The organism is Mycobacterium sp. NPDC050441, assembly GCF_040655355.1.
Lineage (GTDB): Bacteria > Actinomycetota > Actinomycetes > Mycobacteriales > Mycobacteriaceae > Mycobacterium.
Genome location: NZ_JBFAJS010000005.1, coordinates 1 through 57,671, shown reverse-complemented (window position 1 = coordinate 57,671; position 57,671 = coordinate 1). Strand labels below are relative to the sequence as shown.

The 57,671-nt window shown below is 66.7% G+C and carries 47 protein-coding genes and 2 rRNA genes (1 of these 49 running past the window's edge); 31 read left to right on the top strand and 18 right to left on the bottom strand.

Annotated features, from left to right (window positions below; translation table 11 throughout):
* On the top strand, positions 1 to 1,219 hold the 3' portion of the coding sequence (locus AB0I14_RS15915) for a hypothetical protein (RefSeq protein ID WP_358023023.1). 527 nt of this gene lie to the left of the window's left edge; 1,219 of the gene's 1,746 nt are visible here — the last part of the coding sequence; the start codon falls outside the window, past its left edge; its stop codon occupies positions 1,217 to 1,219.
* The gene (locus tag AB0I14_RS15910; RefSeq protein WP_358023020.1) at positions 1,201 to 2,409 is read left to right on the top strand and encodes a CHAT domain-containing protein; all 1,209 of its coding nucleotides are present in this window, start codon (positions 1,201 to 1,203) and stop codon (positions 2,407 to 2,409) included. The genes AB0I14_RS15915 and AB0I14_RS15910 overlap by 19 nt, the downstream gene beginning before the upstream one ends.
* Position 2,410: 1 nt before the next feature.
* Here AB0I14_RS15910 and AB0I14_RS15905 read toward each other — a convergent pair whose 3' ends face one another.
* Entirely contained in the window at positions 2,411 to 2,854 is a 444-nt protein-coding gene (locus AB0I14_RS15905) for a hypothetical protein (RefSeq protein WP_358023017.1), read from the bottom strand.
* 116 nt (positions 2,855 to 2,970) lie between these two features.
* Between AB0I14_RS15905 and AB0I14_RS15900 the strand changes: the two genes are divergently transcribed.
* Together AB0I14_RS15900 and AB0I14_RS15895 are read left to right on the top strand one after the other, a co-directional pair.
* The gene (locus tag AB0I14_RS15900) at positions 2,971 to 4,260 is read left to right on the top strand and encodes a hypothetical protein (protein ID WP_358024305.1); all 1,290 of its coding nucleotides are present in this window, start codon (positions 2,971 to 2,973) and stop codon (positions 4,258 to 4,260) included.
* The gene (locus AB0I14_RS15895; protein WP_358023014.1) at positions 4,257 to 5,366 is read left to right on the top strand and encodes a hypothetical protein; all 1,110 of its coding nucleotides are present in this window, start codon (positions 4,257 to 4,259) and stop codon (positions 5,364 to 5,366) included. Before AB0I14_RS15900 ends, AB0I14_RS15895 begins: the two co-directional genes overlap by 4 nt.
* Positions 5,367 to 5,369: 3 nt before the next feature.
* Here AB0I14_RS15895 and AB0I14_RS15890 read toward each other — a convergent pair whose 3' ends face one another.
* The 3 genes from AB0I14_RS15890 to AB0I14_RS15880 form a co-directional block, all read right to left on the bottom strand.
* The gene (locus AB0I14_RS15890) at positions 5,370 to 6,731 is read right to left on the bottom strand and encodes an alpha/beta hydrolase-fold protein (RefSeq protein WP_358023011.1); all 1,362 of its coding nucleotides are present in this window, start codon (positions 6,729 to 6,731) and stop codon (positions 5,370 to 5,372) included.
* A gap of 47 nt (positions 6,732 to 6,778) precedes the next feature.
* Positions 6,779 to 10,117: a bifunctional lysylphosphatidylglycerol synthetase/lysine--tRNA ligase LysX gene (gene lysX / locus AB0I14_RS15885; protein ID WP_358023008.1), complete on the bottom strand. Its 3,339-nt coding sequence runs from the start codon at positions 10,115 to 10,117 to the stop codon at positions 6,779 to 6,781.
* Positions 10,118 to 10,185: 68 nt separating this feature from the next.
* Complete coding sequence (locus AB0I14_RS15880) at positions 10,186 to 10,545, bottom strand: DUF1844 domain-containing protein (protein ID WP_358023004.1); 360 nt, start codon at positions 10,543 to 10,545, stop codon at positions 10,186 to 10,188.
* Between the two features lie 265 nt (positions 10,546 to 10,810).
* On the opposite strand from AB0I14_RS15880, the gene infC reads away from it, so the two are divergent.
* The 5 genes from infC (at position 10,811) to AB0I14_RS15855 (ending at position 13,428) form a co-directional block, all read left to right on the top strand.
* Positions 10,811 to 11,419, top strand: coding sequence for a translation initiation factor IF-3 (gene infC / locus AB0I14_RS15875; protein ID WP_234788048.1), 609 nt, complete (start codon positions 10,811 to 10,813; stop codon positions 11,417 to 11,419).
* Positions 11,420 to 11,442: 23 nt separating this feature from the next.
* On the top strand, positions 11,443 to 11,637 hold the full coding sequence (rpmI, locus tag AB0I14_RS15870) for a 50S ribosomal protein L35 (protein ID WP_036449598.1): 195 nt from the start codon (positions 11,443 to 11,445) through the stop codon (positions 11,635 to 11,637).
* Positions 11,638 to 11,677: 40 nt separating this feature from the next.
* Entirely contained in the window at positions 11,678 to 12,067 is a 390-nt protein-coding gene (gene rplT, locus AB0I14_RS15865; RefSeq protein WP_003885175.1) for a 50S ribosomal protein L20, read from the top strand.
* A complete protein-coding gene (locus tag AB0I14_RS15860) occupies positions 12,064 to 12,852 on the top strand; it encodes an RNA methyltransferase (protein WP_358024301.1) in 789 nt (262 codons plus the stop codon). The genes rplT and AB0I14_RS15860 overlap by 4 nt, the downstream gene beginning before the upstream one ends.
* A 108-nt stretch (positions 12,853 to 12,960) precedes the next feature.
* Entirely contained in the window at positions 12,961 to 13,428 is a 468-nt protein-coding gene (locus tag AB0I14_RS15855) for a hemerythrin domain-containing protein (RefSeq protein WP_358022998.1), read from the top strand.
* A 10-nt stretch (positions 13,429 to 13,438) separates the two neighbouring features.
* On the opposite strand, the gene AB0I14_RS15850 is transcribed toward AB0I14_RS15855, so the two are convergent.
* Genes AB0I14_RS15850 through AB0I14_RS15835 form a run of 4 tightly spaced genes read right to left on the bottom strand, consistent with a single transcriptional unit; the run spans position 13,439 to position 18,432 of the window.
* Positions 13,439 to 14,830, bottom strand: coding sequence for a gluconate:H+ symporter (locus tag AB0I14_RS15850; protein ID WP_358022995.1), 1,392 nt, complete (start codon positions 14,828 to 14,830; stop codon positions 13,439 to 13,441).
* 48 nt (positions 14,831 to 14,878) lie between these two features.
* Positions 14,879 to 15,508: a bifunctional 4-hydroxy-2-oxoglutarate aldolase/2-dehydro-3-deoxy-phosphogluconate aldolase gene (locus AB0I14_RS15845; protein WP_358022992.1), complete on the bottom strand. Its 630-nt coding sequence runs from the start codon at positions 15,506 to 15,508 to the stop codon at positions 14,879 to 14,881.
* Entirely contained in the window at positions 15,505 to 17,112 is a 1,608-nt protein-coding gene (locus tag AB0I14_RS15840) for a D-aminoacylase (RefSeq protein WP_358022989.1), read from the bottom strand. Before AB0I14_RS15840 ends, AB0I14_RS15845 begins: the two co-directional genes overlap by 4 nt.
* A 12-nt stretch (positions 17,113 to 17,124) precedes the next feature.
* A complete protein-coding gene (locus tag AB0I14_RS15835) occupies positions 17,125 to 18,432 on the bottom strand; it encodes an amino acid deaminase (RefSeq protein ID WP_358024297.1) in 1,308 nt (435 codons plus the stop codon).
* Between the two features lie 161 nt (positions 18,433 to 18,593).
* On the opposite strand from AB0I14_RS15835, the gene AB0I14_RS15830 reads away from it, so the two are divergent.
* The 3 genes from AB0I14_RS15830 to AB0I14_RS15820 are packed head-to-tail and all read left to right on the top strand — an operon-like array spanning position 18,594 to position 20,850.
* Positions 18,594 to 19,655 (top strand): sugar kinase, encoded by a 1,062-nt coding sequence (locus tag AB0I14_RS15830; RefSeq protein WP_358022986.1) that lies wholly within the window; start codon positions 18,594 to 18,596, stop codon positions 19,653 to 19,655.
* Positions 19,652 to 20,401 carry an IclR family transcriptional regulator gene (locus AB0I14_RS15825; RefSeq protein ID WP_358022983.1) on the top strand — a complete coding sequence of 250 codons (750 nt, stop codon included), beginning with the start codon at positions 19,652 to 19,654 and terminating at the stop codon, positions 20,399 to 20,401. Before AB0I14_RS15830 ends, AB0I14_RS15825 begins: the two co-directional genes overlap by 4 nt.
* 44 nt (positions 20,402 to 20,445) lie before the next feature.
* Positions 20,446 to 20,850, top strand: a complete 405-nt coding sequence (locus AB0I14_RS15820; RefSeq protein ID WP_358022981.1) for a Rid family hydrolase — start codon at positions 20,446 to 20,448, stop codon at positions 20,848 to 20,850.
* A 9-nt stretch (positions 20,851 to 20,859) separates the two neighbouring features.
* On the opposite strand, the gene AB0I14_RS15815 is transcribed toward AB0I14_RS15820, so the two are convergent.
* Together AB0I14_RS15815 and AB0I14_RS15810 are read right to left on the bottom strand one after the other, a co-directional pair.
* A complete protein-coding gene (locus AB0I14_RS15815) occupies positions 20,860 to 22,098 on the bottom strand; it encodes an acyl-CoA dehydrogenase family protein (RefSeq protein ID WP_358022979.1) in 1,239 nt (412 codons plus the stop codon).
* Between the two features lie 27 nt (positions 22,099 to 22,125).
* On the bottom strand, positions 22,126 to 23,148 hold the full coding sequence (locus AB0I14_RS15810) for an oxygenase MpaB family protein (RefSeq protein WP_358022977.1): 1,023 nt from the start codon (positions 23,146 to 23,148) through the stop codon (positions 22,126 to 22,128).
* A gap of 273 nt (positions 23,149 to 23,421) precedes the next feature.
* On the opposite strand from AB0I14_RS15810, the gene AB0I14_RS15805 reads away from it, so the two are divergent.
* Complete coding sequence (locus AB0I14_RS15805) at positions 23,422 to 24,294, top strand: adenylate/guanylate cyclase domain-containing protein (protein WP_358024293.1); 873 nt, start codon at positions 23,422 to 23,424, stop codon at positions 24,292 to 24,294.
* Between the two features lie 35 nt (positions 24,295 to 24,329).
* On the opposite strand, the gene AB0I14_RS15800 is transcribed toward AB0I14_RS15805, so the two are convergent.
* From AB0I14_RS15800 to AB0I14_RS15790, 3 genes are read right to left on the bottom strand one after another with little or no spacing between them, the layout of a single operon-like run.
* Complete coding sequence (locus AB0I14_RS15800; RefSeq protein WP_358022973.1) at positions 24,330 to 25,145, bottom strand: hypothetical protein; 816 nt, start codon at positions 25,143 to 25,145, stop codon at positions 24,330 to 24,332.
* A gap of 2 nt (positions 25,146 to 25,147) precedes the next feature.
* Positions 25,148 to 27,613, bottom strand: coding sequence for a hypothetical protein (locus AB0I14_RS15795; protein ID WP_358022970.1), 2,466 nt, complete (start codon positions 27,611 to 27,613; stop codon positions 25,148 to 25,150).
* Positions 27,610 to 28,587, bottom strand: coding sequence for a hypothetical protein (locus AB0I14_RS15790; RefSeq protein ID WP_358022967.1), 978 nt, complete (start codon positions 28,585 to 28,587; stop codon positions 27,610 to 27,612). The genes AB0I14_RS15795 and AB0I14_RS15790 overlap by 4 nt, the downstream gene beginning before the upstream one ends.
* Positions 28,588 to 28,969: 382 nt before the next feature.
* Between AB0I14_RS15790 and pheS the strand changes: the two genes are divergently transcribed.
* Both pheS and pheT read left to right on the top strand, forming a co-directional pair.
* Positions 28,970 to 30,013: a phenylalanine--tRNA ligase subunit alpha gene (gene pheS / locus AB0I14_RS15785; protein ID WP_358022964.1), complete on the top strand. Its 1,044-nt coding sequence runs from the start codon at positions 28,970 to 28,972 to the stop codon at positions 30,011 to 30,013.
* Positions 30,013 to 32,505 carry a phenylalanine--tRNA ligase subunit beta gene (gene pheT / locus AB0I14_RS15780; RefSeq protein ID WP_358022961.1) on the top strand — a complete coding sequence of 831 codons (2,493 nt, stop codon included), beginning with the start codon at positions 30,013 to 30,015 and terminating at the stop codon, positions 32,503 to 32,505. Before pheS ends, pheT begins: the two co-directional genes overlap by 1 nt.
* A gap of 42 nt (positions 32,506 to 32,547) precedes the next feature.
* Here the strand turns inward: pheT and AB0I14_RS15775 are convergent, their stop codons facing one another.
* Entirely contained in the window at positions 32,548 to 33,195 is a 648-nt protein-coding gene (locus tag AB0I14_RS15775) for a maleylpyruvate isomerase family mycothiol-dependent enzyme (protein ID WP_358022958.1), read from the bottom strand.
* Between the two features lie 65 nt (positions 33,196 to 33,260).
* On the opposite strand from AB0I14_RS15775, the gene AB0I14_RS15770 reads away from it, so the two are divergent.
* From AB0I14_RS15770 to argH, 9 genes are all read left to right on the top strand, one after another.
* A complete protein-coding gene (locus AB0I14_RS15770) occupies positions 33,261 to 34,127 on the top strand; it encodes a MerR family transcriptional regulator (protein ID WP_358022955.1) in 867 nt (288 codons plus the stop codon).
* A 40-nt stretch (positions 34,128 to 34,167) separates the two neighbouring features.
* Positions 34,168 to 35,202, top strand: a complete 1,035-nt coding sequence (gene argC / locus AB0I14_RS15765) for an N-acetyl-gamma-glutamyl-phosphate reductase (RefSeq protein ID WP_358022952.1) — start codon at positions 34,168 to 34,170, stop codon at positions 35,200 to 35,202.
* A 20-nt stretch (positions 35,203 to 35,222) separates the two neighbouring features.
* The gene (gene argJ, locus AB0I14_RS15760) at positions 35,223 to 36,464 is read left to right on the top strand and encodes a bifunctional glutamate N-acetyltransferase/amino-acid acetyltransferase ArgJ (RefSeq protein WP_358022949.1); all 1,242 of its coding nucleotides are present in this window, start codon (positions 35,223 to 35,225) and stop codon (positions 36,462 to 36,464) included.
* Entirely contained in the window at positions 36,461 to 37,339 is an 879-nt protein-coding gene (argB, locus tag AB0I14_RS15755; protein WP_358022946.1) for an acetylglutamate kinase, read from the top strand. The genes argJ and argB overlap by 4 nt, the downstream gene beginning before the upstream one ends.
* 26 nt (positions 37,340 to 37,365) lie before the next feature.
* The gene (locus tag AB0I14_RS15750; protein ID WP_358024289.1) at positions 37,366 to 38,511 is read left to right on the top strand and encodes an acetylornithine transaminase; all 1,146 of its coding nucleotides are present in this window, start codon (positions 37,366 to 37,368) and stop codon (positions 38,509 to 38,511) included.
* Positions 38,508 to 39,431: an ornithine carbamoyltransferase gene (gene argF, locus AB0I14_RS15745; protein ID WP_358022942.1), complete on the top strand. Its 924-nt coding sequence runs from the start codon at positions 38,508 to 38,510 to the stop codon at positions 39,429 to 39,431. Before AB0I14_RS15750 ends, argF begins: the two co-directional genes overlap by 4 nt.
* 1 nt (position 39,432) lies before the next feature.
* On the top strand, positions 39,433 to 39,909 hold the full coding sequence (locus AB0I14_RS15740) for an arginine repressor (protein WP_358022940.1): 477 nt from the start codon (positions 39,433 to 39,435) through the stop codon (positions 39,907 to 39,909).
* Positions 39,910 to 39,932: 23 nt separating this feature from the next.
* Entirely contained in the window at positions 39,933 to 41,132 is a 1,200-nt protein-coding gene (locus AB0I14_RS15735; RefSeq protein ID WP_358022937.1) for an argininosuccinate synthase, read from the top strand.
* 107 nt (positions 41,133 to 41,239) lie between these two features.
* Positions 41,240 to 42,667, top strand: a complete 1,428-nt coding sequence (gene argH / locus AB0I14_RS15730; RefSeq protein WP_358022934.1) for an argininosuccinate lyase — start codon at positions 41,240 to 41,242, stop codon at positions 42,665 to 42,667.
* On the opposite strand, the gene AB0I14_RS15725 is transcribed toward argH, so the two are convergent.
* The gene (locus AB0I14_RS15725; RefSeq protein ID WP_358022931.1) at positions 42,664 to 44,457 is read right to left on the bottom strand and encodes an ABC-F family ATP-binding cassette domain-containing protein; all 1,794 of its coding nucleotides are present in this window, start codon (positions 44,455 to 44,457) and stop codon (positions 42,664 to 42,666) included. The two genes, argH and AB0I14_RS15725, sit on opposite strands and share 4 nt — an antisense overlap.
* Positions 44,458 to 44,609: 152 nt before the next feature.
* On the opposite strand from AB0I14_RS15725, the gene AB0I14_RS15720 reads away from it, so the two are divergent.
* The 3 genes from AB0I14_RS15720 to AB0I14_RS15710 all read left to right on the top strand — a co-directional run bounded on the left by AB0I14_RS15720 (position 44,610) and on the right by AB0I14_RS15710 (position 48,459).
* The gene (locus tag AB0I14_RS15720) at positions 44,610 to 47,609 is read left to right on the top strand and encodes an acyl-CoA synthetase (RefSeq protein ID WP_358024286.1); all 3,000 of its coding nucleotides are present in this window, start codon (positions 44,610 to 44,612) and stop codon (positions 47,607 to 47,609) included.
* Between the two features lie 76 nt (positions 47,610 to 47,685).
* Positions 47,686 to 48,231: a hypothetical protein gene (locus tag AB0I14_RS15715; RefSeq protein ID WP_358022928.1), complete on the top strand. Its 546-nt coding sequence runs from the start codon at positions 47,686 to 47,688 to the stop codon at positions 48,229 to 48,231.
* Between the two features lie 9 nt (positions 48,232 to 48,240).
* The gene (locus tag AB0I14_RS15710) at positions 48,241 to 48,459 is read left to right on the top strand and encodes a Trm112 family protein (RefSeq protein ID WP_166904952.1); all 219 of its coding nucleotides are present in this window, start codon (positions 48,241 to 48,243) and stop codon (positions 48,457 to 48,459) included.
* On the opposite strand, the gene AB0I14_RS15705 is transcribed toward AB0I14_RS15710, so the two are convergent.
* The 3 genes from AB0I14_RS15705 to AB0I14_RS15695 are packed head-to-tail and all read right to left on the bottom strand — an operon-like array spanning position 48,442 to position 50,612.
* Entirely contained in the window at positions 48,442 to 49,068 is a 627-nt protein-coding gene (locus AB0I14_RS15705; RefSeq protein ID WP_358022925.1) for a TetR family transcriptional regulator, read from the bottom strand. The genes AB0I14_RS15710 and AB0I14_RS15705 overlap by 18 nt on opposite strands.
* Before the next feature lie 6 nt (positions 49,069 to 49,074).
* On the bottom strand, positions 49,075 to 49,902 hold the full coding sequence (locus AB0I14_RS15700; protein ID WP_358022922.1) for an ABC transporter permease: 828 nt from the start codon (positions 49,900 to 49,902) through the stop codon (positions 49,075 to 49,077).
* Complete coding sequence (locus AB0I14_RS15695) at positions 49,827 to 50,612, bottom strand: ABC transporter ATP-binding protein (protein ID WP_358022919.1); 786 nt, start codon at positions 50,610 to 50,612, stop codon at positions 49,827 to 49,829. Before AB0I14_RS15695 ends, AB0I14_RS15700 begins: the two co-directional genes overlap by 76 nt.
* Before the next feature lie 68 nt (positions 50,613 to 50,680).
* Between AB0I14_RS15695 and AB0I14_RS15690 the strand changes: the two genes are divergently transcribed.
* From AB0I14_RS15690 to AB0I14_RS15675, 4 genes are all read left to right on the top strand, one after another.
* Entirely contained in the window at positions 50,681 to 51,292 is a 612-nt protein-coding gene (locus tag AB0I14_RS15690; RefSeq protein WP_358022916.1) for a DNA-3-methyladenine glycosylase, read from the top strand.
* Between the two features lie 27 nt (positions 51,293 to 51,319).
* Positions 51,320 to 52,612 (top strand): tyrosine--tRNA ligase, encoded by a 1,293-nt coding sequence (gene tyrS, locus AB0I14_RS15685; protein ID WP_358022913.1) that lies wholly within the window; start codon positions 51,320 to 51,322, stop codon positions 52,610 to 52,612.
* 396 nt (positions 52,613 to 53,008) lie between these two features.
* Positions 53,009 to 54,528, top strand: a 16S ribosomal RNA gene (locus AB0I14_RS15680).
* 393 nt (positions 54,529 to 54,921) lie between these two features.
* A 23S ribosomal RNA gene (locus AB0I14_RS15675) occupies positions 54,922 to 57,671 on the top strand; the annotation flags it as partial.

Below are 57,671 nucleotides of genomic sequence, written 5' to 3'. Positions count from 1 at the left end.
CGAGGTGCTCGACGTCCTGCGGAATGCCGGACCCGACGCCGCCGACGCCGAAGCCGATCACCTGTTTGTCAGCGGGGCGCTGGGCTACGGTCGGTTCTGCATCGAGTCCGGTCGCCTCGACGAGGCCGAGCCGTGGTTGCGCCGGGCCGGTGCCCGTGCGCAGGCTCGGGACTGGAAACTCGCCACCGCCCGCGCCCAGCTCGAGCGGGGGGCCGCGGCCTGGTCGGCCGGTCGGTACGCCGAGACCCAGGGCCTGCTGACCGAGGCCTATCCGGTGATCGCCGATCACGCCCGCGCCCACGACGTATCCCGGAGCTGGCTGTACTTCGGACTGATCCGGGTGGGAATCGGCCACTTGCAGGAAGCCGATCAATGCTGGGAGCACGCCGAGCGGCACTGGCGGGAGCTGGGCAAGCCGATCCACATTCACCGGATCCTGTTGCAGCGCAGCTGGATCGCCATCTTCCGGGGAGCCTTCGACGAGGCCGCCGGTCTGGTGGCTCAGGCCCGGGAGTTTCTGGACGCCTCGCCGCGGCACAGCTGGTTGCAGTACGCGCGGTTGGATGCCCACCTCGGCAACATCTGGCGTGCCGATGCGCTCGTCGAGATGGGTTTTGACGGCGTCGGCGAACCCGGCCAGGACTGGAGCGAGGTCGAGGCCCGCCACGCGGCGGGACTCGCCGTGGTCGACTGTGCGCCGGGCACACCGGAATACCGCCGTGCGATGGTCAAGCTGGACCGGGCCGCCGACCTGAAGGTCCCGGCGGCGCTGGCGGTAGATTCGGTGCGATACACGATCACCGACGCCGGGGCGCGGGCCCGGTGGGCCAGCGGTGTTGCGGCTCCCTTGATGGCGGGAGCATTCGCGGTGGCCTGGGAATCGGACAATACCGAGCTGACCTGTGAACTGATCGAATACCACAGCGCACGAGGAACTTTCAGCACCAATCGAGCGGATGAGCCGGGTCCGGCCGCCGAATGGACCGAAACCGCCACGGCGGTCGTACCGGTCGAGGCCGAACTCGCACCGCAACTCGCGGTCGCGGCCGCCGCGGCACCGGTCGGCGGCGAAGGCGCACTGACCAGGCTCGGCCCATTGCCCCCGCTGCGGATCGACCCGAGTTCGGGTCCGATATTGAGCCACTACCGGGCGCTGGCGCTACAGCGGTATGGGCGCGACGTCACCGCACCTGGCGCGGAATGGACGACGTGGCCGTGACCGACACCCTGGTACTCCGGTTCGCCGACGTCGGCATCGCGACCTATGTCAGCCTGCGCGTGGTGGGGGAGCCGCAACGCTCGGTCACCTGGGTGATCGAGGAACCGCACATGGAGGCGGTGGAGGCCGTACTCAACCCGGCGCTGCCTGATCCGATCGGTACCGAAACGCCGGCCGAGGCAGTCGAACGGGCCGTGGTCACCGGCGCGTTCGCCACCCCGGAGACCGAACTCGAACTGGCCCGCCTGCTCGGTTCGCACCTGATCGGGATCGACGGCTGGCAACTGCTGGCCGATTGCGTCGCCGATGTCCGTCCGGCGCTCTTCGTGACGCCGAGCCCGCGGTTGGGCCGGGTGCCCTGGGGGCAGCTGGCGATGCCGGGTCCCGACGGCTTCCGGCTGATGGAGTTGGTGGACGTGCTGATGGCGGTGCCGCCCAACATCGTTCATGCGCCGCGCCGTCCCGCCCATTGGCCGGAACGCCTCGACCGCCCGCCGGTATTGGTACTGGATCCCCGCATTCCCGGGCAGCGACCGGATTCTGCCCTCGGCTCGGTGCTGGGCCGCCCGTCACCGCAGACGCCGCTGTCGGAGCATTTCGGTGAGCTGGTGGCCGGTCACGCCGTCCTGCCGAAGGTCGACGCGGCCGTCGAGCTGTTCCGGCGTACCGATACCGACCGGCGGTGGTTGGCCGACGCCTGCGCACAGGACCCGAGCCGCTTGCTCTACGTCGGGCACGCCAGTGCCGCTGACGGTGCCGCCGGGCACGCCGATCGTGCGGCGCTGCACCTGGCCGAGGGGCGGCCGCTGACCGCGGGGGAGATGATCGCGACGCAGCTGCCGATCCCACCCCGAGTGGCGTTGCTGGCGTGCGCATCCGGCGGCGACTACCGGTTCGACGAGGCGGCCGGATTGGTTGCCGCGATGATCCTGGGTGGCGCGCAACTGGTGACAGCGACTCTGTGGTCGCTGCCGACTACGGCCGGATTCCGTCAATTCAGTCCGGCACAGGCCGATCCGATGACCGACACCATCGTCGGGGTGGATCTGGCACACCGCGACGATGACGCGGGCCTGGCGGTGAACCGCTGGCAGCGGGCCATGATGCGCCGGTGGCGTGACGGCGACCGGACGGCCAGCCCCCTGCACTGGGCCGCACTGGTCACGTTCACCGTCGACGGCGTCCGCTGAGTCAGGTCGGGGCCACGCAGACCGCCACGGAGCTCTCATCGCCCGGCCGGTAGTACGCATCGATCACGTTGCCCGGGGAGACCTTCGCCAGCGCCGATGCCGGGATCAGCGCGCGCTGACGCACCGGGAACTGGCCGCCGCCACGCCGGCTGACCATCAGGTCGAGTTCGACCTCGCGGTAGTCCTCACGGATGGTCCCGGTGGCCCGCATTCCGGTGACGATTCCGCGCGACCGGGTCCCAGTGCGGATCAGCTCGAGCTGCACCCGGGTCATGAGTCCCTTGCGGACCAGCATGTGGTCGAATTCGGCCACCAACTCCCCGAGGGTGACCAGACGCTCGTCGGCCTCGTCGTTCCGGCAGATACACCGCGCCCGGCGGGTGGCGGTCAGCGCGGCGCCGGCGCAGAACAGGCACAGGACGGTGAGCAGCACGGCGTCGGTCATGTCCCCAAGGGTCCGGCCGAGCGACCGCTACCGAACCCAACTTCGACGCCTCTATCCTGGTGCCGGTGAGCATCGGGTCCGAAACGTCTGGGGCGCAGGCCGGCCCCGATTCGGGTGTGCGGGCCGCCCAACCGCGCCGCGCGGTGATCGACCGGGCCTGGCGCGCGCTCGGCCCCGGCGTCGAGGTGTTCAGCGGCGACGACGGCGGACCGCTGCGCCGGACGGTCAAACGGATCATCGACCCGCTGGTGCTCAGGCTGCGCAGCAACACCCACTATTCGGCACCGGTACTGGCTCCCGAGGTGGCTGCTGAACTGCACGCGCAGATGATCAGCTGCGGGCCACATCTGCGCGCCGCCGCCGCTTGGTTCGCCGAGCTCAAACAGCAGCGCCGACGGCTTCGCATCACCGCAGGCAATGCCCAGGAGCTGTACTTCCCGGTGTGTTTCGAACTTGCCGTGACCCGAGGCGCGCCGGCCTCAGACAAGACGGACGTTGCGACGGAGGTGCTGGCCGACCTCCATCAGGGCCGTGGCCGTACCGCCACCGAGGCACTCAACCAGCACGTGGCCGATCCGCACGTCATCGACCGGTTACGTCGCCAACTCGACCGTAGCTGGCATGACGTGGTCGCCTCCGACGCTATCACCGGCCCGTTCTTCGCCGGCCTGGCGACCGTGCTGGGCCCGGCCGACAGTCACCGTGCCGAGGCCGCCCGCGGGCGAGTGTGGTCAGCGCTGGTGGCCGACGCCACGCCGTACAACCTGGGCGCCGGGGTGCGGCACCAGGACACCGAGCTGCCCTGGTCGGTCGTCGACATCGGGCTGAGTTCGGTGTTGCCACAACGGCACCCGTCGATCAACGGCCCGGCCGAGGGCGACCGCCCGCTGGACCGCAGCGTCGTAGATCGCGTGCGGGCGACATTGCGCCGGGCACTGGACCGCGACGAACTGCCGGACATCCCGCTGCTGTGCGCCGAGGAGGTGGACCGGTCCTGCGCGCCGTGGGGGCTGCTCGCCGAGGACAAGCAGGCCGGGCTTGTGGTCGGCATCGAGGTGGCCACCGACCTGCGCCCGCTCGATGCGTCGGCCGCGGCACGCTACCAGCTGTCGGCGCGCATCCAGGCCCGGCTGGCCAAGGAGGCGTATGTGCTGCATGCCCGCCGCTACCTGACGGCCGGTACCGCGGTGCACCCGCGCCAGCGGCAGGTCATCGACGATCTCGCTGCCTTCCGCCGCCCCTATCTGAGCCGCCTGTGGGCGCGGTTGCACGGCCGAGATGTCTGGCAGGAGTCCTGCGCGGACGTCGACGACCTGCGGTCGCTGCTGGAAGGCGTGGCCAGATCGGTCAGCCTGGATCACCGGCAGCGGATCAAGGCGATGCTGGAAGTGCAGGTGGCAGAGTGAAATTGGGTGCAGACGGCCGCCTGTGGAGCAGTGGCCCGGTGGCCGACGAGGTTCCTCTGGTCGCGGTGCTGGAGGTCAGCGGCACCGTCCTGTCGTGGGTGATCGACGGCGACGCCTCGCCGTCGATCACGTTCACCGATCCGGAGCGCGCGGACTGGCTCTGGCGAGTGCTCGGCGAGTCGGGTCATGTCGCGCTGCTGGATGCAGTGCGACACCGCGAGCCGGGACAACCGCTCGACCTGGCCGGGGTCGAGGTGCTGCCCGGAACGACGGACACCTTGCGGCGGTTGGCGATCGGGCACTGGCTGCGCCGGTGGTGGCCGGCCAGCGACCGGGCCGGCATCGCGGCGCTGGAGCGCCCGGTACTCGATGCCGAACTGGCGCTGTTGACGGTGGCCGCCGAAGACTTCTTCACCGACGACACCCTGGATTCCGACGTCGCAGGCCTGTTGGCGCCGCACCTGGGTATGTTGAATTCTCTTGCCGTATCCGGTGATCCGAGGATTGTGGCACTGGTCGAGGAATGTCGCGAGCTGGCCGGTGAGATCGGCTTGGACTGGCCGGACACACTCGAAGCGGAACCGCAGCGGGACGACTACGCCCTGGCGGCCGGCACCGGCGACGGTGCGAAGGCTGCGGGCCTGATCGCGCGCGGGGTCGCCGCCGTGGAATGGTCGGCGGTACCCCCCGGGGTGTTCGACGCTGCCGAGGACACTCTCGAGTGGTCGGTGCTGGGGGACGGTGCGCGGGTCGCAGCGGAGGTGCAGGTGGCGCTTTCCGGGCCCGATTCACCGCTGGGTGTCGAGGTGGAAGTACGCAGTAACGGTTGCGACGCTTCCGGTTTCCTCGATTCCGCGGGTCGCGCGGTGCTGGAGCTGCACGATCCGGAGGGGCGGCGTCTCACCGACACCCAGGCCTGGAACCTGGATTGGGCACGCACCGCGGTGCGGGTCGGCGCCGGGGGCGCCGCCGAGTCCGCGGAGGCGCGGGACCGGGTGCGAGCGTTCGCGCGGGGACGGCTCGCCGCGGCAGTTTCCAATTCGCGGCTCGCCGCGGTTCCCGATGCCTTCCTCGCTGAGGTCCGCGCGGCCGAATCGGACTACTGATCGCTATTTGGCGGAAGTCTGGATGAACGCCGCGGACGGCGACGACTGCGGCAATCCGACCGCGGGCGCCTGCGGGGTGCCGATCACGCCGGCCAGCCACGGCAGGGCGGCCGTGAACGCGTGGCTGGCGAACGGCCAGTCGTGGGTGCCCTGGTGGGTCACCACCGCGCAGGCGATGCCGTGTTTCGAACCGAGCGCACACAGGGTGTTGGCGGCCTTGGCCTGATCGTTCGTGCGGGCTGCGGGCTTGCCTGGCGTGGATGTGTCGTTGACGTCGAACCAGCCGGCCATCTGGTCGTACGGGCCGTGTCGGTTGATCACCGTGCTCGGGTCGAACGAGTCCCACGCGGCGGTGTTGCCGCCGAACAGACGGTCGATGGTCTGCGCCTTGGTTCCCGAGTTCGGGCCGACGTCACCGGCGATGTCGACGAACGCGCTGAACAGTTCGGGGTGCATGACCGCCAGGTCCACCGCGCAGGTGCCGCCCATGGACCAGCCGACGATGCCCCAGCCCGAGGCCGTCGGTTTCACCCCGTAGTGGCTGTTCATATATGGGACAACGTCTTTGGTGAGATGGTCGGCGGAGTTCCCGCGCTTGCCATTGACGCATTCGGTGTCGTTGTTGAAGGTGCCGCCCGGGTCGACGAACGCCAGCACCGGCGCGTACCCGTGGTGGGCGGCGGCGAAGTCGTCCATCGTCTTGATCACGTTGCCGGCCCGCATCCAGTCGGCCGGGGTGTTGAACTCACCGCCGATCATCATCACGGTCGGCAACTGCGGAGCGGGGTTGGAAGCGAACCACGCCGGCGGCAGGTACACGTACTCACCGCGATGCCGGAAACCCGAAGCGGTGTTGGGGATTTCGACGGGGACCACGCTGCCCTTGGCGGGGATGGTGCCCTGGCGCTGCATGGCGGTCACCGTGACCTGATCGGTCTGGTCGGGTAGTGGACCGGCAGTCAACTGGTTCCATGCCGTCTGCACCCACGGGAAGTAACCGACCCACAGGTTCAGCGCCAGTGCCGTGCACAGCAGCGTCAGCGGCACTGCCATGACGGCGGTACCGCGCCGCCACCACTGGCTACCGCGCCAGCCGGCAGCCAGGACCACGATCGCCACGCCCGTCAGCGCGATCCACACCCACATGGACCGCGGCGCCGGGTTGTCCGCCAGCCCCTCGGACTCGATGTACCAGTTGGTGCCCAGAACGAGGATGCCGCCCACCGCGGCGGCGAACGGCAGCCAGATGAGCGCCCAGCGGCGGGTACGCCAGCCGATTGCGGCGATCAACACCACGGCGGTGATGACTTGGATGCTGGTCGGAACCCAGCCGTGCATCAAGGACAGGTGGTGAGTGAAGGTCACAGCAATATCGTCGTCGCCCAATCTTGGGATCGGCTGTGAGGAGCCTGCTAACGAGGTTTGGCCAGGGGAAACGGCAGTGTTTCGCGGATGCTACGGCCAGTTATCACCATGACCACACGGTCCACGCCCATGCCGAGACCTCCAGTCGGCGGCATGGCGTACTCCATGGCCTGCAGGAAATCCTCGTCGAGTTCCATCGCCTCGGGGTCACCGCCCGCGGCCAGCAACGATTGCTCCTGTAACCGGCGGCGCTGTTCGACGGGGTCGGTGAGCTCGCTGTAGGCGGTGCCCAGTTCGACGCCCCAGGCCACCAGATCCCAGCGTTCGGCAACTCCCGGGATGCTGCGGTGCGGCCGGGTCAGCGGGGACACCGAGGTCGGGAAGTCCTTGTAGAACGTGGGTTCTTCGGTGCGGTCCTCGACGAGGTGCTCGTACATCTCCAACACCACGGCCCCGGCGTCCCAGTGGGTCAGGTAGGGGATGTGCGCCGCATCGCAGAGCCGGCGCAGCGTGGCCAGGTCGGTCGCGACGGTGATGTGCTCGCCGAGGGCTTCCGACACCGCGTCGTGCACGGTCTTGACCGCCCACTGGCCCGAGATGTCGACGGGCTCAAGGACTCCGTCGGCGCGCGGCCGTTGGAAGACCTGGGCCCCGTTGGCGGCCTGGGCGGCGTTCTGGATCAGCTCGCGGCAGCCGTCGATCCATACGTTGTAGTCGGCGTGGGCCTGGTAGGCCTCCAGCAGGGTGAACTCCGGGTTGTGGCTGAAGTCCACGCCCTCGTTGCGGAAGGCGCGGCCCAGTTCGAAGACCCGCTCGACGCCGCCGACGCACAGCCGCTTGAGGTAGAGCTCGGGCGCGATCCGCAGATACAGGTCCAGGTCGTAGGCGTTGATGTGGGTCAGGAACGGCCGGGCGTTGGCACCGCCGTGGATCTGTTGCAGGATCGGGGTTTCGACCTCGAGGAAACCCTTGGCGTACAACGTCTCCCGGATGGCATGCAGTGCGCCGCTGCGGGCCCGGATCAGGTCTCGTGCCTCGGTGTTGACCGCGAGGTCCACGTAGCGGGCCCGCACCCGGGCCTCCTGGTCGGTCAGGCCCTTCCACTTGTCCGGCAGCGGGCGCAGGCACTTGCCGATCAACCGCCAACTGTCGACCAGTAGCGACTGGGTGCCGTTGCGGCTGCGGCCCATCGCACCGCTGACCTCGATCAGGTCACCCAGGTCGATGGTCGCGGTGAAGTCGGCGGTGCGTGCCTGGGTCAGGCGCGCGTTGTCGAGCAGCAATTGAACTTCGCCGGACCAATCGCGCAACTGGGCGAACAGCACGCCGCCGTAGTCCCGGACCCGCAGGATTCGCCCGGCCACGGTCACGTCGTCGCCGTCGCCGGCCTCCAGTGCAGCCCCAATGGTGTGGCTCGGGGCCTGGCCCACCGGATAGGCGTCCACGCCGCCGGCCTGCAACTGGCGCAGCTTGGCCATCCGGACCCGCACCTGCTCGGGTAGCCGTTGTTGATCGTCGCCGCCGACCAGATCGATCGGCAGCCCGGAGAGGTCCGGTGCGCTGCCGTCGTGGTGCAACCGGCCCGAACCCACCAGATCCGCCGGGGCCGCGACGTGCTCGCCGGTGTGCTGTTTGTTTCGCCGGGAAAACGGCAGCACCAGGAATCCCTCGGCGATCACCGAGGCCACCCCGACCCGCGGGATCAACCGGGCGTCCTCGTAGCAGGCGTACCGGGGAACCCACTGGGGCTGGTACTTCATGTTCGAGCGGTACAGCGTCTCCAGCTGCCACCACCGGGAGAAGAACACCAACAGGCCTCGCCACAGCCGGGCCACCGGGCCGGCGCCCAGCTGTGCCCCCTGCTGGAATGCCGACCGGAACATCGCGAAATTGAGTGAAATGCGGCTGACGCCAATGCCTTCGGACTGCATGCACAGTTCGCTGACCATCAGCTCGATGGTGCCGTTGGGGGATTGCGGGGAGCGGCGCATGACGTCGAGCGAGACACCGTTGGCACCCCACGGCACCAGCGACAGCAACGCGACCACCTCGGGTTCTGAATTTTCTGGTTCGCCGTCCTTATGCTGCACCGCCTCGACGAGCAGGCAGTCACCGTCGGCCGGATCGCCGAGCCGGCCCAGCGCCATCGAGAAGCCGCGTTCGGTCTCGGTGTCCCGCCAGGCGTCGGCACGCCGGATCACCTCGGCCATCTCGGCCTGGTCCAGTTCGCGGTGGCGCCGCATGCGCACCGAGGTACCGGCGCGCCGGGCTCGGGTGACCGCCTGCCGCACGGCGCGCATATCGGGCCCGGACAGCCGGAAGTGGTCCGGGTACAGGATGGCTTCGTCGCCGAGCTGCAGCGCGTTGAGCCCGGCCGCCCGGAACGCCTCGGCCGCAGTTGAACTGGCGCCCATCACACCCGGCGCCCATCCGTAGGTCTGGCACAGCTGCAGCCAGGCCGCGATCGCCTGGGGCCACGCCTTGGGATCACCGACCGGATCGCCGCCGGCCAGACACACGCCCACCTCGACGCGGTAGGCGATCGCGGCCCGGCCGTTGGGGGCGAACACCACCGACTTGTCTCGGCGTGTGGCGAAGTACCCCAGCGAATCGTTCTTGCCGTAGATCTCCAGCAGGCCGCGGATCGCCGATTCGTCCTCACCGGTGAGCGCATTTGAGGCCCGTTGTGACTGGAACAGCACCACCGCCGCGGCCATCAGCGCCAACGCGCCGAACAAACCGAAGATCGCGTTGAGGAAGGTGTGCGAATAGCCCTCGAAAACCTCGGTCGGCACGGTGGCGAAGCCGCTGACCCGGTTGACCGCGTACAGCAGCCGCCACTCCGGGGCGAGGGTGCCGGGGAAGAGTTCCAGCAGCGCCCAAGCGGCCAAGATGCCGATCGCCATGCCCGCGACCAGTACGACGGCGGATTTGAGCAGGGCGCCGCGGCGGACCTTCGCCCAGAACTGATTACGGGCCAGGACCAGCGCGGCGATGGCGGCCACGTGGAACACCACGCCGATGACCTCGCCGACATCGTCGGCGACGGGATCGCCACCGGCTGCGAGATCGCCGAGGTTCCAGCCGATGGCGCCGACCATGTACAGCACCAGGATCCACCAGGCGATCCGCTTACGGGCGGCCAGCGCGGCGGCCAGCAACGCGAGCACGAACGCCCACGCGAAGCTGGTGTCGGGAAAGTTGAAGATGTAGTCGTTGACGAACTCTCGCGGCACCTGGATCAACCAACGCACCGCCGGCGACACACTGGCGATCAGCGACAGGGTGGCGATCACCCCGACGATCCAGCCGGCTGCTGCTGGAACCCAGGAGAACCTCGACGCGGGCTGGACCCCGGTGCGGTTGCCGCGGCTGATGACGGTCATACGCCCGGAGAATAGGCGCTCAACCCGTCAATTGGGTTGAGCCCGCGCACAGACACCGCCGTGCCCGGCTACCAGACTGGGCCGGTGTACTTCTCGCCTGGGCCTTTGCCCGGTTCTTCGGGCGCCGCGCTGGCTTCCCGGAATGCCAACTGCAGGCTCTTGAGGCCGTCGCGCACCGGGCCCGCGTGGGGTCCCAGGTATTCGGCCGACGCGGTGACGAGCCCGGCGAGTGCGGTGATGAGGCGGCGGGCCTCGTCGAGATCACGGTGGGGACTATCCTCGGGGTCCTCGGCCGAGAGCCCGATCTTCTCGGCTGCGGCGCTCATCAACATGACCGCCGCCCGGGTGATCACTTCCACCGCGGGAATGTCGGCAAGCTCCCGTAGCTGCGGCGTCACTTCGTCGGGCGTTTCGGTCGGATCCGTCATAGCTGCTAGACTGTCATGCGCGACCGTCCCGGCTTATGTCAGGGACAGCAAGTGGAGTCCCACTCCCACCGTTGGCCACACTGGTACAACGGTCCGGTCGCCGGTGTCCTCGGACGCCGGTTCTGTGCTCCAGCTATGGAGCTGCAGGCGGCGCAAGCCGTGATCGGTCGGCATTGGGCCCTGCTTTGAGCAGGGCTTTTTCTGTTCTACAGGGCAGAAGTGCGGATGGGTGGGTCTCCTCAGCAGACCCAACATAGGAGGCCCCATCAGCACTGAGACCCGCATCAACGAGCGCATCCGCGTACCTGAAGTCCGCCTGATCGGACCGAACGGCGAGCAGGTAGGGATCGTGCGCATCGAAGATGCTCTCCGCGTCGCCGCGGATGCCGATCTCGACCTCGTCGAAGTTGCACCAGCCGCTAAGCCCCCGGTCTGCAAGATCATGGATTACGGCAAGTTCAAGTACGAGACGGCACTCAAGGAGCGCGAGTCTCGCAAGAACCAGCAGCAGACCGTCGTCAAGGAACAAAAGCTGCGTCCCAAGATCGACGACCATGACTATGAGACGAAGAAGGGCCATGTGGTCCGCTTCCTCGAAGCCGGGTCCAAGGTCAAGGTGACCATCATGTTCCGTGGACGTGAGCAGTCCCGGCCCGAACTCGGATACCGGTTGCTGCAGCGGCTCGGCGCCGATGTCGCCGATTACGGCTTCGTCGAGACGTCAGCCAAGCAGGACGGCCGCAACATGACGATGGTGCTGGCACCGCACCGCGGCGCGAAGACTCGCGCCAAGGCGGCAGAGCAGGCCGAGCGCCCGGGCGGGCAGCAGGCCGCACCAGCCGCACCAGAAGAACCAGACGTTACGCAGAACTAGTTTCAACACAGAACTGAGGATTCATGCCCAAGGCGAAGACCCACAGCGGAGCATCGAAGCGCTTCCGCAAGACCGGGACCGGCAAGATCGTGCGCCAGAAGGCCGGCCGCCGCCACCTGCTGGAGCACAAGGCCACCAAGCGCACCCGCCGGCTTGACGGCCGCACCGTGGTTGCAGCCAACGACACCAAGCGTGTCAACAAGTTGCTCAACGGCTAGACCTGCCGCTCCCCGTACCGAACGAGAATAGGAACATCCCATGGCACGCGTGAAGCGCGCACTCAACGCCCAGAAGAAGCGGCGTACCGTACTCAAGGCCTCGAAGGGCTACCGGGGCCAGCGGTCCCGCCTGTACCGCAAGGCCAAGGAACAGCAGCTGCATTCGCTGACCTACGCCTACCGCGACCGCCGCGCCCGCAAGGGTGAGTTCCGCAAGCTGTGGATCTCGCGTATCAACGCTGCGGCCCGCGCCAACGACATCACCTACAACCGCCTGATCCAGGGCCTCAAGGCCGCTGGTGTCGAGGTGGACCGCAAGAACCTGGCCGAGATCGCCGTCAGCGACGCCGCCGCGTTCACCGCGCTGGTCGAGGTCGCCAAGGCCGCGCTGCCGGAAGACGTCAACGCTCCTTCGGGCGAGGCCGCCTGAACACTCCGCTCACCGAGCGGGCTGACCGCGTCGCCGCAGCCGTAAAGCTGCAGCGCACCGTCGCACGTCGCCGCGCCGCACGCTTCCTTGCCGAGGGGCCCAACCTCGTCGAGGCGGCGCTGCGGCGCGGACTTGTTTCCGAGGTGTTCGCGACCGAGGCCGCGCTTGACCGTTTCGGTGCGCTGCTGGCCGATGCGCCGGTGCAGTTGGTCACCGAGCGCGCGGCAAAAGCGTTGTCGGACACGGTTACCCCGGTCGGCCTGGTGGCGGTGTGCCGGCTGCCGGAGGTCTCACTCGGTGACGTTCTGACTGCCGCGCCTCGACTGGTTGCGGTCGCCGTGCGGATCTCGGAGCCGGGCAACGCCGGTACGTTGATCCGGACTGCCGACGCGATGGGCGCCGACGCGGTGGTGCTGGCAGGCGACAGCGTCGACCCCTACAACAGCAAGTGCCTCCGGGCGTCGGCCGGCAGCATCTTCTCGCTGCCGGTGATCGACGAGCCCGATGAGGCGGCAACGGTTGCGCGGCTGCAGGCCGCCGGGTTGCAGGTGCTGGCCACCACGGTCGACGGCGAGGTCAGCCTCGACGAGCTCGATGTCGGCGACCTGGTGCAGCCCACCGCCTGGCTGTTCGGCCCCGAAGCCCACGGCCTGCCAACCGAATTGGCCTCGGCAGCCGATCACCGGGTGCACATTCCCATGCCCGGTCACTCCGAGAGCCTCAACATTGCCTCGGCCGCGTCGATCTGTCTGTATCAGAGCGCCCGCGCCCACCGGAGCGACTAGGTCTCAGAGCAGCTCCCCGAATCCACTAGCCCCTCGCATGCTCCACTCGTGGAGACGGGCAGTCGGTCTAGGGTCGATGGACACGCCGAAATCGCCGGAGGACGAGCCATGTGCCAATACTGCGGTTGCCGGGACATGCCGCTGCTGCGGGATTACATCGCCGAGCACGAGCGGGCGGTCGACCACGGCCGCGAAGCGGTGCGCGCCCTGGACCGCGGTGAGCTGGACGTGGCCCGAAAGCGGCTGGGGGAGATGTTCGAGGAGTTGCGCTCCCATTGGCAGGGTGAGGAGAACGGGCTGTTCGCGGTGATGCACACCGACGAGCTCTACGCCGAGCACATCGATCCGTTGGTGGCCGAACACCGCGAGCTGGCCGCGTTCCTAGAGGTGGTCGACCTGGCCGATCCCGCTGATCAGGCTCGGGTTCGCACGGAGGTCGAGGAGCTCTACGTCCACATCGCCAAAGAAGAGGACGGGCTGTTCCCGGCCGCGCTCACCGCGCTCGACGGCCCCGACTGGGATGCCGCGATGGCCGGATGGCAGGACGCGCACCCGGGCCGGCACATGATTTCCTAGGGTTCGCGCGTCACACGACCAGCCAGATCAGGCCGGCCATGGCGAACCCGACCACCGACAGGATGGTCTCCAGCACGGTCCATGTCTTGAGGGTGTCCTTCACCGACATGTTGAAATACCGTGACACGATCCAGAATCCACCGTCGTTGACGTGGCTGGCGACGATGGACCCGGCCGACACCGCGACCACGATCAGCGCGATCTGTGCCGGGCTGTAGTTCCCGGCGGCGATCGACCCTTCGATGATGCCGGCCGTCGTCACGATCGCCACCGTCGCCGAGCCCTGTGCGATCCGCAGCGCGCAGCTGATCAGGTAGGCCGACAGGATCACCGGCAGGCCGATCGCCGTCATCGAGTCGGCCAGCGCGGTACCGATTCCGGTGGCGCGCAACACCGCACCGAAGAACGCGCCGGCACCTACCACCAGCAGGATCATGCCGACCGGACGCAGGGAAGCCGCGCTGATCTTGCCGAGTTCGGTGGCCGAGATGCCGCGCCGGATTCCCAACAGGTAGAGCGCCAGAATCACCGCGATGGTGAGTGCGACAGCCGGGGTACCGACCAGGGTCAGCGCCGACAGAAGTCGGCCGCCGTCGAGCACGACATCGGCGATGGTCGCGGCCAGGATAAGCGCCATCGGGGCCAGGATGATGAAGGCGATCAGCGCGATCGACGGGGGATTGGTGGTGTCGGCCTCGTCCTCCTCGGGGATGAACTCGTCCGGCACGGCGACCTGAACGCGCTTGCCGATCCACGATCCCCACACCACGCCACTGACCAGCCAGGCCGGGATACCGCAGGCGAGGCCCATGATGATGATCCATCCCAGGCTGACGTGCAGCAGACCGGCCGCAGCGACAGGACCGGGGTGCGGCGGCAGGAATGCGTGTGTCATCGACAGGCCGGCGAGCATCGGCAGCGCGTACATCACCAGCGATCTGCCGCCGCGCTTGGCTGCCACGTACACCAGCGGAGCCAGGATGAAGATGCCGATGTCGAAGAAGATGGGGATGCCGAGCACCAAACCGGTCAGGCCCATCGCGAGCGGAGCGCCCTTGGGTCCGAACAGGTTCAGCAACCGGGTGGTCAGCGCGTCAGCGCCGCCGGACCTCTCGAGCATCGCCCCGAGCACGGTGCCGAGCCCGATGATCACCGTGATGTGGCCGAGGATGCTGCCGAACCCCTTCTCCAACAAGGAATCCGATGCTTTGGCGGGTGTGCCGACCAGTTGGGCGACGGGAATCCCGGCGATCAGCGCGACCGCGATGCTGACAACGATCAGGGCGATGAACGGCTCGAGCTTGAGCTTGATGATCAACAGCAGCAGCACCGCAATGGACACTGCGGCCAGCGTCAGCAGGCCGGCGGTGTCGTGTTGCAGCCAATGCACGAACGAGGTCATGGATCCTCCGGGATGTGGACCAGGAACGGTGTGAGGTGGGGACTGGACTCAGCGCGACAGTGCGGCGACGAAACTCTTTGCCCGGTTGGTGATTTCCGCCCAGTTCCCGGCCGCGACATGTGCCGGTGGGACGACGCCGGTACCCGCGCACACGGCGACGGCGCCCGCGTCGAGGTACGACCGGGCGTTGCCGTCGTTGATCCCGCCCGACGGCAGCAACTCGACCTCCGGGTACGGCCCGTGTAGATCGGACAGGTACTTCGGGCCCATGCTGCCGGCCGGGAAGATCTTCACCGCAGCGGATCCGAGATCGACCGCTTGTGCCACTTCGGTCGGGGTGAGGGCGCCCAGGAATACCGGTACCGAACTGGATGTCGCGACCTCGGCGACCTCGGGTCGAAGGCCGGGAGTGACCAGGAAACGCGCACCGGCGTCGATCGCGTCGCGGGCTTGATCGGCAGTCATCACGGTGCCGACGCCGAGGGCGATCCCAGCCCGGGACACCGATTCGGCGCAGGACCGCAGGTGCCCGAGTACGCCGGGGGTGGTGAAGGTCAGCTCGACCGTGCGGATACCGCCCGCCGCGAGCGCGTGGCACAGATCGGCCGCGTCGGGGATGATCTCGGCCCGGACTACGCTGAGCACGCGATCCGCCCGCAGCACGTCGAGTTCTGTCATTGCACACCTCCACCCACGCTGCGGCGCAGCGACCGTCCAGCTGTCACGCCGGTGAGTTCTCCGTCATCGAGAACCAACTGTCCTCGCACCAGGACATGAGTGAATCCTGTTGCCGCGGTGCGGGGTTGGCTGTAAGTGGCGGTATCAGCAACCGTATCGGGATCGAACAGCGCCAGATCAGCCGCAAACCCCGGGCGGATGAATCCGCGATCGACCAGACGCAGCCGGGTGGCCGCCCGGCCGCTGAGGTGGCCGACGCACTCCTCGAGCGAGAACAGGCCCAGGTCGCGGCAGTAGTGACCCAGATACCGGGCGAACGTTCCCCATCCCCGGGGGTGCGGCTTCGACCCGACCAACAGCCCGTCGCTGCCCCCGGTGTGGCGGGGGTGCCGCATGATCGCCTGAACGTTCTCCTCGTGTCCGACGTGCTGCAGGATGCCGCTGCAGAGTTCATCGCGCAGCAGGATGTCGATGCACACGTCGAATGCATCGCGGCCCTGTTCCGCGGCGATCTGTGCGATGGTGCGGCCCACGTAGTGGTCCAGTTCCTGATGTGTGACGCCGCTGATCTCGATCGTGTCCCACTCGGCGGTCACCCCGTGACAGCCGTCGGAGCCGCTGACCTCCAGCCGCTCCCGGATGCGTGCCAGCGCGGCGGGGTCGGTGAGCCGGGCCATCGTCTGCTCGGTGCTGCCTGCGGACGCCCAGCTCGGCAGGATCGCGGACAGCGTGGTGGCCCCGGGCAGATAGGGGTAGGTGTCGAGGCTGATGTCGGCGCCCGCCTCAGCCGCGGAATCCAGCAGGGCCAGGAGTTCCGGTGCCCGGCCCTTGTTCGGGCCGAAGTTGAGCGTGGCGTGGGCCAGATGCAGGGCACAGCCCGACCTGACGGCGAGGTCGACCATCTCGGCGTAGGCCTCCATCGCACCCGCGCCGTAGGACCGGTGGTGTGGGGAGAAGTAACCGCCGTACGACGCCACCGTCCGGCACAGCGCGTGGAGTTCGTCGTTGTCGGCGTACATGCCCGGCGTATAGGTCAATCCGGCCGATAACCCGACGGCCCCCTCGGCCATGGCCTGGGCCACGATCTCCTGCATCTGGGCGATCTGCTGGGCGCTTGCCGGGACGTCGTCCCAGCCGACCACCAGCGCACGCACCACACCGTGCGGTACGAGATACGCCACGTTGGTCGCGATCCCGCGGTCCAAGCGGTCCAGGTACTCGGCAACGGACCGCCAGTTGAAATCGAAATCGGCGGGGTCGGTGTTCCAGCCGGCGATCTTGCGGCGCACGACGGCAAGCACGTCGGAGGTCACCGGTGCATACGACAGCCCGTCCTGCCCGAGCACCTCGGTGGTGACTCCCTGGGTGATCCGCGACGGGTGCTGCGGGTTGAGCAGGATCTGCAGATCGGAATGCGCGTGCATGTCGATGAATCCGGGTGCGAGCACCAGTCCGTCGGCGTCGATCACCCGGTCGGCCCTCGGGGAGTCCGCGGGATCGGTGAGGATGGCGCCGATGCGGTCATCTTCGACCAGCACATCGGCGTGGTACCGGGCCGCCTCGGTGCCGTCGATGACGGTGGCGGAGCGAATCAGGGTGCGCATGACAGATCCGGATCAGAAGTAGGTGCGGATCAGGTCGATGACGACGGGATCGGTCTCGTCCGGCGTCACGACCGGGATCCATCTCCACTTGTCGAACGCCGTGCACGGGTGGGAAAGCCCCAGTCTCACAACGTCGCCCACACGGATATCGGAGGCGGGCGGGATGGTCAGGAACGCGTGCTGATCGTTGACGGCCACGATCTCCGCATCCGCGAGCGGACGTGCGGGCGCGCCGAGCTGCGGTGCGACCAGTTGGGGTATCGGCAGTCCCTCGTCGAACGGGACATCGCGCTTACCGGCGTCCAGCAGCGCCAGCCTGGGTTCCGGGCGTGACACGACCCGTGCCCAGGTGTGCATCGCCGAGCGCAGCCGGTACTGGTCGTCGCCGCGGCGAAACGGCGTGATCCCGGTGTAGAAGCCGTCATCATGGATGATGTAGGCCCCGGCGCGGACCACGACATGTGTGCGACCGTCCGCCAGCGGGGCCAGCACATCTGCAACGGCATCGAAATATGCACTGCCACCGGCAGTTACATAGAGGTCGGCCTCGGCGGGGTAAAGTCCCTCGGCTTCGATGCGCCGGTGCAGCCGGGCCATGTCCTCCAGATAGTTCGTGACCCGCGCGAGCGATGTGTCCGACGCGTCGTGCGCCAGCGATCCCTCGTAGCCGGACACCCCGGCCAGGCGCAGGGCACCACTGGCCGAGATGCGCTCGGCCACCGCCGAGGCCTCATCGACCGAACGCGCGCCGGTGCGCCCGCCGGGCGCACCGAGTTCGACGAGCACCGGAATCTGCCGAGCCACCTGGATTTCGGCGAGGGCCGCGTTCATCGCGTCGACGGTGGCCGACGAGTCCGCCCAGGTGATCACCTCGAGGTCGGACCGGGCGGCCATCTCCCGAGCCAGCCACTGCAACGCGGCCGGATCCACCAGCGCGTTGGCAAGCTGGATGCGGCGCACCCCGAATTTCACCGCGACGCGTACCTGACTGGGCGTGGCGAGGGTGATACCCCATGCACCGCTGCGTAATTGGCGCTCCCAGAGGACCGGTGACATGGTGGTCTTCCCGTGCGGCGCCAGTTCGACCCCGTGCGCTGTGCACCATGCCGCCATGGCGGCCACATTGTCATCGATGGCCGAATTGTCCAGTGTCATCACCGGTGTGGTGAATGCCGAGAGTCGGGGACCGGTGGCGAGGAACTCCTCGGTGGTGAGGCCGTCGGCCGCGACCGGAAGGGCCTTGTCCAATTCGGACAGGTGCTCGGCGCGCAGCATGTCCCACGCCCGACTGTCCAGCGTGGGCTCGCCTCGCGTCGTCATGCCGATCGTGTCCTCCATGGTGATTTCGTCCGCGGTGGTTGCCCTCATAGCAGCGTGAGCTGCTCTGTTGCGTAGAGTGCAATCAGAGTTGCAATTTCGTGTGTGACCTGTCTAACATGACTGGCGACACCGCGTCAATCGCCTCACCCCCAAGGACTGCAGTGCCTGAATCGCCCACAGATACCGTCGGCGGCGTCGCCTGCCTCGGTGAAGCGCTGGTCCTGGCCGGTGCTCAAGCTGCATTGCACCTGGCCGGTGCTCAAGCTGCATTGCACCTGGCCGGTGCTCAAGCTGCATTGCACCTGGCCGGTGCGGAAGCCAACGTGGCGGCCGGACTCGCCGCCTGGGGCATTCCCGCCTCCTTCATCGGCCGGCTCGGCGACGACGAATACGGGGCCCTGATCAGATCCGAATTGACCGCGCGCGGCGTCGACATCTCCGCTGTCGAGATCGATCCGGCCCGGCCCACCGGGCACTACGCGAAGGTGGCCGCCCCGGATGGCACGGGGGAGCCGCGCACCGTCAGCCACTACACCCGGGCAGGGTCGGCGGCGTCGGCAATGACACCCGAATTCCTGGATGCGCCGGCGGTTGCGGCCGCCTTCGCGCACGCATCGGTGGTGCACTGCAGCGGCATCACCCCGGCCCTGTCGCCGACCTGCCGGGCCATGATGCGCCGACTACTGATCGATCGACCCGGCATCGCCGGGCCGGTGAGTTTCGATGTGAACTGGCGTGAACAGCTGTGGCCCGACGGCGATACCGCCGAGGTGGTCGCGCTGGCCAACCTGGCCGACGTGGTGTTGGTGGGCGCTGACGAGGCGCTGCGCGTCATGGGAACCGACGACCCAATTGCCTTGCGCCGCATCTTGCCGGACCCCGCGACACTGGTCATCAAGGACGGCGCGGATCAGGCGCTGGCCGTCGACCGCTTCGGCGAGGAGTTCGTCGTTCCCGCGCTGCGCGTCGAGGTCGTGGAACCAGTGGGCGCAGGCGACGCCTTCGCCGCCGGATTCCTCAGCGGCGTCGTCCTCGATGAAGATCCAGAATCGTGCCTGCGGCGCGGGCACATCGGAGCCGCCGTCACCCTCACTGTCGCGGCGGATTCCGCGCCACCACCACCCGACGAGCTGATCGAGCATCTGCTCACCTGCACGGACGGGGAGTGGGCCGCGACGAGGGTGGGCGAGGCCGGGTTTACGGTGTGCGGGAGCAGGCGGTGAGCCAGAGCGTCGCGCGCGCCCTGCAGTTGCTGATTCAGCTGGGCAACGGCCCGGCCGGCCTGGACGAGCTGGCGGCCGCCACCGATGTGCACAAGACCACCGTGATGAGGCTGCTGCGCACCCTGTCCGACGAGCGGTTCACCTTCCGCGACAACAACAACCGGTATCACCTCGGATCGCGGATCTTCGAACTCGCCGCCCACGGCACCGATCAGCGGGAGATCCGCCAGATCGCCTCGCGGCACCTCGTCGCGTTCAACCGCGAGTACGGCCGCACCACTCACCTCGCCGCGATGGAAGGCGGCGACATCGTCTACATCGACAAGCTCGAATCACACGATCAGATCCGCATGTACTCGCGAATCGGCTTGACCGCCAATCTGAATTCGACCGCCGTCGCCAAGGTGATTCTCGCCGACCTGTCCGATGCCGAACTGCGGTCGATCGTTGCCGGGATGGACTTCACCCGGCGTGCCGCGAACACGATCACCACGCCGGAGGCCTATCTCGGGGAAATCGAGACCGTACGCGCCCAGGGCTGGGCCCAGGACCGTGAAGAGAACGAGCCGTCGATCAACTGCGTGGGGGCGCCTATCCGCGGTGCGAATGGCCGTGTGGTCGCTGCGGTTTCGGTGTCGGTGCCCGACGTGGTGCTGCCCTTCGAGCGGGTGCTGGAACTTCTGCCGCCGCTACAGGCGGTAACCCGGCGCATCTCGGCCGAATGCGGTTACCGTCCACCCTCCTGATCCACCCGCAAAAATCGAAAACACGAAAACAGAGGAGATTTCACGTGTCTGATTCGAAGGTCATCCGTACCGACGACGCACCGGCACCCGCTCACACCTTCAGCCAGGGCATTCGTAAGGGCGGATTCCTTCAGGTGTCGGGGCAGGGTCCGATGGACCCCGCGACCAACACCTACATCGGCAAAGGCGAGGTCAAGGCGCAGACCCGCCGGACGCTGGAAAACGTCAAGGCGATCCTGGCGGCCGGCGGCGCCGGTGTCGACGACGTCCTGATGTTCCGGGTTTACCTCACCAAGCGCGAGGATTTCGCGGCCATGAACGAGGTATACGGCGAGTTCATCGCCGAGAACGTGAAGTCCGATCAGCTTCCATGCCGGACAACGGTGTTCGTCGACCTCCCGCACGAGGTCATGCTGGTGGAGATCGACGCGCTCGCCGTCGTGGGCTGACCGAGTGGGCTAGCTGAGCAAACCCCGTGCCACGTGGGTGATCTGCACCTCGTTGCTGCCGGCGTAGATCATCAGCGACTTCGCATCACGGGCCAACTGCTCCACCCGGTACTCGGTCATGTAGCCGTTGCCGCCGAACAGCTGCACTGCCTCCATCGCAACATCGGTTGCCGCCTGAGAGCAGTACCACTTGATCGCCGAAGCCTCGGCGAGGGAGATCGAAACCCCCTTCTCGGCGGATTCGATGACGCGGAACAGCATGTTGCGCACGTTCATCCGGGCGACTTCCATGTTGGCGAGCTTGAGCTGGATGAGCTGGAACTGGCTGATCTCCTGGCCCCACAGGGTGCGGGTCTTGGCATAGTCGACGCTCAACCGCAGGCATTCCTCGATGACGCCCAGTGCCATTGCGGCCACCCCGATGCGTTCGGCCGAGAAGTTCGACCGGGCGCTGGCCCGGCCCTCGTCGGCCCCGTCGTCGGACCCTTCGGTCTCGCCGAGCAGACGGTCGCGTCCCAGCCGGACATTGTTGAAGAACAGCTCGCCGGTGCGCGATGAGTGAATGCCCATCTTGCGGAAAGGCTTCGACTGCACGAAGCCTTCCATGCCGCGGTCGAGTACGAAGGTCAGCACCTTCCGGTTGCGTTTGTCGGCCCCGTCGCGTTCGTCGAGCTTGGCGTAGACCACCACGACGTCGGCGTCGGGCCCGTTGGTGATGAAGGTCTTCTGGCCGTTGAGGATGTAGTCGTCACCGTCGCGCGTCACATAGGACTTCATGCCGCCGAAGGCGTCCGAGCCCGAATCGGGTTCGGTGATCGCCCATGCACCGATCTTCTCGTAGGTCACGAGACCGGGCAGCCAGCGTTCCTGCTGGGCCAGGGTGCCGCGGCTCTGGATGGTCGACACGGTCAGGCCCAAGCTGACGCCCAGCCCGGTCACCAGGCCCATCGACACCCGGCACAGTTCGCTGATCAGGACGAATCCCATGCCCGGCGAACCGCTGCCGCCGAACATTCCACCGCGGGCGCCGGAGGGCTTGCTGTCACCGCTGCGCAGCTTCTCCAGCCGCTTGTCCAGCGATTCCTTGGCGAGGGCGTCAATGCCGAACGTGGCGAACAGCTTTCGCACGATCGGATACGGCTCCATGTCGCCGCTTTCCAGCTCGTCGAGGTGGGGCCGGATCTCCTTGTCCACGAACTCGCGTACTGCGTCCCGGACGGCAATGTCGACATCAGACCAATCAAGCATCTCGACAGCTTAGACAGGCGTCAAAAGTCAGGCCGCACTGCGCCGGGCGGGCCGCCGCAGGGCGGGTAGGGAGAAGGTGGTGTGCACCAGCGCGCCGGCCCGGTCCAGCAGGGTCTTGTGGTGTGGCCGATAGTGCATCGGCAGCCCTCGGCGGTCGGGGGGTGGGGCCATGAAGCCAGGTGCTTCGACCAGGGGGCCGTCGGCCGGTAGCTTCCCGGCCGCGCGGCGGTAGGCCGACAGGGCGCGCGGGTGCAGCCTGATCTCGTCGGGCACCGCGACGAACGCCAATTCGACCATCTTGCCGAAGATTCGCAGCAGGACCTCGTCGCCCGGGGTCCAACGCATCCCGGCTTTTTCCCGCACTGCCGGGTCGAACAGGCCGGCCGCGATCCAGCGTTGCGCCCCGACAAGGGGTTTGAAGAGTTGGTCCCACACCGGCGTCGGCATCAACACGAACCACGGTTTGGGGATCCGGATGGTGAAGATGTCGAGGGTGGCCCGGTTGATCTCGAGCTCGTCGCGGCACTTGGCGTCCCAGTACTCCTGAAACTCCTCCCAGGTCTTGGGGACTGGCCGCATGCTCATGCCGTACATGCCGTACCACTGGACATGCTCGTCGAACAGTTGGCGCTTCTCTGCCTCGGTGAGACCGCCGCAGAAATACTCCGCGGTCTTGATGATGAGCATGAAGAACGTGGCGTGCGCCCAGTAGAACGTCTCCGGGTTCAGCGCGTGATAGCGCCGGCCCTGGCCGTCGACGCCCTTGATGGTGTGGTGAAAACCCTTGATCTGCGCGCCGGTGTCAGCTGCCCGGTCGCCGTCGTAGACCACACCCATGATCGGGTACACCGACCGGGCCACGCGCTGCAGCGGTTCGCGTAAAAGGATCGAGTGTTCCTCGACGCCGGCGCCGAGTTCGGGATACATGTTCTGGATCGCGCCGATCCAGACGCCCAGCATCCCGGTGCGCAGGTCACCGAAGTACTTCCAGGTCAGCGAATCCGGGCCGAGTGGATCGTGCTCGATGCCAGTGGTGGCTCGTGTGGTCATTTCGTCCTCATCGACTCGTCATGACGTGAATCACAGCTGAGCTCAACGATAGTAGTGACAACGCGTGTTGTCTATGAGGCTGCGGCGCGTCGTCGCGCACTGTTACTCTGCGGCTACCGTGGCGCCACAGGGCTGTGACCAGGTGGGTTTGCCGACGCCGGGGGAGTGCGGGCATACCCGCTCGTGGCGCGATTGCCGTCCGGTCCGCGCGCCACTTACTCTTGCGCTGTGGATGGCGAGCCGTTCGATGACCCGTCCGGCGAGGTCGGGGATATCGAGCAGGCGCTACGGCAGCGCCCCGTGAAGGCACCCGGGTTGCCGGGACCATTGGGGTGGCTGCAACGCACCAATCGCAGCCCAGCCGTCGTCGATGTGGTCCGGCGGGTGCGCCGGGCGTTGCCCGGGGATCCGGACTTCGGTGACCGCCTCTCGGCTTCGGGCGAGGGCGGACCGCGGGCGGCCGCACGGGTGGCCGACCGGCTGCTGGACCGTGATGCCGCCTCGCGCGAGGTGAGCCTGGGCGCGCTGCAGGTCTGGCAGGCGCTGACCGAACGTGTCTCGGGAACCCCGGCCAATCCCGAAGTGACGCTGGTGTTCACCGACCTGGTCGGTTTCTCGTCGTGGTCGCTGCGCTCCGGCGACGACGCCACGTTGCGGTTGCTGCGACGGGTGGCTCAGGTGATCGAACCGCCCGTGCTCGAGGCCGGTGGCTACATCGTCAAACGCATGGGCGACGGAATGATGGCGGTGTTCTCCGAGCCGGAAACCGCCCTGCGGGCGATGCTCGTGGCACTCGAGGGCGTCAAGAACATCGACCTGGACGGTTACGCACCGCGGATGCGCGTCGGCATCCACACCGGGCGTCCGCAGCGCATCGGGTCGGACTGGCTCGGCGTCGATGTCAACATCGCCGCCCGGGTGATGGCACGGGCCGGTAGCGGCGGTCTGGTGGTGTCGCACACCACACTGGAGGGCATCTCGGACGACGAGCTCACCACTTTGGGTGTGACCGTCAAACGTGAGCGGCGGCAGATCTTTTCGGCGAAGCCCGAGGGCGTACCCGATGATCTGGTGATGTACCGGGTGAAAATTTCCAGGCGGTGGCCGGCCGGCGAACATGAGGGTGACGGGGCGCCGGGCGCGTAGGGGCGCGGTGCAACCCGCACAAGCGCTGCTCGGTTCTACTGGAAAGGGTCGTAGTCCTGTCGGGGTCCCGTCGGGGGTGGGGGCGCCGGTCGTGGAGGCGGTGCGTGCGTGGGTGGCGGAGCGACCGGCCTGGTGCTGACGGTGTCGGGTTCCGCAGGCAGCGCGCTGTTCGGCGCGGGCGCGGCGGGTGTGAATCCGAGCATCGTCAGCTGGTCTGCGGTTGACGGAGTGACGAAGTAGGACTTGGACTTCGGCTGGAGGATCAGGACCACGATCGCGATGGCCAGGAGAAGCACTGCGGCGCTGAGGATCAGCGTCAGTGTCCTGAACCAGGAGACCTGGCCCCCGGGGGTCAGCACGATGCTCACGATGGCGACGGCTGCGGTGACCGCGATGCCGATGAGCATCGGTATTCGCGCGGTTCCACGTCGGCGGGCGTACTGAAAGGCCAGCCATACCAGTGCCCCGGCGACGCCAACCGAAACCGCGGCGAATGTCACACCGGGAAATGTGGTGCCGCCGTAGATGAATTCGAGCTCAGGTAGCGCCAGCAACGTGCCGATGGCGCCGACCACGAGCAGCGCGGCGATCCCACCCACCAGGTAACTGGCCAGGAAGACCGTCCACGGCGGGCCGCCTGCCTCCCAGGGACGCACCGTGGGCGACTCGGCGTGCGGGGGTGGCGTGGGAGGCTCCGGCGTTGCGTGGTGTAGCACCCCGGTCCAAGCCGGCGCGGTTGGTGGCGGAGCCGGCCGCGGTGCCGGAGCTGGAGCCGGCCGCGGTGGCGCGGTCCACTGCGGTGGCGCCGTGTCGGCGAACGGATCGTAGTTACCGAAGGGATCCCGCGACACGGTCAGGCTCCTGTTCCGGCTTTGCGGCGGCGCCACCACAGCACGCCACCGGTTGCGAGCCAGGCGGCCACAGGCAAGGTCACCAGCAGATAGAAGAACGGCTTCGAAGTCGCGGGGCTCGGGATGTCGTACGGCGTCCAGGACGTCGGTTGCTGCGGCCAAATCTGTTTCAGCGGAACAGAAGTGATGATGTCGCCGATCCAGATGCCATCACTGGACTGCTGCTCGATCGGGCCTACGATCGACGGGCCCGCGGCGGTGGCGATGGACGCGTACTTCGTGGTGAATTCCTGTTCGCCGACGTCCTTCAGTTCGATCTTGCTGAAGTCGACGCCTCCCCAGGAGCGGCCCCGAGTCCACGTTCCGGCTGCGTCCTCGGTCTTCCAACTGAAGGTCGGCTTGGCGTGGGTGTACGAATAGACGTAGCGGTCGAAGACCTCACGCGAATTCCACGGCACCGTCCACGCGGAGACGTTGCCCGAATCGATGACATCGGCATACTGGGTTGGCTTCTCCGCGTTGCGCTTCCGGTACCACTCGGCAGCGATCCGGCTGGCGTACACCCGGCGCAGATCGGCGAACTCGGGATCATGATTGATCGCCTCGACCACCGCAGGCATGATCATGTCCTGGTACAACTTGCCGTTCTGTGCGGTGATCGCCGGATCCTGGCCGTCGCACGATTCGTTCGGGCTGATATCGCTGTCCTCGAGCCCGACCTTGACAGTCAGTGGAGCGTCGATGATGTACAGCTGGTCGCCGTCCTCCCGAACGGTGGCCGGCGTGGGCTCTATCCATTGCCGGCGGCCCAGGAAGCATTTGTCCGTGCCACGCAGTGCATCTTCGAATCGTTTGCCGAGCGGGGTGTCGTCTCGCTGTAGCCGGCCCGACGCCTCCTTCATTTCGAGGTCCGCGTCAAGCAGTACCTTGCCCGCTTGGGTCTTGGCGAACTCCCCGTCGATGACACGGTCTGGCTCGGTGGGATTCAGGTTGACCCAGAACTTGTCGGGGGACAGCGCCATCCAGACGTGGAAGGCGTCCATGGCCATCTGGGCGTTGCGCTGCCCGCCGTAGGACGCCCCATCGTCGGACGTGGTGCTGGCACGGAACGCGTACTGCATTGCCGGTTTGCCTGCGACTGTGTCGGTGACATAGCGCAACTCGAGAGTCGAGAAATCGATACCGCCGTAGCCCATTGCGGGGGCTGCAGGTGCCGGGGCAGCCGGGGCGACCACCGGGGCCGGCGCAGCGGGTACAGGCGCCACCGGTACCGGTACGGGAATCGGCGCTGCCGGTATCGGCACGGGTATGGGGGCCGGCGCCGGAATGACGATCGGCGGTGGCGGTGGCGGTGCCGCAGGCGCTTGCGGGGCCGGGAGAGCTGGAACCGCAGGTGCGGGCACCGGCCTCTGCTGTGGCGCCTGCGGTTGCGCCGGTTGCTGTTGTGGTGCAGGTGCCTGACCGGCCTGAACCTCGATGGGCGCCGGTTTCGGTTTCGGTTGCTGCGCGGGAGCCGGTTGCGCTGGTTGTTGTGCCGGAGTGGCGGGTTGATCGAGTGCGACCTCGATCTCGTCTCTGACCGCCTCATCCTCGGGGCTGTCCGGTGCGTCTCCCAGCGGGAGCGGCAGTGGAGCCGCGCCACCTGGGCCACCTGGACCGCCCGGGTCTTCGGGTACGGCCTTCGTCGGCCAGTACTTGACGCACACTGCCGTCGGCATGGCGACGTTGTCATTCCTCAGCTGATCGAGGGTGCGCTTGATCCAACGCTGCGTGGCGGGGCTGGGCAGCTTGCCGAACATCATCACCAACGAGGACCCGGTTTGGCCGGCCATCTTGACGTGTTCCTTGAACTGATTTCTTGCATGCGAAGAAAGCGAGTCCCCGGACTTGGCTTCGACGATGGTCCACAGCCGTTTCGGAATCTTGTTGTCGACGTTGGTGATATCGAACACCGGTCCGTTCGGGAGGATCCCGGGGTCGATCTTGGAGCCCTTGATCCAGCCCGCCGACCCGCTGTCGGACAGCTTCCACAGTTCGTTCCACAGAAAGTCTTCGAAGGCAGGTCCGACGCGCCGATTCTTGATGACGGTGATGTAGTTCGCCTTCCACCGCCCGAAGGCCATCGGCTTAGCGCCGGCCGCAGCTTTTCTGTCTATGTGGTTACGCCAGGCGATGAGCATGTGATTCTCGGTGCCGCCGGGCTGATGTTCGTCGTCGAGAATTCTCAACTCGTCGTCCGACGGTTCCTCGACCGCTTCCAGCCCGAGGTCGAGGCCGGGGTATCTGTACTCGGTCGTCTTGTCCTGAGGTGCCACCTCGGTGGCATCGAACCCTGGAAGGGCAAATCCAGTCGTGCACTCGCCGTAGGCCCCGTACTCGGCGCGGGCAGTCGGACCCCCCAGCCACGTCGCGGTGGCGATGACGAGCGCGAACACCACCGAGTAAACCGCGAGCCGGTGCCGTGTCATGGCTTTCCGGCCCAGCGGTCGTAGTAGCCGCGGGCTTTGGGTTGGCCTTTGGTGATGCCGAGGCGGAAGAGCCGGAACGGGCTCGTCACATCCCTGTCGTCATTGCTCTGCACTTCGTACTCGGCGAGGGCAGGGTCGCCGGGTTTCGTCAGGTAATCCCGGTAGACCCAGCGGGAGGGGCGGCTGCGGCGCAGCATTTCGCCGAGGTACCAGCAGGCGCCTGCGAGTAGGTCGGTGTTGGCGGGGTCGTTGATGGCTTCGACGGTGGGGGTGTGGTGGTGGATGAGGTCGGTGAGGCGGTCGATGGATTCGGGGGTGAAGTCCCAGGTTCCGGGGTAGCGGTTGGCCCATTGTGGGAAGTCGCGTTGGCGGGCGGCCAGCCAGTCGTCGAGGACGGGTGAGGGTGCTGGGCTGGTCAGCCGGTCGATGCCGACGACGCCGGGTGGGGGTGGGGTGGTGACCTTTTCGCTCCAGGCGGTGAAGGTCTGGACCAGTGGTCCTGCGTTGGTGGGCTGGTCGATGACGGTGGCGAAGAGAAGGTGCAGGGGTGAGACGGGGTGGAGTCCGAGTCCGTCACCGGGTACGGCGATGGGGATGCCGGCTGGGGTGCCGGCGGGGTTGTCGTCCCAGCCCCAGTAGGTGGTGGTGATGCGGTCGCGTAGCGCGGTGTCGGTGAGGGTGGGTTGTGCGTGTTCGGCGAAGCCGGGTTGGTTGTCCCAGTCCCAGCGTCCGGTGGTGAGGTGGGTCAGGGTGAGGCCGATGTAGGCGGTCAGGGCGCGGATGACAGGGCGGTCGCCGTCGGTGAACAGGTCGTCGGGTTGGTGGAACAGGGTGGTGATGACGTGTTCGAGTGCGCGCAGTGATTGGGCTGAGTAGTCCAGGGCGACTCCGTAGGGTTCGGCCAGTCCGGCCAGTCCCGCCACCGCGGGCGAGATCCCGTCATCCCACTCATCAGCCAACTTCTGACGATCCACCTGGCCACCTTCTGTAGCAATTGTTGTAGCGGCAGCACGAACTTTCCGCCGGTGAAGACTGTGCACCGTAAAGCAGTTGACCGGGGCAGCGGAATATACGAAAAGGCTGCGTCCGGCAAACAGTCCTGAGGCGGCGAGATCGATCCGTTCACAAGCGTAACGGCATTCATCGGGCGCCTCGCGCGCTAATTTGATTTGGCTACCCAGCGGTCGTAGCGGCCGCGGGCCTTGGGTCGGCCTTCGGCGATACCGAGGCGAGAATGCCGGCCAGTCCCGCCACCGCGGGCGAGATCCCGTGGCCGACTTCGTCGTCGCAGGTTTCAGTCGGAGCCGAGGGCAAACGGATTCGAAGCCTGATCAGGCCATCACCTATGATCGCCGGGTGGCTGAGCCGCCCAGTGATCTCTCAGAAGAAGCCCTGACCAAAGCCGTCAGCGCCGCCCGGCATGCCTTTGAGCTGGCCGGTGACCTCGACGCGCTCGCTCGCGCCAAGACCGAGCACCTCGGTGATCGTGCCCCGATCGCCCTGGCCCGCCAGGCATTGGCGACGCTGCCGAAGGCGGACCGCGCCGACGCCGGAAAGCGGGTCAACGTTGCCCGTGGTGAGGCCCAGCGCGCGTACGACGAGCGGCTGGCCGCGCTGCGTGCCGAGCGCGACGCCGCGGTGCTGGTCGCCGAACGCATCGATGTGACGTTGCCCTCGACGCGCCAGCCGTTGGGCGCGCGGCACCCGATCACGATCCTGGCCGAGAACGTCGCCGACACCTTCGTGGCGATGGGCTGGGAGCTGGCCGAGGGCCCGGAGGTCGAGACCGAGCAGTTCAACTTCGACGCGCTCAACTTCCCGCCGGACCATCCGGCCCGCAGCGAGCAGGACACCTTCCAGGTCGCCCCGGACGGATCGAGGCAGGTGCTGCGTACCCATACCTCGCCGGTGCAGATCCGCGCGCTGCTGGAGCGCGAGCTGCCCGTCTACATCATCTCGATCGGGCGGACCTTCCGCACCGATGAACTGGATTCCACGCACACGCCGGTGTTCCACCAGGTGGAGGGGCTGGCGGTGGACAAGGGTCTGACCATGGCGAATCTGCGCGGCACGCTGGACGCCTTCGCGCGGGCCCAGTTCGGGCCGGAGGGGCGTACCCGGTTCCGTCCGCACTTCTTCCCGTTCACCGAGCCCTCGGCCGAGGTGGACATCTGGTTCCCCGGCAAGAAGGGCGGCCCCGGCTGGGTCGAGTGGGGTGGCTGCGGCATGGTCAATCCGAATGTGTTGCGCGCCTGCGGTATCGATCCGGATGTCTACTCGGGCTTTGCCTTCGGAATGGGATTGGAGCGAACCCTGCAGTTCCGCAACGGAATTCCCGACATGCGCGACATGGTCGAGGGTGATGTCCGGTTCTCGCTGCCGTTCGGGGTCGGTGCCTGATGCGCATTCCTTTCAGCTGGTTGCGTGAGGCCGTCCGCGCCGGCGCCCCGGACTGGGACGCCTCGGTCGAGGAACTCGAAGAGACGTTCATCCGGATCGGCCACGAGGTCGAGGAGATCATCCCGACCGGCCCGGTGAGCGGTCCGCTCACCATCGGCCGGGTCGCCGAGATCGAGGAACTCACGGAGTTCAAGAAACCCATCCGGGCCTGCAAGGTCGATGTCGGCATCCAGAATGTCGACGGCGAGTTCCGTGACATCGTATGTGGGGCAACGAATTTCGCGGTCGATGACCTGGTGGTTGTGGCGCTGCCGGGCACCGTGTTGCCCGGTGACTTCACCATCGCCACGCGTAAGACCTACGGGCGGGTCTCCGATGGCATGATCTGCTCGGCGTCGGAGATGAACCTGGGCGTCGAGGGCGCGGGCATCCTCGTCCTGCCGCCCGGCACCGCTGCTCCGGGCGCCCCGGCCGCCGAGGTCCTGGGTCTCGACGATGTGGTGTTCCATCTGGCGATCACGCCCGATCGCGGCTACTGCCTGTCGGTCCGTGGCCTGGCCCGCGAGATCGCATGTGCTCACGACCTGGACTTCGTCGACCTCGCCGACGTGCCGCCGTTGCCCGCTGAGGCGCAGGCCTGGCCGCTGACCGTTCAGCCCGGCACCGGGGTGCAGCGCTTCGGGCTGCGCCCGGTCACCGGCATCGACCCGGCGGCGGTGTCGCCGTGGTGGATGCAGCGGCGTTTGACGCTCAGCGGTATCCGCGCCATCTCCCCGGCGGTCGACGTGACGAACTACGTCATGCTCGAACTCGGTCATCCCATGCACGCCCACGACAGCAGCCTGATCACCGGCGGCTTCGACGTGCGTTTCGCCCGCGACGGCGAGAAGGTTGTGACCCTCGACGATGTCGAGCGGACCTTGAACTCGGCCGACGTGTTGATCGTCGACGACGTCGCGACCGCCGCTATCGGCGGCGTGATGGGCGCGGGCACCACCGAGGTGCGCGGTTCCACCACCGACGTGCTGCTTGAGGCGGCGGTGTGGGATCCGTCCGCGGTGTCGCGCACCCAGCGTCGTCTGCACCTGGCCAGCGAGGCCGGTCGCCGTTACGAGCGGTCCGTGGACCCGGCCATTTCGGTTGCCGCACTGGATCGTTGCGCGACCCTGCTGGCCGAGATCGCCGGCGGCGCCGTCGAACCGAAGCTCACTGACTGGCGCGCGGACGGGCGCACCGACTGGTCCCAACCGGCCGTCGAGATCCCGGCTGACCTGCCCGACCGCACTGCGGGCGTCGATTACGCCGCAGGCACCACGGCCCGCCGGCTCACCCAGATCGGCGCCACCGTCAGCGGTTCGGATCCGCTCACTGTCACCCCGCCGAGCTGGCGGCCCGACATGCGGCAGCGTGCCGACCTCGTGGAGGAGGTGCTGCGGCTGGAGGGTCTGGAGTCCATCCCGTCGGTGCTGCCGACCGCGCCGGCCGGCCGTGGTCTGACCGCGGTCCAGAAGCGTCGCCGCGCAATCGGGAAGTCGTTGGCGCTGGCCGGTTTCGTCGAGATCCTGCCCACGCCGTTCCTGCCCGCCGGGGTGTTCGATGCATGGGGCCTGGCCGCGGACGATGCCCGCCGCAACGCCACCAAAGTGCTCAACCCGCTGGAGGCCGACCGGCCGCAGCTGGCCACCACTTTGCTGCCCGGGTTGCTGGAAGCCTTGGGCCGCAACGTCTCCCGTGGTGCGGCCGACGTCGCCCTGTTCGCGATTCAGCAGGTCGTGCACCCCACCGAGCAGACCCGCTCGGTTGAGCGCATCCCGAATGACCGCAGGCCCACCGACGAGGAGATCGCCGGGCTGGACGCCTCGCTGCCGCATCAACCGCAGCACGTCGCCGCGGTGCTGACCGGACTGCGGGAGCCCGCCGGGCCGTGGGGTCCGGGACGTCCGGTGGAGGCCGCCGACGCGTTCGAGGCGGTCCGCGTGATCGGCCGGGCCGCCGGGGTGGAGTTCACCCTGCGCGCGGCCCAGGAGCTGCCGTGGCATCCGGGCCGCTGCGCCGAGGTGCTGGTCGGCGACACCACCGTCGGCTACGCCGGCCAGCTGCATCCGGCGGTCGTCGAGCGGACGGGGCTGCCCAAGGGAACCTGCGCCGTCGAACTCGACCTCGATGCCGTGCCGATCGTCGAGGTGCTGCCGGCACCGTCGGTGTCGCCGTTCCCGGCGGTATTCCAGGACATCAGCGTGGTCGTGGCCGACGACGTGGCCGCCGGTGCGGTGGTCGACGCGGTGCGCGACGGAGCCGGCGAGCTGCTGGAGGACGTCCGGTTGTTCGATGTCTACACCGGCCCGCAGGTCGGCGAGGGACGCAAGTCACTCGCCTTGGCCCTGCGGTTCCGCGCTGCCGACCGGACCTTGACCGAGGACGAGGCCAGTGCCGCCCGCGACGCGGCCGTGGCCGTGGCGGGCGAGCGGGTCGGCGCGGTCCTGCGCGGCTGAGTTCTCAGCGAGCAGACCGGGAATCGCTTTACCGATTGCTCGTCAATGCGATTCCGTGACTGCTCGGCGTAATGAGGCGGCCCCCTCGCCGCTGAGGTGGGGCAGCGCAGCCGAATCGCGCCCGGTCGCCAGCAAGAGCAGCGCCGAAACCGGTCCTTCGATCACCGGCCCGGCTCCCGCGACCCACTCGGTGTCGACTGCGCGTAACCGGTAGCCGGCCAACCGCTTTGCCGCACGGAACGGGAACCGCGGGTTCCAGACCCGTTCGATCGCCAGCCGCGCTGCCTCAGGCGGCATTTCGCGATGAAGGCCGAGCGGAACCACGATGTCCTGGCCGTGTACGAGCAGGTCCATCAGCCGATCCGTCGGCGTGGTGCCGACCGCGGTAAAGCGGGAACCGATCGTGCCACGCATCTCGGTGAGCAGCTCGAGGTCGCCGGTCTTCGCCGCGTGCCGAATCGCGGTATCGCACACCATGCGGTCGACACTGCCGCGAGCGCGCAGCAGGTTGGCCAGGATTCGACCGACGTCGGCGTGGGTCGAGAGCACCACATGGGCGGCGACATCGCGGACCTGCCACCCATCGCACAGGCTGGCGTGACGCCATTGCGGTGCGGTGAGCCGTTCCAGTAATTGCAGCAGGCCGCACCGTTCGGTGTCGACGGCCCGCCAGATCTCCTCGGTGTTCATCTGTGTTCCCTTCGTCTGCGACCTACGCTAGGAACTCCAGTGGGGTGGAGGTTCAAGCGACTGTGATGCACAGCACAAGCATTGGCGAGTTGTCGCGGCTGAGCGGGGTGCCCGTGCGGACGATCCGCTTCTACTGCGACGAGGGCCTACTCGAGTCGCGTCGCAGCTCCGGTGGACACCGCGTATTCGATGCCACCGCTGTCGAATCGCTGTTGCTTGTCCGGCGCCTCCGGACACTCGGCCTCGGTCTCGGTGCCATCGGCGATGTTCTGACGGGCCGTATCTCGATCCACGACGCGGTGACCGCCGAACGGCGTGCGGTCGAGGCGGAGTTGGTCAACCTGACGAGGCGTCGTGCCTCGTTGGAGGTGCTGTCCACCGCGCAGGACGGACGGCGCGGGCATGACGTCCTGGTCGAGTTCTGGCGGCGACTGTTCGCCGGGGCGGCCTCCCCGGACGCATTCGATGGGTTCGTGGAGATGACCGTCCCGCAACCGCCCGGCGAGCCGAGCCCCGCCCGCGTTGCGGCATATGCCGCGCTCGTGGAAGTCACGCAGCAGCCAGCGTTCGTTGCCGCGATGCGCCGGCAGCTGTGGCGGTTCGAGGCAACGCGCATCACCGATCGTCGCGGCCTCGTCACCGGTGTCGCCGAGGCGTGCGACATGGCCCTGCCGCTCGTGCTGTCCGGACAACCGCCGTCGGGCGGACCCGCCGTCGACAGATTCGTCGACGCCCACGCCCGGGCCCGCCGAGATCGGGACACGCCTCGCTTTCGACGCGCGCTCACCGCGAACGCGGGCGCCGACAACGATCAGCGCATCCGTCGGTACTGGGACCTTTATGGTGAGATTGCAGGTGAGATGACTACTGTCGGAAGCATTCAGCGCTGGCTGTACGACGCGCTCCGCGGAGACGTCGCCAAGGCCAATTAATGAGTTTGCATCTGCATGCATAACAATGCAGAATTGCCGCATGACTTCGATAGCGGTTGCCGGCGCCAGCGGCTACGCCGGCGGAGAGATCCTGCGATTGCTGCTCGGGCATCCGGCCTACGCTGAGGGCCGGTTGACCATCGGAGCGTTGACCGCGGCCTCCAGCGCCGGGACCAGCATGGCCGAGCATCACCCGCACCTTCTGCCGTTGGCCTCGCGCGTTCTGGAACCCACCGACGCCGAGGTGCTGGCGGGTCATGACGTGGTGTTCCTCGGACTGCCGCACGGTCATTCCGCCGCACTGGCCGAACAGCTCGGTCCCGACACCCTGATCATCGACTGCGGCGCCGACTTCCGGCTGACCGACGCCGCCGATTGGGAGAAGTTCTACGGTTCGGCGCACGCCGGCAGCTGGCCTTACGGGCTGCCGGAACTGCCCGGCGCCCGGGACCGGTTGAAGGGCGCCAAGCGCATCGCGGTGCCAGGCTGCTATCCGACCGCCGCACTGCTGGCGCTCCTGCCCGCCGTCGCTGCCGATCTGGTCGAACCGGCCGTCACGGTCGTCGCCGTCAGCGGCACCTCGGGCGCGGGCAAGTCCGCCAAGGTGGACCTGCTGGGCTCGGAGGTGATCGGTTCGGCACGCGCCTACAACATCGCCGGCAAGCACCGGCACACCCCGGAGATCGCCCAGGGCCTGCGTGCGGTGACCGACAAGGACGTCACCGTCTCCTTCACCCCGGTCCTGATCCCGACCTCCCGCGGCATCCTGGCCACCTGCACCGCCAGGACCCAGGCTTCAAACGACGAGATCCGGGCTGCCTACGAAAAGGCCTACGACGCAGAGCCGTTCATCCACCTGCTGCCCGAGGGGCAGCTGCCCAGGACCGGTTCGGTGATCGGCAGCAATGCCGCGCAGATCCAGGTCGCCGTGGACCAGGAGGCGCAGACCATGGTGGCCATCGCCGCCATCGACAACCTCACCAAGGGCACCGGCGGCGCCGCGGTGCAGTCGATGAACCTGGCGCTGGGCTGGCCGGAAACCGAAGGACTGTCGATCGTGGGAGTAGCACCGTGACACCGGAGCCGGAGGCGACAATGTCGCCTGAGCAAGTGACAACTGGCAGCAAGCTGGTCCGCACCCAAGGGGTCACCGCCCCTGCGGGTTTCCGGGCGGCCGGAATCGCCGCCGGTATCAAGGCATCCGGCGCACCGGACCTGGCGCTGGTGTTCAACGAGGGGCCGGACTACGCCGCGGCGGGGGTGTTCACCCGCAACAAGATCAAGGCAGCGCCGGTGCAGTGGTCGCAGCAGGTGCTGACCACCGGCCGGCTGCGTGCGGTGGTCCTGAACTCGGGTGGCGCCAACGCCTGCACCGGCCCGCTGGGCTTCCAGGACACCCACGCCACCGCCGAGGCGGTTGCTTCCGCGCTGAGCGACTGGGGCACCGAGACCGGTGCCATCGAGGTTGCGGTGTGCTCGACGGGTCTGATCGGTGACCGGTTGCCGATGGACAAGGTGCTGGCCGGTGTCACCGAGATCGTGCACGAGATCGCCGGCGGTCTGACCGGCGGAGACGACGCGGCGCGGGCCATCATGACCACCGACACCGTGCCGAAACAGGTTGCGCTGCACCACTCGGTGGAGTCGGGGGAGAACTGGACCCTGGGCGGGATGGCCAAGGGCGCCGGGATGCTGGCACCGTCGCTGGCCACCATGCTGGTGGTGCTGACCACCGATGCGGTCGTTGACGCTGCCGCCCTGGACATCGCCCTCAAGCGGGCCGCGGCACTGACCTTCGACCGGCTCGACGTCGACGGCAGCTGCTCGACCAACGACACCGTGCTGCTGCTCGCGTCGGGCGCCAGCGAGATCGCCCCGAGTCAGGACGATCTCAACGAGGCCGTGCTGCGGGTCTGCGACGACCTGTGCGCGCAGCTGCAGGCCGACGCAGAAGGCGTCACCAAGCGCGTCGTCATCACCGTCACCGGCGCCGACAGCGAGGACGACGCATTGGTCGCCGCGCGCATCATCGCCCGGGACAGCCTGGTCAAGACCGCGCTGTTCGGCTCCGACCCCAACTGGGGCCGGGTGCTGGCCGCGGTCGGCATCGCGCCGGTGGAGCTGGATCCGGAGCGGATCAGCGTGTCGTTCAACGGTTCTCCGGTCTGCATCGACGGGGCCGGTGCCCCGGGTGCGCGCGATGTCGACCTGTCCGGCGAGGACATTGTGGTAGTGGTCGATCTGGCTGTGGGCTCGGAGGGAGGCCACAGTGCTTCCATCAGGACCACCGACCTGTCGCACGCCTACGTCGAAGAGAACTCCGCCTACAGCTCATGAGCCAAGCCATCGAGCGCGCCGTCAAGGCCCAGGTGCTCGCCTCGGCGCTGCCGTGGCTGAAGGAACTGCACGGCAAGATCGTCGTCGTCAAGTACGGCGGCAACGCCATGACCGACGACACCCTCAAGGCGGCCTTCGCCGCCGACATGGTGTTTCTCCGCAACTGCGGCATTCACCCCGTGGTGGTGCACGGCGGCGGACCGCAGATCAGCGCGATGCTCAAGAAGCTCGGCATTCCAGGCGATTTCAAGGGCGGCTTCCGGGTGACCACACCCGAGGTCCTCGATGTGGCGCGCATGGTGCTGTTCGGTCAGGTGGGTCGGGAGCTGGTCAACCTGATCAACGCGCACGGCCCGTACGCGGTGGGTCTCACCGGTGAGGACGCTCATCTGTTCACCGCGGTGCGGCGCAGTGTCACCGTGGACGGGGTGGCCACTGATATCGGGCTGGTCGGCGACGTCGAACACGTCAACGCCGAATCGTTACTGGATCTCATCGCGGCAGGCCGGATTCCGGTGGTCTCGACCATCGGTCCGGATGTCGACGGCGTGGTGCACAACATCAACGCCGATACCGCGGCCGCCGCACTGGCCGAGGCGCTGGGTGCCGAGAAGCTGGTCATGCTCACCGATGTGGAGGGCCTCTACACCGACTGGCCCGACCGCTCCTCGCTGGTCACCGAGATCGACACGGCCGCACTGACACAGCTGCTGCCGTCACTCGAATCCGGCATGGTCCCGAAGATCGAGGCCTGCCTGCGGGCGGTGGCCGGCGGGGTGCCGAGTGCGCACGTGATCGACGGTCGCGTCGAACACTGCGTGCTCGTCGAGCTTTTCACCGATGAAGGAACTGGAACGAAAGTGGTGGCCAAGTGACCCTCCAGGACCGCTGGGAAGCGGTGATGATGAACAACTACGGCACCCCGCCGTTGGCGCTGGCCAGCGGTGACGGCGCGGTGGTCACCGATACCGACGGCAAGTCCTACCTGGACCTGCTCGGCGGTATCGCGGTCAACCTCCTCGGGCACCGCCACCCCGCGGTGATCGAGGCCGTCACCACCCAGCTCAACACGCTGGGCCACACCTCCAACCTCTATGCCACCGAACCGGGCATCGCGCTGGCCGAGGCACTGGTCGGGCACCTGGGCACCCAGGCGCGGGTGTTCTTCTGCAACTCGGGCACCGAGGCCAACGAGGTGGCCTTCAAGATCACGCGGCTCACCGGCAAGACGAATATCGTTGCCGCCCAAGGCGCCTTCCACGGCCGCACGATGGGGTCGCTCGCCCTGACCGGCCAGCCTGCCAAGCAGGCGCCCTTCGAGCCGTTGCCGGGCAACGTCACCCATGTGCCCTACGGGGACGCCGAAGCCCTTGCGGCTGCGGTTGATTCGGATACCGCCGCGGTGTTCCTGGAGCCGATCATGGGGGAGGGCGGCGTCGTCGTCCCGCCCGCCGGCTACCTGGCGAAAGCCCGCGACATCACCACAAAAAGCGGGGCGCTCCTGGTCCTCGACGAGGTGCAGACCGGCGTCGGGCGTACCGGTGCGTTCTACGCCCACCAGCACGACGGCATCACCCCCGACATCGTGACACTGGCCAAGGGCCTGGGCGGCGGGCTGCCGATCGGTGCCTGCCTGGCCATCGGGCCGACCGGTGATCTGCTCACGCCCGGCCTGCACGGCAGCACCTTCGGCGGCAACCCCGTGTGCACCGCGGCCGCGCTGGGTGTGCTCAAGGCGCTGACCGACGGGGATCTGATCGCCCGCGCCGGAGTGCTCGGCAAGACCCTGAGCCACGGCATCGAGGAGTTGGGCCATCCGCTAGTCGATCACGTCCGGGGCAAGGGCCTGCTGCAGGGCGTGGTGCTGACCGCGCCGAGCGCCAAGGCCGTCGAGGCCGCGGCCCGCGACGCCGGCTTCCTGGTCAACGCCGCTGCCGCGGACGTGATCCGGCTGGCGCCGCCGCTGATCATCACCGAACCGCAGATCGAGACGTTCCTGTCCGCTCTGCCCACCGTTCTCGATACCGTTGTGGAGGCTGATTCATGATCCGGCATTTCCTGCGTGACGACGATCTGTCGCCCGAAGAGCAGGCCGAGGTGCTCGCCCTGGCCGCCGAGCTGAAGAAGGCGCCGTTCTCGCGGCGTCCGCTCGAAGGCCCGCGTGGGGTCGCGGTGATCTTCGAGAAGAACTCGACGCGCACCCGGTTCTCGTTCGAGATGGGCATCGCCCAGCTCGGCGGGCATGCCGTGGTGGTCGACGGCCGCAGCACCCAGTTGGGCCGCGAGGAAACCCTCGAGGACACCGGGGCGGTGTTGTCCCGCTACGTCGACGCGATCGTGTGGCGCACGTTCGCCCAGGAGCGGTTGACTGCCATGGCAAGTGGTGCCTCCGTCCCGATTGTCAATGCGCTGTCCGACGAATTCCACCCCTGCCAGGTACTGGCCGACCTGCAGACACTGGCCGAGCGCCGGGGCAACCTCGCCGGGTTGCGGATGACCTATCTGGGCGACGGCGCCAACAACATGGCGCACTCGCTGATGCTGGGCGGGGTCACCGCAGGCATCCACGTCACCATTGCCGCACCTGCCGGTTTCGAACCGGACCCGCACTTCGTCGACGCCGCCAAGCGCCGTGCCGCCGATACCGGGGCGACCGTCACCCTCACCGATGACGCACAGGCCGGGGTCGACGGGGTCGACGTGCTCGTCACCGATACCTGGACGTCGATGGGCCAGGAGAACGACGGGCTCGACCGGGTGCGGCCGTTCCGCCCGTTCCAGGTCAATGCCGGCCTCCTCAAGCGCGCCGACCCGGAAGCCATTGTGCTGCACTGCCTTCCGGCGCACCGCGGTCACGAGATCACCGACGAGGTGATCGACGGGCCGCAGAGCGCGGTGTTCGACGAGGCCGAGAACCGGCTGCACGCGCAGAAGGCCATGCTGGTGTGGCTCCTGGACCGAGCCTGACGTGAGCGCACCGACCCGCGCCGGCCGTCAGGCCCGCATCATCTCCCTCCTGTCGGCCAGGCCGGTGAGCAGCCAGACCGAGCTGGCCGCCCTGCTGGGCCAGGAGGGCATCGAGGTCACCCAGGCCACGCTGTCGCGGGACCTGGAGGAACTCGGCGCGGTGAAACTGCGTGGCGCCGACGGCGGCGTCGGCGTGTATGTGGTGCCCGAGGACGGCAGCCCGGTGCGGGGTGTGTCCGGCGGCACCGAACGGTTGACCCGGTTGTTGGGGGAGTTGCTGGTATCGACGGACGCCAGCGCTAACCTTGCCGTGCTGCGCACCCCGCCCGGGGCGGCGCATTACCTGGCCAGCGCGATCGATCGCGCTGCCCTGCCGTATGTGGTCGGCACCATCGCCGGTGACGACACCATCCTGATGGTGGCGCGCGAACCGATGACCGGGGCCGAACTTGCCAACACCATCGAGAACTTGAAATAAAGCCCAAAACAAGGAGATTGCTCATGTCCGAACGCGTCATCCTGGCGTACTCCGGAGGTCTGGACACCTCGGTCGCGATCAGCTGGATCGGCAAGGAGACCGGCAAAGAGGTCGTTGCCGTCGCCATCGACCTCGGCCAGGGCGGTGAGGACATGGACGTCATACGTCAGCGTGCCCTGGACTGCGGTGCGGTCGAGGCGGTCGTGGTCGACGCCCGTGACGAGTTCGCCGACGAATACTGCCTTCCGACCATCAAGGCGAATGCGCTCTACATGGATCGCTACCCGCTGGTGTCGGCCATCAGCCGGCCGCTGATCGTCAAGCACCTGGTGGACGCGGCGCGTAGCCATGGCGGCACCGTCGTCGCGCACGGCTGCACCGGCAAGGGCAACGATCAGGTGCGCTTCGAGGTCGGGTTCGCCTCCCTGGCCCCCGAACTGGACGTCATCGCACCGGTTCGCGACTACGCCTGGACCCGCGAGAAGGCCATCGCGTTCGCCGAGGGGAACGCCATCCCGATCAACGTCACCAAGCGTTCGCCGTTCTCGATCGACCAGAACGTGTGGGGCCGCGCGGTGGAGACCGGGTTCCTCGAAGACCTGTGGAACGCCCCGACCAAGGACGTCTACGACTACACCCAGGACCCGACGGTCAACTTCAATGCTCCCGACGAGCTGATCATCAGCTTCGACAAGGGCCGCCCGGTGGCGATCGACGGTCGCCCGCTCAGCGTGCTGGAGATCATCCAGGAGCTCAACACCCGGGCCGGCGCCCAGGGCGTGGGCCGGCTCGATGTGGTCGAGGACCGGCTTGTCGGCATCAAGAGCCGCGAGATCTACGAGGCGCCCGGCGCGATGGTGCTGATCACCGCGCACACCGAGCTCGAGCACGTCACGCTGGAGCGTGAGCTGGGCCGGTACAAGCGTGGCGTCGACCAGAAGTGGGGCGAGCTCACCTACGACGGCCTGTGGTTCAGCCCGCTCAAGCGGTCGCTGGAGGCGTTCGTCGAGCACACGCAGGAGCACGTCTCCGGCGACATCCGGCTGGTTCTGCACGCCGGGAGCGTCATCGTCAACGGCCGCCGGTCCGGTGAGTCGCTGTACGACTTCAACCTCGCCACCTACGACGAGGGCGACAGCTTCGACCAGAGCGCGGCCAAGGGCTTCGTGCTGCTGCACGGTCTTTCGTCCAAGATCTCGGCCAAGCGCGACCTGGGCCTGTAACTTTCGCAGCGCGAGTAACTTCGCACCGCGAGCGACCGTGTCTGTACGGCGACACGCCGCATTGGATGTACCTACACGGTCGCTCGCGCGGCAGGAGGCTGGATGAGATGAGCACCAACGACGGAACCACCAACGAAGGATCGCTGTGGGGCGGCCGGTTCGCCGACGGCCCTTCGGCAGCCCTTGCCGCACTGAGCAAGTCGACCCACTTCGACTGGGTCCTGGCGCCCTACGACGTCACCGCGTCCAAGGCCCACGCCCGCGTTCTGCACCGGGCCGGCCTGCTCACCGATGAGCAGCGCGACGGGCTGCTGGCGGGCTTGGACAGCCTGGGTTCCGACGTCGCCGACGGCAGTTTTGAGCCGCTGGTCACCGACGAGGATGTGCACGGTGCGCTGGAACGCGGCCTGATCGACCGGGTCGGGCCGGATCTCGGCGGCCGGCTGCGGGCCGGACGCTCCCGCAACGACCAGGTGGCCACCCTGTTCCGGATGTGGCTGCGCGACGCCGTCCGCCGTGTGGCCGACGGTGTGCTTGAAGTGGTCAACGCCCTGGCGGTGCAGGCCGCGGCGCACCCGACGGCGATCATGCCCGGCAAGACGCACCTCCAGGCCGCGCAGCCGATCCTGCTCGCGCATCATCTGCTGGCGCACGCCCATCCGCTGCTGCGCAATGTCGACCGGCTCGCCGATTTCGACGACCGCACCGCGGTGTCGCCCTATGGCTCGGGAGCGCTGGCCGGTTCCTCGCTGGGCCTGGATCCCGATGCGATTGCCGAAGATCTCGGATTCGCCTCGGCGGCAGACAATTCCGTCGACGCCACGGCGGCGCGCGATTTCGCCGCCGAGGCGGCGTTCGTCTTCGCTCAGATCGGGGTGGATCTGTCCCGGCTCGCCGAGGACATCATCCTGTGGAGCACAACCGAATTCGGGTATGTCACGCTGCACGACTCCTGGTCGACCGGCAGCTCGATCATGCCGCAGAAGAAGAACCCCGACATCGCTGAGCTGGCCCGCGGCAAATCCGGACGGCTGATCGGCAACCTCACCGGCCTGCTGGCCACGCTCAAGGCGCAGCCCCTGGCCTACAACCGGGATCTGCAGGAGGACAAGGAACCGGTCTTCGATTCGGTGGCGCAGCTGGAGCTGCTGCTGCCGGCGATGGCCGGACTGGTGGGGACGCTTACGTTCGATGAGGCCCGGATGGCCGCGCTGGCACCGGCCGGTTACACCCTGGCCACCGATATCGCCGAATGGCTGGTCCGCCAAGGGGTTCCGTTCCGGGTTGCCCATGAAGCCGCGGGTGGTGCGGTTCAGGTTGCCGAGGGCCGCGGCGTCGGGCTCGACGAGCTCACCGACGACGAGTTCGCCGCGATCAACCCTGCGCTCACCGCGCAGGTGCGCGAGGTGCTGACGGTGGAGGGTTCGGTCAACGCGCGCAGCGCGCGTGGCGGTACCGCGCCGGTGCAGGTGGCCAAACAGCTGGGCGTGGTCCGTACGACCACTGAGGAGTTACGGATCCGGCTGCGCCGTTAGCCGATCTGCTCGCCGAGTTCGAACCAGCGTTCCTCGACCTCGGTGACTTCGTCCTCCAGCGCACGGATGGCGGCCACCTTGACCGCGAGTCCCTCGAAATCGGACTGGTCATGGTCCGCCATCGCCGTCCGGGACCGGTTGATCTGTTGCTGCAGTTTCTCCAGCCGGCGTTCCAGGGCGGACACCTCCTTCTGCGCTGCCCGCAGTTCGGCGCCGGCCAGCCCGCCGGGTGCAGTGCCGGCGGCCGGTGCCTGCGCCGCGCCGGTCGCTGACTCATGCGCGGCCCGCAACCGCAGGTACTCGTCCACCCCGCCCGGCAGATGCCGCAGATGCCCGCCGAGGATCCCGTATTGCTGATCGGTGACCCGCTCCAGAAAATAGCGATCGTGGCTCACCACGATCAGCGTGCCGGGCCACGAGTCGAGCAGATCCTCCATGGCGGAGAGCATGTCGGTGTCCAGGTCATTGGTGGGTTCGTCGAGGATCAGCACATTGGGCTGTGCCAGCAGGATCAACAGCAGTTGCAGGCGACGTTGTTGTCCGCCGGAGAGGTCCTTGACCGGTGTCGACAACTGGGCGCTGGAGAACCCGAGACGCTCCAGCAACTGCCCGGGCGTGAGTTCCTGGGCCTTCGACCCGCTGCCGAACACATACGTCGTCCGCAGGTTGGCAAGGACCGTCCGCACCGGATCGCCGAGGTGGGGCTCAAGCTCGTCCACGGTCTGGGTGAGGGTCGCGACCTGCAGCGTCTTACCGTGTTTGACCCGTCCCGAAGTCGGTTGCACCGAACCGTCGATGAGGCCCAGCAGCGTCGATTTTCCGGCGCCGTTGACGCCGAGGATCCCGGTGCGCTCACCCGGGGCGACCCGCCACTCGACCTGGTGCAACACCTCGCGGTCGCCGTAGCTCACCGACACGTCCAGCAGGTCGACGACCTGCTTCCCGAGCCGTGACACCGCCAGGGACTGCAGTGCGACCTTGTCCCGGATCTCGGGCACATCGGCGATCAGCGCGTTGGCCGCGTCGATGCGGAACTTCGGCTTCGAGGTGCGGGCCGGAGCGCCGCGGCGCAGCCAGGCCAGTTCCTTGCGGGCCAGGTTCTGCCGGCGCGCTTCGATCGTGGCCGCCTGCCGGTCGCGTTCCACCCGCTGCAGGATGTAGGCGGCGTAGCCGCCGTCGAACGGTTCGACGATGCGGTCGTGCACTTCCCATGTGGCCGTACACACCTCGTCGAGAAACCAGCGGTCGTGCGTCACCACCAGCAGCCCACCGGACGACGCGGACCAGCGCTTCTTGAGGTGCTCGGCGAGCCAGGTGATCGCCTCCACATCGAGGTGGTTGGTCGGCTCGTCGAGCGCCAGCACGTCGTGATCGCCGGCGAGCAGCCTGGCCAGAGCGACCCGGCGCCGCTGTCCGCCCGACAGCGTGCGGAGCTCGGCGTCCCAGGGCAGGTCAGTGAGCAGGCCGGCGATGACATCGCGCCCGCGGGGGTCGCCGGCCCATTCGTGTTCGGGCATGTCACCCACCACCGCGTGGCCGACCGTTTCGGCGTCGTCGAGGGTGTCGGCCTGATCGAGCACGCCGATCCGCACACCACCGCGCACGGTGACCCGTCCGGAATCGGGTTCGAGCCGGCCGGCCAGCATGGCCAGCAGGCTGGATTTGCCGTCACCGTTGCGGCCGACGATGCCGATCCGGTCGCCTTCGCTGACGCCGACGGTGACCGCGTCGAACACCACCCCGGCGGGGTACTCCAGATGCAGGGTTTCGCCCCCGAGCAGGTGTGCCATCGCCGCCGACCCTATCGTCACGCGCCCGCGAAACCGGCATCGCATCGGGCCGCTACGCACATAGGCGTGATCAAGTCGGTGATCGGTTGCTGTTGTGCCATGATGACGACGTCAATCGGGGGTCGGGGTTGAGTTGTCAGGTGGGGAGCAAGCTGGTGGATTTCTCGGCAGTGACCAGACCGGTCGAGCGGTTGCTGGCGACCGCGCAGAACGGTCTGGAGGTGCTGCGCTACGGGGGCCTGGAGACCGGCTCGGTCCCGTCGCCCTTCCAGATCATCCAGAGCGTGCCGATGTACCGGCTGCGGCGGTACTTTCCGCCTGACATCCGCCCCGGTGCCCAGAATCCGCGTCCGCCGGTGCTGATGGTGCATCCGATGATGATGTCGGCCGACATGTGGGATGTGACGCGCGATGACGGTGCGGTCGGCATCCTGCACGCCGCGGGCATCGACCCCTGGGTCATCGACTTCGGCTCGCCCGACAAGGTCGAGGGCGGAATGCAGCGCAACCTCGCCGACCATGTGGTGGCGCTGTCGGAGGCCATCGACATCGTCAAGGAGGTCACCGGCCGCGACGTACACCTGGCCGGCTACTCGCAAGGCGGGATGTTCGCCTACCAGGCCGCGGCCTATCGGCGGTCCAAGGATCTGGCGAGCATCATCGCCTTCGGCGCCCCGGTGGACACCCTGGCCGCGCTGCCGATGAACCTTCCGGCCGGAGTCGCCGCGGGCGCGGCGGATTTCATGGCCGATCACGTGTTCAGCCGCATCGACATCCCGGGTTGGTTGGCACGCACCGGATTCCAGATGCTCGACCCGATCAAGACCGCGCAGTCGCGGCTGGAGTTCCTGCGTCAGTTGCATGACCGGGAGGCCTTGTTGCCGCGCGAGCAGCAGCGCCGCTTCCTGTCGTCGGACGGCTGGATCGCCTGGTCCGGGCCGGCGATCGCCGAACTGCTCAAGCAGTTCATCGCACACAACCGGATGATCACCGGCGGCTTCTCCGTCCACGGTGACCTGGTCACGCTGTCCGACATCGATTGCCCGATCCTGGCGGTGGTCGGCGAGGTCGACGACATCGGCCAGCCGGCCGCGGTCCGGGGTATCAAGCGGGCCGCGCCCGATGCGGATGTCTACGAATATCTGATCAGGGCAGGACATTTCGGGTTGGTCGTGGGCTCGAAGGCCTCCACCCAGACCTGGCCGACGGTGGCGCAATGGGTGAAATGGCTTGGTGGAGAACAGATGCCGGAAGGCGTGGTCCAGATGGGATCGCCCCCGGCCGATCACCCCGAGGGTGGGGTGTCGTTCTCCACCCGCGTCACCCACGGAGCCACCGCGGCCACCGAGATGGCGTTCGGGGTGGCCCGTTCCGCCGCCGACGCGTTGGTGGCGGCGAACAAGAACGCCCGGACCCTGGTCATCGAGACCGCCCGCACGTTGCCGAGGCTCGCCAGGTTGGGTCAGGTCAACGACCACACCCGGATCTCGTTGGGCCGGATCATGAGCGAGCAGGCGCGCAGCGCCCCCAACGGCGAGGCACTGCTGTTCGACGGCCGGGTACACACCTATGAGGCGGTGGACCGCCGGATCAACAACGTGGTTCGCGGCCTGATCGACGTCGGTGTGCGCCAGGGCGCCCGCGTCGGTGTCCTGATGGACACCCGGCCCAGCGCGCTCGTCGCGATCGCGGCCCTGTCCCGGTTGGGGGCGGTGGCGGTGCTGCTGCCGGAGGCGGATCTGGCCGAGGCCGCCCGTCTCGGCGGCGTCACTGAGATCATCGCCGACCCGAGCCACCTCGATGTGGCCCGCGCGCTCGGCACGCGGGTGCTGATTCTCGGCGGCGGTGAGAGCCGCGATCTCGATCTCCCCGATGAAGCGGACGACGTCTCCGCTGTCGTCGACATGGAGAAGATCGACCCCGACGTCGTCGAACTACCCGGCTGGTACCGGCCCAACCCCGGCCTGGCGCGCGACCTGGCCTTCGTCGCCTTCAGCGAGGTCGGCGGTGAGCTCGTGGCCCGCCAGATCACCAACTTCCGGTGGGCACTGTCGGCGTTCGGCACCGCGTCGGCGGCCAATTTGGGCCGCGGCGACACGGTCTACTGCCTGACCCCGCTGCATCATCAGTCCGGTCTGCTGGTCAGCCTGGGTGGCGCGGTGGTCGGCGGCTCGCGCATCGCGCTGTCCCGCGGACTGCAGCCCGATCGGTTCCTGCAGGAGATCCGGCAGTACGGCGTCACCGTCGTGTCCTACACCTGGGCCATGCTGCGTGAGGTCATCGACGATCCGTCGTTCTCGCTCACCGGCAGTCACCCGGTCCGGTTGTTCATCGGCTCCGGTATGCCCGCCGGTTTGTGGAAGCGCGTGGTCGACGTGTTCGAGCCGGCCCAGGTCGTGGAGTTCTTCGCCACCACAGACGGACAGGCCGTGTTGGCCAACGTGTCCGGGGCCAAGATCGGCAGCAAGGGGCGCCCGCTGCCCGGCGGCGGCACCGTCGAACTTGCCGCCTACGACGCCGACGACGACCTGATCCTGGAAGACGAGCAGGGTTTCGTGCGCAAGGCCGAGGCCAACGAAGTGGGTGTGCTGCTGGCCCATCCGCGCGGCCCGGTCGATCCGACGGCGGTGGTCAAGCGCGGTGTGTTCGCACCGGCCGACACCTGGGTGTCCACCGAGTTCCTGTTCCGTCGCGATGAGGACGGTGACTACTGGCTGGTCGACAACCGCGGTGCGGTCATCAGGACCGAACGGGGCCCGGTGTTCGCGACGAGTGTCAACGATGCGGTCGGACGCATCGACGCGGTCGACATGTCCGTGACCTACGCCGTGGAAGAGGCGGGCCGGCAGTTGGCGGTGACGGCGCTGGCGCTGCGTCCCGGCGGCAGCGTCCCGACGGCTGATCTCTCGCTCGCCCTGGAGGATCTGGCCGCGGGCAACCCGCCCGATGTGGTGCACGTGGTGGCCGACATGGAACTCGGTGCGTCGTACCGCCCGCTCGTCGGGCCGTTGCGGGCCGCGGGCATCCCGAAATCCGGCCGGCGTAACTGCTGGTACCTCGACGCCGATACAGGTACGTACAAGAAATTGACTGCGGCCAGCCGGGCCGAACTCGTCGCGGGAGCCGCCGACGACGAGCCCGAGACGGACTAGGCCGGTTCGTCGAGGGGATGCCGGGGCAGGAATGCGCTGTTACGCTCCGGCGGACGGCAGAGCGACTGGAGGATCGATGACATCGGGATCGGGTGCGAACGGCTGGCGTCGGGTGGTCACCGGATCGGTGACCGGCGGTGCGCTGGTACTGGGCCTGCTGGTGGGCGCGGGTGCGCCGACGGCCGCCGCCGATCCCGCCGAGCCGACTCCCGCAGCGGATGCACCTGGGTCGGCTGCGCCGGCGGCCCCGCCGATGACCGCCGACCAAGCGCTGTCCATCATCGCCAAGGACTACGACACCGGCGAAGGCGGCGGCCAGATCTCGACGCTGATCCACGACATCCTGAAGCTGCGTCAGCAGGGGTACAAGCCGTCGAACGCCAACCGTGAGGCCATCACCGCGGCGCTCGACAAGCGTCCCAACCAGGTTCCGCTGATCAACGCGCTGAAGAGCACCTTGGCGTACCAGCGCAAGTTGCAGGCCCAGTCCAAGGCTCAGGTTCCGCAGCAGAGTGGTCTCAATCCCGGGGTCGGCCAGTTCCCGGGAGGCATTGCTCCGATTCCGGGCGGGGCCGGGGCACCGCCCGGCCCGAGTGGCGGCATCCAGATCCCGTTGGGCTAGCGTCACGTGGTGGTCGACGACAAACTTCTGAGCATCCTGGTCTGCCCGCAGGACCGCGGGCCCCTGCTGCTGGCCGGAACGGACTGGCTCTACAACCCCCGGTTGCGGCGGGCGTACCGGATCGAGGACGGCATCCCGGTGCTGCTCGTCGACGAGGCCGTGGCCATCGACGACGATGCCGAGCATCGCCGGCTGCTGGAGTTGGCCGGGTCAGGGGAGTCCGGGTAGCTCACCGGTGAGGTAGCGCTGCAGGGTGGGCGCGATGGTTTCGACGATCTGGTTCACCGGCAGCGAGGCGAAGGGCTCTAGCTCCAGGATGTAACGCGCCATCGCGACGCCGACCAGTTGCGAGGCAACGAATTGGATGCGCACTCGGGCACTGCCGGGCGGGTTGTCCACCCGTGGTCCGATCTCGCCGACGATGATCTCCTGGAGAAACGACCGCACCAGTGATACGTCGTTGCCCGCCAGAACGGAACGCAGGGTCGCGATGAAGCCCTTGCCGATCTCGGAATCCCACAGCGGCAACACGATTGAGGGCAGTGCGTGCCCGATCTGCTCGATCGGGACCTCCTGCAGCTGGCTGATCACGGTCATCGGATCGATGGCAATGTGGATCGCCGCGGCGAACAGTTCGGTCTTGGTGCCGAAGTAGTGGTGCACCAGTGCCGCGTCCACTCCGGCAGCGGACGCAATGGAGCGGATCGATGTGTTGTCGATTCCGTTGCGGGCGAACAACTCCCGCGCACTGCTCAGGATGCGTTCGCGCTTGTCCGACGGCCCGGCCGGGCGGCCGGGCCGTTTGCGTTCTCTGTTGGATTCGACGTCGGTGCTCACGGGTTCCTAGGGGGTTCGACGGCGCAGGGTGGCCGCGGCCAGACACAGTGCCACTATGGCAAACCCCACCACGATCGCGATGTCACGGGCCGCGATGGCGGTGAGCTCAGGATGGGCGCCGACCTGCTGCAGGGCTTCGAGCGCATAGCTGGCAGGCAGCACGTTGCTGATCCACTGCAGCCATTCCGGTAGGGCGGCGCGCGGCACGATGATGCCGCACAGCAGTAGCTGCGGCGCGATGACCACGGGCATGAACTGGACTGCCTGGAACTCGGTGCGGGCGAATGCGCTGCACAACAGACCCAACCCCACGCCCAGCACGGCGTTGATGATCGCGATCAGGAATACGAGGACAGGGCTGCCGGCGGTGTCGAGGCCGAGGAACCAGAACGAGACGATGCAGGCGAGGGTGGCCTGCGCTGCGGCCGCGATCGAGAACGCGGTGCCGTAGGCGGCCAGCAGGTCGAACCGGCGCAGTGGTGTGGTCAGGATCCGTTCGAGGGTTCCCGAGACACGTTCACGCTGCATGGTGATCGAGGTGATCAGGAACATCACGATGAGCGGGAAGACGCCGAGCATGATCAGGCAGGCATTGTTGAACGGCGATGGGTGTCCCGGCGGGTGCGGCGCATTCTGGAACATGAAGTACATCAGCGTGATGATCAGGCTGGGGACCACCAGGATCATCGCGACGCTGCGATGGTCGGCGGCGAGTTGCCGCAGGATCCGTCCGGTGGTGGCCAGGTAGGCCGCCGGGCTCAGTCGGCTCGGTTGATCGCGCCCGAGTCGCTGCGCCGGATGACGGTGAGAAACGCTTCCTCCAGGGACGTACATTCCGTGTCCTTCCGTAGCCGGTCCGGGGTGGTGTGGGCGAGCAGCCGACCTTCGCGCATGAGCAACAGGTCACCGCAGTGGTCGGCCTCGTCCATGACGTGGCTGGAAACCAGCAGCGTCGTTCCGCGCCGTGACAGATCGTTGAACTGTTCCCACAGGTCGACGCGCAGGACGGGGTCGAGGCCGACGGTGGGCTCGTCGAGCACCAGGAGTTCGGGTTCGGCCACCAGCGCGCAGGCGAGCGAGACCCGGGTCCGTTGGCCTCCGGAGAGGTTGCCGCAGTACGCGGTGCGGTGATCGTCGAGACCGACCGCGCGGATGGCGCCGGCCGCCGAGTTCGCCGACGTGCCGTACAGCGCGGCGAAGTACCGGACGTTGTCGATGATCCGCAGGTCGTTGTAGATCGTCGGATCCTGGGTGACGTATCCGACCCGGTGGCGCAGCGGTGCCGAACCTGCTGGGTGTCCGAGCACCGTGACGGTGCCCGCCTCGATGATCTGGGTACCGACGATGCTGCGCATCAGGGTGGTCTTGCCGCAGCCTGACGGACCGAGCAGTCCGGTGATGGCACCGCGGGCGATGCGGACCGAGAGATCTCGAATTGCGGGCCGACCACCCCGGCTGACCTGCAGCCCGGTGATGTCGACGGCGGCGTCGGCGGCGCTGGACGGAGATCCGGCCGAGAATTCATCGATCGATGAAGTCATCATGTGATGAATAGTGCGCGCAAGTCCGGCCGGTGTCAATGGTCGAAGTTGCGAAGTGCAAAATCGCTCGGGTGAGCGCTGAGCTGCTGACCGGAGATCCGCTGCGTGCGGCGCGCCGGCTGTTGGGGGCCGAGCTGACCGGCCGCGGGGTCAGCGCCGTCATCGTCGAGGTCGAGGCGTACGGCGGCCCGCCCGACGGGCCCTGGCCCGATGCGGCGTCGCATTCGTTTCGCGGAGCCGGTGGCCGCAATCTCGTGATGTTCGGCCCGCCCGGCTACCTCTACACGTACCGCAGCCACGGCATCCACGTCTGCGCCAACGTGGTCTGCGGATACGACGGCGTCGCGGGCGCGGTCCTGCTGCGCGCAGCGTCGGTGAGTGCGGGCGCCGAGCTGGCCGGCCGGCGCCGTGGGCCCGCGGCGCGTCCGGTCGCGTTGGCGAGGGGTCCCGGAAACCTGTGCTCGGCTCTCGGAATCACGATGGAGGACAACGGAATTGACCTCTTTGCCGCCGACAGCCCGGTTCGGCTGTCCGTTGGCGAAGCGGTTCCGGCCGCCGACGGCCCACGGGTGGGTGTGAGCAAGGCCGCCGACCGGCGGTGGCGGTTCTGGATTGCCGACCGGGGGGAGGTTTCGGCGTATCGGCGTAGCCCGCGCGCGCCTGCGCCCGGTGCCGGTGATTGACCTCCGCGATGCGGCATGATCGTCGTCATGAGCATGGGAATCCTGGATGAGCTGGACTGGCGTGGGCTGATCGCCCAGTCGACCGACCGCGATGCGCTGGCGACTGACCTGGCCAAGGGACCCATGACCGTCTATTCCGGCTTCGATCCCACCGCGCCCAGCCTGCACGCGGGCCACCTGGTCCCGTTGCTCACGCTGCGCCGGTTCCAACGCGCCGGGCACCGTCCGATCGTGCTCGCCGGCGGCGCCACCGGGATGATCGGTGACCCCCGCGACACGGGGGAGCGCACGCTGAACACCGCCGACACGGTCTCGGACTGGGCCGGCCGCATTCGCGGCCAGCTGGAGCGGTTCGTCGAATTCGATGACACCCCGACCGGTGCCATCGTCGAGAACAACCTGAATTGGACGGGCCAGCTCTCGGCCATCGAATTCCTGCGTGACCTCGGTAAATACTTTTCGGTCAACGTGATGTTGGACCGGGAGACGGTACGGCGTCGGTTGGAGGGCGACGGTATCTCCTACACCGAGTTCAGCTACATGCTGCTGCAGGCCAATGACTTCGTCGAGCTGCACCAGCGCCACGGCTGCGGATTGCAGATCGGTGGCTCCGATCAGTGGGGCAACATCGTGGCCGGCGCCCGACTGGTGCGTCAGAAGCTGGGCGCCACGGTGCATGCGATGACGACTCCGCTGGTCACCGACTCCGAGGGCAAGAAGTTCGGCAAGTCGACCGGCGGCGGCAATGTGTGGCTCGACCCCGAGATGACCAGCCCATATGCCTGGTACCAGTACTTCGTGAACGCCTCCGATGCCGACGTCATCGGTTACCTGCGCTGGTTCACCTTTCTGACGCCGGACGAGATCGCCGAGCTCGAGGACGCGACGACGAACCGTGCGCACGAACGCGCCGCGCAGAAACGACTGGCACGGGAGCTCACAACGTTGGTGCACGGGGAGGGGGCGACGAAGGCCGTCGAGCTGGCCAGCCAGGCGCTGTTCGGTCGGGGGGAGTTGACCGACCTCGACGATTCCACCTTGAGTGCTGCTCTTCGCGAGGCCAGTAACGGTCAGGTGGCCGAGCTGAAGCCGGGCGGCCCGGACTCGATCACCGATTTGTTGGTCGCCACGGGATTGGCGGCAAGTAAGGGAGCCGCGCGCCGCAATGTCGCCGAGGGCGGGGTGTACGTGAACAACATTCGCATTGAAAGCGACGAGTGGATACCACAGCATTCCGATTTTCTGTATGAGCGTTGGCTCGTGTTGCGACGTGGCAAGCGGCACATTGCGGGGGTCCGGCGGGCGCCCGCGTCTGCCTAGCCGCGCATAGGTGCTGACCTGGGGAAATGCGGTGGCAACCTGGCGATTTGACTCGGAGTTAGCGCTGCCGTAACTTATTGCAAGTCAGAGCGACACGGACAAGCGCCGGAGAGCGAAGACAAATCCGAGAGAGAAACCCATTACGGTGGGTATTCTCACTGCCCGCAGTAAGGTTCAGCGGCTTTTAGCCGCGGGATTTCTGCGCGACAAACTCGGGCGTGTTGTTTGAGAACTCAATAGTGTGTTTGGTGGTTTTTGTTTGTTGTTTTTGGCCACGCTCTTTTTCCCGTTTAGGGTGTGGTTGTTTGTTTTTTTGATGCCAGTTTGTTGGTGTCTTTTGTTTGTGATCGGATTTTTCTGATTGAATTCTGCCTGGTTTTTGGACTGGGAAGTTTTTGTTTGGAGAGTTTGATTCTGGCTCAGGACGAACGCTGGCGGCGTGCTTAACACATGCAAGTCGAACGGAAAGGCCCTTCGGGGTACTCGAGTGGCGAACGGGTGAGTAACACGTGGGTGATCTGCCCTGCACTTTGGGATAAGCCTGGGAAACTGGGTCTAATACCGAATATGACCGCGCACTTCCTGGTGTGTGGTGGAAAGCTTTTGCGGTGTGGGATGGGCCCGCGGCCTATCAGCTTGTTGGTGGGGTAATGGCCTACCAAGGCGACGACGGGTAGCCGGCCTGAGAGGGTGACCGGCCACACTGGGACTGAGATACGGCCCAGACTCCTACGGGAGGCAGCAGTGGGGAATATTGCACAATGGGCGCAAGCCTGATGCAGCGACGCCGCGTGAGGGATGACGGCCTTCGGGTTGTAAACCTCTTTCAATAGGGACGAAGCGCAAGTGACGGTACCTATAGAAGAAGGACCGGCCAACTACGTGCCAGCAGCCGCGGTAATACGTAGGGTCCGAGCGTTGTCCGGAATTACTGGGCGTAAAGAGCTCGTAGGTGGTTTGTCGCGTTGTTCGTGAAAACTCACAGCTTAACTGTGGGCGTGCGGGCGATACGGGCAGACTAGAGTACTGCAGGGGAGACTGGAATTCCTGGTGTAGCGGTGGAATGCGCAGATATCAGGAGGAACACCGGTGGCGAAGGCGGGTCTCTGGGCAGTAACTGACGCTGAGGAGCGAAAGCGTGGGGAGCGAACAGGATTAGATACCCTGGTAGTCCACGCCGTAAACGGTGGGTACTAGGTGTGGGTTTCCTTCCTTGGGATCCGTGCCGTAGCTAACGCATTAAGTACCCCGCCTGGGGAGTACGGCCGCAAGGCTAAAACTCAAAGAAATTGACGGGGGCCCGCACAAGCGGCGGAGCATGTGGATTAATTCGATGCAACGCGAAGAACCTTACCTGGGTTTGACATGCACAGGACGCCAGTAGAGATATTGGTTCCCTTGTGGCCTGTGTGCAGGTGGTGCATGGCTGTCGTCAGCTCGTGTCGTGAGATGTTGGGTTAAGTCCCGCAACGAGCGCAACCCTTGTCTCATGTTGCCAGCACGTAATGGTGGGGACTCGTGAGAGACTGCCGGGGTCAACTCGGAGGAAGGTGGGGATGACGTCAAGTCATCATGCCCCTTATGTCCAGGGCTTCACACATGCTACAATGGCCGGTACAAAGGGCTGCGATGCCGTGAGGTGGAGCGAATCCTTTCAAAGCCGGTCTCAGTTCGGATCGGGGTCTGCAACTCGACCCCGTGAAGTCGGAGTCGCTAGTAATCGCAGATCAGCAACGCTGCGGTGAATACGTTCCCGGGCCTTGTACACACCGCCCGTCACGTCATGAAAGTCGGTAACACCCGAAGCCGGTGGCCTAACCCCTTGTGGGAGGGAGCCGTCGAAGGTGGGATCGGCGATTGGGACGAAGTCGTAACAAGGTAGCCGTACCGGAAGGTGCGGCTGGATCACCTCCTTTCTAAGGAGCACCACGAGACCTGAGCCCGCCCGCGACCGTGGGAGTTCGGAGATTCAGGCGATTCGTTGGATGGCCTCACACCTGTAGTGGGTGGGGGTCTGGTGCACTCAACAAACTTGGCGTGGGATGCGGGAAAGCATCTGCGGAAAATCATCAGACACACTATTGGGCTTTGAGACAACAGGCCCGTGCCCCTTTCGGGGGGTGGCATCCCGTTGGGGGTGTCGGCGTGTTGTTGCCTCACTTTGGTGGTGGGGTGTGGTGTTTGATTTGTGGATAGTGGTTGCGAGCATCTAGCACGCAAAATGTGTGGTCTCACTCCTTGTGGGTGGGGCCTGGTTTTGTGTGCAATTGATGTGCAATTTCTTTTGAAACTCATTTTTGGTGTTTGTGTTGTAAGTGTTTAAGGGCGCATGGTGGATGCCTTGGCACTGGGAGCCGATGAAGGACGTTGGAGGCTGCGATATGCCTCGGGGAGCTGCCAACCGAGCGTTGATCCGAGGATGTCCGAATGGGGAAACCCAGCACGAGTGATGTCGTGTTACCCACTACTGAATACATAGGTAGTGGGAGGGAACGCGGGGAAGTGAAACATCTCAGTACCCGTAGGAAGAGAAAACAAAAGTGATTCCGTGAGTAGTGGCGAGCGAAAGCGGAGGATGGCTAAACCGTATGCATGTGATACCGGGTAGGGGTTGTGTGTGCGGGGTTGTGGGACCTGTTTTTCCAGTTCTACCTGACTGGAGGGTAGTTAGAAAATGTCGTGGTTAACGGAAATGGTTTGGGATGACCTGCCGTAGACGGTGAGAGCCCGGTACGTAAAAACCTGACATCTGCCTTGAACAGTGTTCCCGAGTAGCAGCGGGCCCGTGAAATCTGCTGTGAATCTGCCGGGACCACCCGGTAAGCCTGAATACTTCCCAGTGACCGATAGCGGATTAGTACCGTGAGGGAATGGTGAAAAGTACCCCGGGAGGGGAGTGAAATAGTACCTGAAACCGTGCGCTTACAATCCGTCAGAGCCCTCCTTCGTGGTGGGGTGATGGCGTGCCTTTTGAAGAATGAGCCTGCGAGTCAGGGACATGTCGCGAGGTTAACCCGTGTGGGGTAGCCGCAGCGAAAGCGAGTCTGAATAGGGCGTATCCAATCCAGAGGGGTTGGTGTAGTGGTGTGTTCTGGACCCGAAGCGGAGTGATCTACCCATGGCCAGGGTGAAGCGCGGGTAAGACCGCGTGGAGGCCCGAACCCACTTAGGTTGAAGACTGAGGGGATGAGCTGTGGGTAGGGGTGAAAGGCCAATCAAACTCCGTGATAGCTGGTTCTCCCCGAAATGCATTTAGGTGCAGCGTCACATGTTTCTTGTTGGAGGTAGAGCTACTGGATGGCCGATGGGCCCCACAGGGTTACTGACGTCAGCCAAACTCCGAATGCCGACAAGTCCAAGAATGTGGCAGTGAGACGGCGGGGGATAAGCTCCGTGCGTCGAGAGGGAAACAGCCCAGATCGCCGGCTAAGGCCCCTAAGCGTGTACTAAGTGGAAAAGGATGTGCAGTCGCGAAGACAACCAGGAGGTTGGCTTAGAAGCAGCCACCCTTGAAAGAGTGCGTAATAGCTCACTGGTCAAGTGATTGTGCGCCGATAATGTAGCGGGGCTCAAGTACACCGCCGAAGCCGCGGCAACGAACTTTGTTCGTTGGGTAGGGGAGCGTCCTGCATCCGGTGAAGCAGCAGAGTGATCTAGCTGTGGAGGGTGTGGGAGTGAGAATGCAGGCATGAGTAGCGAATAGGCAAGTGAGAACCTTGCCCGCCGAAAGACCAAGGGTTCCTGGGCCAGGCCAGTCCTCCCAGGGTGAGTCGGGACCTAAGGCGAGGCCGACAGGCGTAGTCGATGGACAACGGGTTGATATTCCCGTACCCGTGTATGTGCGTCCATGATGAATCCATTGTGCTAACCATCCAAAACCGTCGTGACCGATCCCTTCGGGGTGAGGCGTTGACGGGGCTGCGTGGGACCCCGGTGGGTAGTAGTCAAGCGATGGGGTGACGCAGGAAGGTAGCCGTACCAGTCAGTGGTTGTACTGGGGTAAGCCGGTAGGGAGTCAGATAGGCAAATCCGTCTGACATATATCCTGAGAGGTGATGCATAGCCGTTTGAGGCGAATTCGGTGATCCTATGCTGCCAAGAAAAGCCTCTAGCGAGGACATACACGGCCCGTACCCCAAACCAACACAGGTGGTCAGGTAGAGAATACTAAGGCGTACGAGTGAACTATGGTTAAGGAACTCGGCAAAATGCCCCCGTAACTTCGGGAGAAGGGGGACCCCCATATCGTCAAGGCTTTTGCGGCCGGCAGCGGGAGGGGGTGGCACAAACCAGTGAGAAGCGACTGTTTACTAAAAACACAGGTCCGTGCGAAGTCGCAAGACGATGTATACGGACTGACGCCTGCCCGGTGCTGGAAGGTTAAGAGGACCTGTTAACCCTTCGGGGTGAAGCAGAGAATTTAAGCCCCAGTAAACGGCGGTGGTAACTATAACCATCCTAAGGTAGCGAAATTCCTTGTCGGGTAAGTTCCGACCTGCACGAATGGCGTAACGACTTCTCAACTGTCTCAACCATAGACTCGGCGAAATTGCACTACGAGTAAAGATGCTCGTTACGCGCGGCAGGACGAAAAGACCCCGGGACCTTCACTACAACTTGGTATTGGTGCTCGATACGGTTTGTGTAGGATAGGTGGGAGACTGTGAAGCTCACACGCCAGTGTGGGTGGAGTCATTGTTGAAATACCACTCTGATCGTATTGGGCCTCTAACCTCGGACCGTATATCCGGTTCAGGGACAGTGCCTGGTGGGTAGTTTAACTGGGGCGGTTGCCTCCCAAAATGTAACGGAGGCGCCCAAAGGTTCCCTCAACCTGGACGGCAATCAGGTGTTGAGTGTAAGTGCACAAGGGAGCTTGACTGCGAGACATACATGTCGAGCAGGGACGAAAGTCGGGACTAGTGATCCGGCACCTCTGAGTGGAAGGGGTGTCGCTCAACGGATAAAAGGTACCCCGGGGATAACAGGCTGATCTTCCCCAAGAGTCCATATCGACGGGATGGTTTGGCACCTCGATGTCGGCTCGTCGCATCCTGGG

Coding starts and splice junctions, on each gene's coding strand:
- AB0I14_RS15910 (WP_358023020.1), top strand. CDS start 1,201: ATGGACGACGTGGCCGTGACCGACACCCTGGTACTCCGGTTCGCCGAC.
- AB0I14_RS15905 (WP_358023017.1), bottom strand. CDS start 2,854: ATGACCGACGCCGTGCTGCTCACCGTCCTGTGCCTGTTCTGCGCCGGC.
- lysX (WP_358023008.1), bottom strand. CDS start 10,117: ATGACCGTCATCAGCCGCGGCAACCGCACCGGGGTCCAGCCCGCGTCG.
- AB0I14_RS15880 (WP_358023004.1), bottom strand. CDS start 10,545: ATGACGGATCCGACCGAAACGCCCGACGAAGTGACGCCGCAGCTACGG.
- rpmI (WP_036449598.1), top strand. CDS start 11,443: ATGCCCAAGGCGAAGACCCACAGCGGAGCATCGAAGCGCTTCCGCAAG.
- rplT (WP_003885175.1), top strand. CDS start 11,678: ATGGCACGCGTGAAGCGCGCACTCAACGCCCAGAAGAAGCGGCGTACC.
- AB0I14_RS15855 (WP_358022998.1), top strand. CDS start 12,961: ATGTGCCAATACTGCGGTTGCCGGGACATGCCGCTGCTGCGGGATTAC.
- AB0I14_RS15850 (WP_358022995.1), bottom strand. CDS start 14,830: ATGACCTCGTTCGTGCATTGGCTGCAACACGACACCGCCGGCCTGCTG.
- AB0I14_RS15845 (WP_358022992.1), bottom strand. CDS start 15,508: ATGACAGAACTCGACGTGCTGCGGGCGGATCGCGTGCTCAGCGTAGTC.
- AB0I14_RS15840 (WP_358022989.1), bottom strand. CDS start 17,112: ATGCGCACCCTGATTCGCTCCGCCACCGTCATCGACGGCACCGAGGCG.
- AB0I14_RS15835 (WP_358024297.1), bottom strand. CDS start 18,432: ATGACGACGCGAGGCGAGCCCACGCTGGACAGTCGGGCGTGGGACATG.
- AB0I14_RS15815 (WP_358022979.1), bottom strand. CDS start 22,098: ATGCTTGATTGGTCTGATGTCGACATTGCCGTCCGGGACGCAGTACGC.
- AB0I14_RS15810 (WP_358022977.1), bottom strand. CDS start 23,148: ATGACCACACGAGCCACCACTGGCATCGAGCACGATCCACTCGGCCCG.
- AB0I14_RS15795 (WP_358022970.1), bottom strand. CDS start 27,613: ATGACACGGCACCGGCTCGCGGTTTACTCGGTGGTGTTCGCGCTCGTC.
- pheT (WP_358022961.1), top strand. CDS start 30,013: ATGCGCATTCCTTTCAGCTGGTTGCGTGAGGCCGTCCGCGCCGGCGCC.
- AB0I14_RS15775 (WP_358022958.1), bottom strand. CDS start 33,195: ATGAACACCGAGGAGATCTGGCGGGCCGTCGACACCGAACGGTGCGGC.
- AB0I14_RS15770 (WP_358022955.1), top strand. CDS start 33,261: ATGCACAGCACAAGCATTGGCGAGTTGTCGCGGCTGAGCGGGGTGCCC.
- argC (WP_358022952.1), top strand. CDS start 34,168: ATGACTTCGATAGCGGTTGCCGGCGCCAGCGGCTACGCCGGCGGAGAG.
- argJ (WP_358022949.1), top strand. CDS start 35,223: ATGTCGCCTGAGCAAGTGACAACTGGCAGCAAGCTGGTCCGCACCCAA.
- argB (WP_358022946.1), top strand. CDS start 36,461: ATGAGCCAAGCCATCGAGCGCGCCGTCAAGGCCCAGGTGCTCGCCTCG.
- AB0I14_RS15750 (WP_358024289.1), top strand. CDS start 37,366: ATGATGAACAACTACGGCACCCCGCCGTTGGCGCTGGCCAGCGGTGAC.
- argF (WP_358022942.1), top strand. CDS start 38,508: ATGATCCGGCATTTCCTGCGTGACGACGATCTGTCGCCCGAAGAGCAG.
- AB0I14_RS15735 (WP_358022937.1), top strand. CDS start 39,933: ATGTCCGAACGCGTCATCCTGGCGTACTCCGGAGGTCTGGACACCTCG.
- argH (WP_358022934.1), top strand. CDS start 41,240: ATGAGCACCAACGACGGAACCACCAACGAAGGATCGCTGTGGGGCGGC.
- AB0I14_RS15725 (WP_358022931.1), bottom strand. CDS start 44,457: ATGGCACACCTGCTCGGGGGCGAAACCCTGCATCTGGAGTACCCCGCC.
- AB0I14_RS15715 (WP_358022928.1), top strand. CDS start 47,686: ATGACATCGGGATCGGGTGCGAACGGCTGGCGTCGGGTGGTCACCGGA.
- AB0I14_RS15700 (WP_358022922.1), bottom strand. CDS start 49,902: ATGTACGTCCCTGGAGGAAGCGTTTCTCACCGTCATCCGGCGCAGCGA.
- AB0I14_RS15695 (WP_358022919.1), bottom strand. CDS start 50,612: ATGATGACTTCATCGATCGATGAATTCTCGGCCGGATCTCCGTCCAGC.
- tyrS (WP_358022913.1), top strand. CDS start 51,320: ATGAGCATGGGAATCCTGGATGAGCTGGACTGGCGTGGGCTGATCGCC.